At 46.7% G+C, this 57,671-nt stretch carries 43 protein-coding genes, 1 tRNA gene, 5 pseudogenes and 1 riboswitch (1 of these 50 running past the window's edge); of the genes and pseudogenes, 32 read left to right on the top strand and 17 right to left on the bottom strand.

Features of this window, described 5'->3' with window-relative positions:
• The 3 genes from carA to greA all read left to right on the top strand — a co-directional run.
• Positions 1 to 77: the 3' portion of a glutamine-hydrolyzing carbamoyl-phosphate synthase small subunit gene (gene carA, locus ACRJJO_RS11320; protein WP_431065849.1), read on the top strand. Its footprint begins 1,057 nt before the window's first position; 77 of the gene's 1,134 nt are visible here — the last part of the coding sequence; its start codon lies off the left edge, out of view; its stop codon occupies positions 75 to 77.
• 276 nt (positions 78 to 353) lie between these two features.
• On the top strand, positions 354 to 3,581 hold the full coding sequence (gene carB, locus ACRJJO_RS11315) for a carbamoyl-phosphate synthase large subunit (protein WP_431065848.1): 3,228 nt from the start codon (positions 354 to 356) through the stop codon (positions 3,579 to 3,581).
• Between the two features lie 178 nt (positions 3,582 to 3,759).
• A complete protein-coding gene (gene greA, locus ACRJJO_RS11310) occupies positions 3,760 to 4,236 on the top strand; it encodes a transcription elongation factor GreA (protein WP_017839725.1) in 477 nt (158 codons plus the stop codon).
• Between the two features lie 47 nt (positions 4,237 to 4,283).
• On the opposite strand, the gene ACRJJO_RS11305 is transcribed toward greA, so the two are convergent.
• Entirely contained in the window at positions 4,284 to 4,550 is a 267-nt protein-coding gene (locus tag ACRJJO_RS11305) for a YhbY family RNA-binding protein (RefSeq protein WP_017839724.1), read from the bottom strand.
• Between the two features lie 51 nt (positions 4,551 to 4,601).
• On the opposite strand from ACRJJO_RS11305, the gene rlmE reads away from it, so the two are divergent.
• From rlmE to ACRJJO_RS11275, 6 genes are all read left to right on the top strand, one after another.
• Positions 4,602 to 5,219 carry a 23S rRNA (uridine(2552)-2'-O)-methyltransferase RlmE gene (rlmE, locus tag ACRJJO_RS11300; RefSeq protein WP_431065847.1) on the top strand — a complete coding sequence of 206 codons (618 nt, stop codon included), beginning with the start codon at positions 4,602 to 4,604 and terminating at the stop codon, positions 5,217 to 5,219.
• 136 nt (positions 5,220 to 5,355) lie between these two features.
• Positions 5,356 to 7,275: an ATP-dependent zinc metalloprotease FtsH gene (gene ftsH / locus ACRJJO_RS11295; RefSeq protein WP_404361432.1), complete on the top strand. Its 1,920-nt coding sequence runs from the start codon at positions 5,356 to 5,358 to the stop codon at positions 7,273 to 7,275.
• A 104-nt stretch (positions 7,276 to 7,379) separates the two neighbouring features.
• Positions 7,380 to 8,723 carry a phosphoglucosamine mutase gene (gene glmM, locus ACRJJO_RS11290; RefSeq protein WP_431065846.1) on the top strand — a complete coding sequence of 448 codons (1,344 nt, stop codon included), beginning with the start codon at positions 7,380 to 7,382 and terminating at the stop codon, positions 8,721 to 8,723.
• A gap of 59 nt (positions 8,724 to 8,782) precedes the next feature.
• On the top strand, positions 8,783 to 9,532 hold the full coding sequence (gene tpiA / locus ACRJJO_RS11285; RefSeq protein ID WP_431065845.1) for a triose-phosphate isomerase: 750 nt from the start codon (positions 8,783 to 8,785) through the stop codon (positions 9,530 to 9,532).
• A 24-nt stretch (positions 9,533 to 9,556) separates the two neighbouring features.
• Positions 9,557 to 9,967 carry a preprotein translocase subunit SecG gene (gene secG / locus ACRJJO_RS11280; protein WP_431065844.1) on the top strand — a complete coding sequence of 137 codons (411 nt, stop codon included), beginning with the start codon at positions 9,557 to 9,559 and terminating at the stop codon, positions 9,965 to 9,967.
• 10 nt (positions 9,968 to 9,977) lie between these two features.
• Positions 9,978 to 10,062: transfer RNA gene (locus ACRJJO_RS11275), tRNA-Leu, on the top strand.
• Between the two features lie 308 nt (positions 10,063 to 10,370).
• Here ACRJJO_RS11275 and ACRJJO_RS11270 read toward each other — a convergent pair.
• The 3 pseudogenes from ACRJJO_RS11270 to tnpB form a co-directional block, all read right to left on the bottom strand.
• Positions 10,371 to 10,803: pseudogene (locus tag ACRJJO_RS11270) on the bottom strand (IS66 family transposase); the annotation flags it as partial.
• Positions 10,804 to 10,955: 152 nt separating this feature from the next.
• Positions 10,956 to 11,395: pseudogene (locus ACRJJO_RS11265) on the bottom strand (IS66 family transposase zinc-finger binding domain-containing protein); the annotation flags it as partial.
• A gap of 24 nt (positions 11,396 to 11,419) precedes the next feature.
• Positions 11,420 to 11,557, bottom strand: a pseudogene (gene tnpB, locus ACRJJO_RS11260) (IS66 family insertion sequence element accessory protein TnpB); the annotation flags it as partial.
• Positions 11,558 to 12,275: 718 nt separating this feature from the next.
• Positions 12,276 to 12,357: riboswitch (cyclic di-GMP riboswitch) on the top strand.
• Between the two features lie 94 nt (positions 12,358 to 12,451).
• On the opposite strand from tnpB, the gene ACRJJO_RS11255 reads away from it, so the two are divergent.
• Both ACRJJO_RS11255 and ACRJJO_RS11250 read left to right on the top strand, forming a co-directional pair.
• Positions 12,452 to 13,216 (top strand): hypothetical protein, encoded by a 765-nt coding sequence (locus ACRJJO_RS11255; protein ID WP_431065843.1) that lies wholly within the window; start codon positions 12,452 to 12,454, stop codon positions 13,214 to 13,216.
• Between the two features lie 161 nt (positions 13,217 to 13,377).
• Positions 13,378 to 14,097 carry a hypothetical protein gene (locus ACRJJO_RS11250; protein ID WP_431065842.1) on the top strand — a complete coding sequence of 240 codons (720 nt, stop codon included), beginning with the start codon at positions 13,378 to 13,380 and terminating at the stop codon, positions 14,095 to 14,097.
• A 202-nt stretch (positions 14,098 to 14,299) separates the two neighbouring features.
• Here the strand turns inward: ACRJJO_RS11250 and ACRJJO_RS11245 are convergent, their stop codons facing one another.
• Complete coding sequence (locus ACRJJO_RS11245; RefSeq protein ID WP_431065841.1) at positions 14,300 to 14,578, bottom strand: hypothetical protein; 279 nt, start codon at positions 14,576 to 14,578, stop codon at positions 14,300 to 14,302.
• Between the two features lie 70 nt (positions 14,579 to 14,648).
• On the opposite strand from ACRJJO_RS11245, the gene ACRJJO_RS11240 reads away from it, so the two are divergent.
• The 18 genes from ACRJJO_RS11240 (at position 14,649) to ACRJJO_RS11155 (ending at position 40,283) form a co-directional block, all read left to right on the top strand.
• The gene (locus ACRJJO_RS11240; protein WP_431065840.1) at positions 14,649 to 16,106 is read left to right on the top strand and encodes an undecaprenyl-phosphate glucose phosphotransferase; all 1,458 of its coding nucleotides are present in this window, start codon (positions 14,649 to 14,651) and stop codon (positions 16,104 to 16,106) included.
• Between the two features lie 778 nt (positions 16,107 to 16,884).
• Positions 16,885 to 17,469, top strand: coding sequence for a polysaccharide biosynthesis/export family protein (locus ACRJJO_RS11235; protein ID WP_431065839.1), 585 nt, complete (start codon positions 16,885 to 16,887; stop codon positions 17,467 to 17,469).
• A 72-nt stretch (positions 17,470 to 17,541) separates the two neighbouring features.
• Complete coding sequence (locus ACRJJO_RS11230; RefSeq protein ID WP_431065838.1) at positions 17,542 to 18,723, top strand: hypothetical protein; 1,182 nt, start codon at positions 17,542 to 17,544, stop codon at positions 18,721 to 18,723.
• Positions 18,724 to 18,743: 20 nt separating this feature from the next.
• Positions 18,744 to 20,486, top strand: a complete 1,743-nt coding sequence (locus ACRJJO_RS11225) for a GumC family protein (RefSeq protein ID WP_431065837.1) — start codon at positions 18,744 to 18,746, stop codon at positions 20,484 to 20,486.
• A 226-nt stretch (positions 20,487 to 20,712) separates the two neighbouring features.
• Positions 20,713 to 21,468 (top strand): CpsD/CapB family tyrosine-protein kinase, encoded by a 756-nt coding sequence (locus ACRJJO_RS11220; protein ID WP_431065836.1) that lies wholly within the window; start codon positions 20,713 to 20,715, stop codon positions 21,466 to 21,468.
• Entirely contained in the window at positions 21,461 to 22,228 is a 768-nt protein-coding gene (locus ACRJJO_RS11215; protein ID WP_431065835.1) for a WecB/TagA/CpsF family glycosyltransferase, read from the top strand. The genes ACRJJO_RS11220 and ACRJJO_RS11215 overlap by 8 nt, the downstream gene beginning before the upstream one ends.
• A gap of 306 nt (positions 22,229 to 22,534) precedes the next feature.
• On the top strand, positions 22,535 to 23,146 hold the full coding sequence (locus ACRJJO_RS11210; protein WP_431065834.1) for a class I SAM-dependent methyltransferase: 612 nt from the start codon (positions 22,535 to 22,537) through the stop codon (positions 23,144 to 23,146).
• Positions 23,147 to 23,156: 10 nt separating this feature from the next.
• Positions 23,157 to 25,748 (top strand): PA14 domain-containing protein, encoded by a 2,592-nt coding sequence (locus ACRJJO_RS11205; protein WP_431065833.1) that lies wholly within the window; start codon positions 23,157 to 23,159, stop codon positions 25,746 to 25,748.
• Between the two features lie 129 nt (positions 25,749 to 25,877).
• On the top strand, positions 25,878 to 27,221 hold the full coding sequence (locus ACRJJO_RS11200; RefSeq protein ID WP_431065832.1) for a hypothetical protein: 1,344 nt from the start codon (positions 25,878 to 25,880) through the stop codon (positions 27,219 to 27,221).
• Positions 27,222 to 27,256: 35 nt separating this feature from the next.
• Positions 27,257 to 28,729, top strand: coding sequence for a lipopolysaccharide biosynthesis protein (locus tag ACRJJO_RS11195; RefSeq protein WP_431065831.1), 1,473 nt, complete (start codon positions 27,257 to 27,259; stop codon positions 28,727 to 28,729).
• 40 nt (positions 28,730 to 28,769) lie between these two features.
• Positions 28,770 to 29,582: a 2OG-Fe(II) oxygenase gene (locus tag ACRJJO_RS11190; protein WP_431065830.1), complete on the top strand. Its 813-nt coding sequence runs from the start codon at positions 28,770 to 28,772 to the stop codon at positions 29,580 to 29,582.
• A 249-nt stretch (positions 29,583 to 29,831) separates the two neighbouring features.
• Positions 29,832 to 32,060, top strand: a complete 2,229-nt coding sequence (locus tag ACRJJO_RS11185; RefSeq protein ID WP_431065829.1) for a glycosyltransferase — start codon at positions 29,832 to 29,834, stop codon at positions 32,058 to 32,060.
• A gap of 18 nt (positions 32,061 to 32,078) precedes the next feature.
• Entirely contained in the window at positions 32,079 to 33,080 is a 1,002-nt protein-coding gene (locus ACRJJO_RS11180) for a glycosyltransferase (RefSeq protein WP_431065828.1), read from the top strand.
• Positions 33,081 to 33,092: 12 nt separating this feature from the next.
• A complete protein-coding gene (locus ACRJJO_RS11175; RefSeq protein WP_431065827.1) occupies positions 33,093 to 34,229 on the top strand; it encodes an acyltransferase family protein in 1,137 nt (378 codons plus the stop codon).
• A 3-nt stretch (positions 34,230 to 34,232) separates the two neighbouring features.
• Entirely contained in the window at positions 34,233 to 35,222 is a 990-nt protein-coding gene (locus tag ACRJJO_RS11170) for a glycosyltransferase (protein WP_431065826.1), read from the top strand.
• A 125-nt stretch (positions 35,223 to 35,347) separates the two neighbouring features.
• On the top strand, positions 35,348 to 37,471 hold the full coding sequence (locus ACRJJO_RS11165) for an NAD-dependent epimerase/dehydratase family protein (protein ID WP_431065825.1): 2,124 nt from the start codon (positions 35,348 to 35,350) through the stop codon (positions 37,469 to 37,471).
• 33 nt (positions 37,472 to 37,504) lie between these two features.
• Entirely contained in the window at positions 37,505 to 38,719 is a 1,215-nt protein-coding gene (locus ACRJJO_RS11160) for a glycosyltransferase family 4 protein (protein ID WP_431065824.1), read from the top strand.
• A gap of 382 nt (positions 38,720 to 39,101) precedes the next feature.
• Positions 39,102 to 40,283 (top strand): glycosyltransferase family 2 protein, encoded by a 1,182-nt coding sequence (locus ACRJJO_RS11155; RefSeq protein WP_431065823.1) that lies wholly within the window; start codon positions 39,102 to 39,104, stop codon positions 40,281 to 40,283.
• Between the two features lie 1,121 nt (positions 40,284 to 41,404).
• On the opposite strand, the gene ACRJJO_RS11150 is transcribed toward ACRJJO_RS11155, so the two are convergent.
• From ACRJJO_RS11150 to xrtD, 3 genes are all read right to left on the bottom strand, one after another.
• Positions 41,405 to 42,454, bottom strand: coding sequence for a hypothetical protein (locus ACRJJO_RS11150; protein ID WP_431065822.1), 1,050 nt, complete (start codon positions 42,452 to 42,454; stop codon positions 41,405 to 41,407).
• A gap of 898 nt (positions 42,455 to 43,352) precedes the next feature.
• On the bottom strand, positions 43,353 to 46,787 hold the full coding sequence (locus ACRJJO_RS11145) for a tetratricopeptide repeat protein (RefSeq protein ID WP_431065821.1): 3,435 nt from the start codon (positions 46,785 to 46,787) through the stop codon (positions 43,353 to 43,355).
• Between the two features lie 832 nt (positions 46,788 to 47,619).
• Positions 47,620 to 49,251, bottom strand: coding sequence for a VPLPA-CTERM-specific exosortase XrtD (xrtD, locus tag ACRJJO_RS11140; protein WP_431065820.1), 1,632 nt, complete (start codon positions 49,249 to 49,251; stop codon positions 47,620 to 47,622).
• A gap of 1,021 nt (positions 49,252 to 50,272) precedes the next feature.
• On the opposite strand from xrtD, the gene ACRJJO_RS11135 reads away from it, so the two are divergent.
• Both ACRJJO_RS11135 and ACRJJO_RS11130 read left to right on the top strand, forming a co-directional pair.
• A complete protein-coding gene (locus ACRJJO_RS11135) occupies positions 50,273 to 51,154 on the top strand; it encodes a hypothetical protein (protein ID WP_431065819.1) in 882 nt (293 codons plus the stop codon).
• On the top strand, positions 51,151 to 51,879 hold the full coding sequence (locus tag ACRJJO_RS11130) for a hypothetical protein (RefSeq protein ID WP_431065818.1): 729 nt from the start codon (positions 51,151 to 51,153) through the stop codon (positions 51,877 to 51,879). Before ACRJJO_RS11135 ends, ACRJJO_RS11130 begins: the two co-directional genes overlap by 4 nt.
• Positions 51,880 to 52,124: 245 nt before the next feature.
• Here the strand turns inward: ACRJJO_RS11130 and ACRJJO_RS11125 are convergent, their stop codons facing one another.
• The 5 genes and pseudogenes from ACRJJO_RS11125 to ACRJJO_RS11105 all read right to left on the bottom strand — a co-directional run bounded on the left by ACRJJO_RS11125 (position 52,125) and on the right by ACRJJO_RS11105 (position 54,477).
• Positions 52,125 to 52,379, bottom strand: coding sequence for a Druantia anti-phage system protein DruA (locus tag ACRJJO_RS11125; RefSeq protein ID WP_431065817.1), 255 nt, complete (start codon positions 52,377 to 52,379; stop codon positions 52,125 to 52,127).
• A 58-nt stretch (positions 52,380 to 52,437) separates the two neighbouring features.
• Positions 52,438 to 52,803 (bottom strand): hypothetical protein, encoded by a 366-nt coding sequence (locus ACRJJO_RS11120; RefSeq protein ID WP_431065816.1) that lies wholly within the window; start codon positions 52,801 to 52,803, stop codon positions 52,438 to 52,440.
• 27 nt (positions 52,804 to 52,830) lie between these two features.
• A pseudogene (locus ACRJJO_RS11115) lies at positions 52,831 to 53,091 on the bottom strand (transposase); the annotation flags it as partial.
• A 537-nt stretch (positions 53,092 to 53,628) separates the two neighbouring features.
• A complete protein-coding gene (locus ACRJJO_RS11110; protein ID WP_431065815.1) occupies positions 53,629 to 53,850 on the bottom strand; it encodes a hypothetical protein in 222 nt (73 codons plus the stop codon).
• A gap of 300 nt (positions 53,851 to 54,150) precedes the next feature.
• On the bottom strand, positions 54,151 to 54,477 hold the full coding sequence (locus ACRJJO_RS11105; protein WP_431065814.1) for a DUF1840 domain-containing protein: 327 nt from the start codon (positions 54,475 to 54,477) through the stop codon (positions 54,151 to 54,153).
• A gap of 27 nt (positions 54,478 to 54,504) precedes the next feature.
• Between ACRJJO_RS11105 and ACRJJO_RS11100 the strand changes: the two genes are divergently transcribed.
• Entirely contained in the window at positions 54,505 to 55,401 is an 897-nt protein-coding gene (locus tag ACRJJO_RS11100) for a dihydrodipicolinate synthase family protein (protein ID WP_431065813.1), read from the top strand.
• 553 nt (positions 55,402 to 55,954) lie between these two features.
• Here the strand turns inward: ACRJJO_RS11100 and ACRJJO_RS11095 are convergent.
• The 4 genes and pseudogenes from ACRJJO_RS11095 to ACRJJO_RS11080 all read right to left on the bottom strand — a co-directional run.
• Positions 55,955 to 56,347, bottom strand: coding sequence for an efflux RND transporter permease subunit (locus ACRJJO_RS11095; RefSeq protein WP_431065812.1), 393 nt, complete (start codon positions 56,345 to 56,347; stop codon positions 55,955 to 55,957).
• Between the two features lie 64 nt (positions 56,348 to 56,411).
• Complete coding sequence (locus ACRJJO_RS11090; RefSeq protein WP_431065811.1) at positions 56,412 to 57,020, bottom strand: cation transporter; 609 nt, start codon at positions 57,018 to 57,020, stop codon at positions 56,412 to 56,414.
• Between the two features lie 105 nt (positions 57,021 to 57,125).
• A pseudogene (locus ACRJJO_RS11085) lies at positions 57,126 to 57,305 on the bottom strand (mercuric transporter MerT family protein); the annotation flags it as partial.
• Positions 57,306 to 57,450: 145 nt separating this feature from the next.
• Positions 57,451 to 57,671 (bottom strand): efflux RND transporter permease subunit (locus ACRJJO_RS11080; protein WP_431065810.1); only part of this gene is annotated, 221 nt, incomplete at its 5' end.

Genomic DNA, 57,671 nt, shown 5'->3' with positions numbered 1-57,671 from the left:
CGAGTCCCGGTCCACAGGATGTCGAAAGTCTATTCGACCGTTTCGTCGAGATGATGGAACGCCCCCAAACGCACTAAGGATTTCGTGATCAATAACGTCCTGGATTTATGAGCTTTGTTGAGGGTTCGGTCACTCGCTTGACGGGACGCTGTGAACTCAGCACCTAAATGATCCAAGATGGTTGACCATAGCCATTGGGCTATGGAATTTAGGTGCTGGGTGAATGCAGATTTTGCAGGAGCAAAAATCTGCCCTGCCGCCGACACCTGCCAATCGAGCAACCAGACCCTCCAAAATAGGGAAGTTATTTTCGACCAAATCCTAAACCGCCACCGAGAAAGAACAGTATAAAAATGCCAAAAAGAAGCGACATAAAATCGATTTTATTATTGGGCGCAGGCCCTATTGTTATTGGACAAGCTTGCGAATTCGATTATTCCGGCACGCAAGCATGCAAGGCATTGCGCGAGGAAGGTTACCGAGTCATTCTGGTCAATTCCAATCCGGCGACGATCATGACCGACCCGGATATGGCCGATACAGTCTATATCGAACCGATCGACTGGCAAACCGTCGAAAAAATTATAGAAAAAGAACGCCCCGACGCGATTTTGCCGACGATGGGCGGGCAGACCGCGCTGAATTGCGCGTTAGCGCTCGACAAGCATGGCGTGTTGGAAAAATACGGCGTGGAAATGATCGGTGCGACTAAAGAAGCGATCAATAAAGCCGAAGATCGGGAGCTGTTCAATCGGGCAATGCGAAAAATCGGCCTGGAAGTCGCGAAATCCAAAACGGCGCATAGTATGGAAGAAGCGCTGGCTGCACAAGAAGAAGTCGGTTACCCAACCATTATTCGTCCCTCGTTTACGATGGGCGGCAGCGGCGGCGGTATTGCCTATAACAAGGAAGAATTTATTGAAATTTGCGAGCGCGGATTGTATTTGTCGCCGACCAATGAATTGCTGATTGAAGAGTCGGTGTTGGGCTGGAAAGAATTCGAAATGGAAGTCGTGCGCGATTCGAAAGACAATTGCATCATCGTTTGTTCGATCGAAAATTTCGATCCTATGGGTGTGCATACCGGTGACTCTATCACTGTCGCCCCAGCGCAAACCTTGACCGACAAGGAATACCAAATATTACGTAACGTTTCGTTGGCCGTCTTGCGCGAAATCGGCGTCGATACCGGCGGGTCGAACGTGCAGGTCGCGATTAATCCGGAAAACGGACGGATGGTCATTATCGAGATGAATCCGCGTGTTTCGCGATCGTCCGCTTTAGCCTCGAAAGCGACCGGTTTTCCGATTGCAAAGGTCGCGGCTAAACTCGCGGTCGGCTATACCTTGGATGAGCTGCAAAACGAGATCACCGGCGGCGCTACACCGGCCTCGTTTGAGCCAACGATCGATTATGTCGTGACCAAGGTGCCGCGCTTTACCTTCGAAAAATTCCCGCAAGCCGACGATCGATTGACGACACAAATGAAATCGGTCGGCGAAGTCATGGCGATCGGACGCTCGTTTCAAGAGTCTTTGCAAAAAGCCTTGCGTGGGCTTGAAGTCGACAAGACCGGCCTCGATGAGATTGTCGATTTAAATGCCGAGGATGCCAAGGAAATTTTACTCAAAGAAATGCGTCATCCGGGCGCCGAACGCTTATGGTATGTTGCCGATGCGTTTCGTAGCGGTATGTCGCTTGAAGAGATACATGATATTTGCAAAATCGACCCTTGGTTTTTAGCGCAAATCGAAGATTTGCTGATTGCCGAAAAATCGCTGTCAACCAAAACTTTGGCGACTTTGGAAGAGGGGGAGCTCTATCGTTTGAAGCGTAAAGGGTTTTCCGATGCTCGGCTGGCAAAATTACTGGATACCAGCGAGTCTGAAATTAGAAACGCTCGACATAAAAACAATATTCGTCCGGTTTATAAGCGTATAGACTCGTGCGCGGCTGAATTTTCATCCGATACCGCTTATTTATATTCCAGTTACGATGAAGAGTGCGAGGCACGGGTCAGCGATAAAGATAAAATCGTGATTTTAGGCGGAGGTCCGAACCGAATCGGGCAGGGCATTGAGTTCGATTATTGCTGCGTACATGCCGCATTGGCTTTGCGTGAAGACGGTTACGAAACGATCATGATCAATTGTAATCCGGAAACCGTTTCGACCGATTTCGATACCTCCGATCGCTTGTATTTCGAGTCGTTGACATTGGAAGATGTCTTGGAGATTATTCACCTCGAACAACCGAAAGGCGTGATCGTTCAGTACGGCGGGCAAACTCCGCTGAAACTGGCGCGCGCACTCGAGGCCGCTGGAGCGCCGATTATCGGTACGTCTCCCGATTCGATAGATTTGGCTGAGGATAGAGAACGCTTTCAAAAACTATTGGAAAGATTGGGCTTGAAACAACCGCCCAATGCAACGGCGCGTTCGGTCGAGCAGGCAATACTTTCGGCGCGGGAACTGGGTTATCCGTTGGTGGTTAGGCCTTCTTATGTGTTGGGTGGTCGGGCAATGGAAATCGTTGTCAATGAAGAAGGCCTGCAGCGCTACATGAAAGAGGCTGTCAGTGTTTCGAACGATTCGCCGGTCTTATTGGATCGGTTTCTCGATGATGCGGTTGAAATGGATGTCGATGCGATTTACGATGGTGAACGGGTGTTGATCGGCGGATTAATGGAGCATATCGAACAGGCGGGTGTTCATTCCGGCGATTCGGCTTGTTCGATACCTCCGTACGATTTACCTGCGGCTATTCAGAATCAGTTGCGCGAACAAGTCGCTAAAATGGCGGAAGCGCTTGGTGTGAGGGGGTTGATGAATACCCAGTTTGCAATTCAAGGCAATGATATATACGTGCTTGAAGTAAATCCCCGGGCATCGAGAACGGCGCCGTTCGTTTCCAAAGCGACCGGTTATCCGTTGGCCAAAATCGCTGCGCGCTGTATGGTTGGTAAAACTTTAGTTGAGCAAGGTATTACAGAAGAGCGTATACCTTCGTATTATTCGGTCAAGGAAGCGGTGTTTCCTTTCGTTAAATTCCCTGGTGTCGACTCCTTATTAGGGCCTGAAATGAAGTCGACCGGTGAAGTGATGGGTGTTGGAAAGACTTTTGGCGAAGCATTCGCCAAATCGCAACGTGCCGCCGGTATTGATTTAAGCCAAAGCGGGAAAGTATTGATCAGCATTCGTGATGCGGATAAGGCTAAGTTGCCAGAATTGGCTAAAATGCTGGTTGCAAAAGACTATCAAATCGTCGCGACTCGAGGGACGGCTAGGGTATTGAAAGAAGCAGGTATTCCTTGCGACGAAGTATTCAAGGTCAACGAAGGTAGACCGAATACCGTGGATATGATCAAAAACGACCAAATTCAATTAGTCGTCAACACCACTGATGGCAAGAAAGCTATTCACGACTCATTCACGATGCGAAGAGAAGCATTGCAGCATCGTGTAACATATTACACTACTATGGCTGGTGCGCGTGCCGCGTGTTATGCATTGGGAGAATTGGCGGCGGGAACCGTGACTAGCTTGCAAGAACTTCACAAAAGCTTAATCGATGCCGATTAATCGCTCGCGTCTCTCAACAAGCTGAAAGACTATGTCAGTTTTCATTGTGAGTTGACAGTTGTTCTAAAGCGCTACATTGGCTTATTGCAACAAGTCATATGCCGACTCAATCCGACTTTTTTACCGGGCAAATTATTTTTTTGTTCGGTAACTACAATAAATTAAAGGAGTTGTATCCATGAATAAAGTACCTCTAACAGTCACTGGAGCCAAGAAATTACGAGAGGAGTTAGACGAGTTGAAATCCGTGGTGCGCCCCAGAATCATCAAGGCCATTGCTGAAGCCAGGGAGCACGGAGATCTGAAGGAAAATGCCGAATATCATGCTGCGCGCGAACAGCAAAGTTTTGCTGAGGGGCGCATCGCCGAGATTGAAGGCAAGTTGTCCAATGCTCAAATTATCGATGTCACTAAATTGGATGCCAACGGTAAAGTCGTATTCGGTGCAACCGTTGAAATAGAAGAGCTTGAAAGTGGTGATACCGTCACTTATCAAATCGTCGGCGAAGACGAAGCCGATATCAAAGCCGGTCGTATCTCCGTTGGCTCTCCGATAGCACGGGCCTTAATAGGTAAAGAAGCAGAGGATGTGGTCATCGTCAAAGCGCCAGGCGGCGATATAGAATACGAAATCCTTTCGATTCAGTATATTTAACGATCGTGTGAAACGGCGGGCGGTTTGTGCGTTGCCCGCTCATACGCTTATTTCTCAGGATTTAGTCGATGAATTACTAGAATCTGGCCTATGCTTTGAACGAAGTCGGCTCCGGTTTGTGTACAAATTTCCTGTTGTAGCTTTTTTCGATCGTCGCGTTCGGCGCGTATTTTTACTTTAATGAGTTCATGACTATTGAGCGCAATATCCATTTCAGCCAAAACGCCTTGCGTTAGGCCCGAATGGCCTATTATGACAACCGGTTTCAGGCTGTGGGCTTGGGCTTTGAGTTGTTTTCTTTCGGCAGGGGTCACTCTGTGTTTCCTTAGCTATAAATAAAACGCGAATTTTACACGATTTCCGATATGGCACGAAGTAAAAGCAGTAGTCGCTGGTTACAGGAACATTTTCACGATGAATACGTCAAAATGGCTCAAGCGCAAGGATGGCGATCTCGCGCAGTATTCAAGTTAATTGAAATACAAGACAAGGACAGCATCATAAAACCGGGAATGAATGTCGTCGATTTAGGCGCGGCACCGGGCGGCTGGTCTCAATATGCCAGGCGCATTATAGGGAAAAAAAATAAAATTATAGCCCTGGATATATTGCCGATGGATCCATTGGAAAATGTCGATTTTATTCAAGGCGACTTTCGCGAACTTGCGGTGTTGGAACAGTTGCAAAACTTGTTGGCCGGGGCGACTGTCGACTTGGTCATGTCGGATATGGCGCCGAATATAACTGGCAATAAAGGCGTTGATCAGCCTAATTCCATGTATTTATGCGAACTTGCGCTTGATACCGCGCGCTTGATTTTAAATCGCGGCGGTTCATTTTTAGTCAAGGTTTTTCAGGGCGAAGGATATGAAAGTTTTCTTAAAGATGTCCGACAAAGTTTTTCATCGGTTGCGATCAGAAAGCCGAAAGCCTCTAGACCAAGAAGCAATGAAGTATATATTTTAGGGAAAGGGTTTAAATAAGCTGATTGAGTCACCATCTTAATGAATGAGAATGGCGAAAATCAATAACAACGATCAGGAGCGCAGATTCCTGATACAATTGCAATGTTTTTAAACCGAGGGCCTGATAAGGTCAGAGGCTAGTAACTTGAACGATATGTTAAAAAATGTAATTTTATGGGTTGTCATCGCTGTCGTATTGATGTCGGTATTCAACAATTTCGCTCCGCGCGGAGACCGCGGCGAACTTTCGCTGACTTATACGCAGTTCATACAAGCGGTTAAAATGGGGCAGGTTCAACAGGTTTCAATCGATGACAATGTCGTCAAGGGAAAAATGCAAACCGGCGAGACATTTCGCACTTATGCGCCGAATGATCCGCATTTAGTCGATGACTTGCTCGAAGGCGGTGTCGACATCAAAGCATTGCCACCCGAACAACCTTCCTTCTTGATGCAGCTTCTGGTCTCATTCGGCCCTATATTGTTATTGATTGCGGTCTGGGTCTTTTTCATGCGTCAAATGCAAGGCGGAGGCGCCGGCGGCAGAGGAGCGATGTCTTTTGGTAAAAGCAAGGCGCGTATGCTTGAGGAAGACCAGATCAAAGTCACATTCTCCGATGTTGCAGGATGTGACGAAGCTAAGGAAGAAGTTGCCGAAATGGTCGATTTTCTAAAGGATCCCGCTAAATATCAAAAACTTGGCGGAAAAATTCCGCGCGGCGCATTAATGGTCGGGCCGCCCGGAACTGGTAAAACGTTATTGGCTAGGGCCATTGCCGGGGAAGCAAAAGTGCCGTTCTTCACTATCTCCGGTTCCGATTTTGTCGAAATGTTCGTAGGTGTCGGTGCGTCTCGAGTGCGTGATATGTTCGAGCAGGCAAAAAAACATGCGCCTTGCATTATCTTTATCGACGAGATCGATGCTGTTGGCCGCCAACGCGGAGCTGGATTAGGCGGCGGACATGACGAACGCGAACAAACCTTAAATCAGTTGTTGGTTGAGATGGACGGTTTTGAAGGTAACGAAGGGGTTATTGTGATCGCCGCGACTAATCGTCCTGATGTATTGGATAAAGCCTTGTTACGTCCCGGAAGATTCGATCGCCAAGTCACGGTCGGTTTACCCGATGTGAAAGGCAGGGAGCAAATTCTGAATGTTCACATGAAGAAAGTTCCTGCTGCCGATGATGTTGTGATCAAATATATAGCGCAAGGCACGCCCGGTTTTTCCGGTGCGGATTTGGCTAATTTGGTTAACGAAGCCGCCTTGTGTGCCGCCCGAGCCAACAAACGATTGATCAGTATGGTCGACTTGGAAAAAGCGAAAGACAAGATCATCATGGGCGCGGAACGTCGCTCTATGGTAATGAGCGACAAAGAGAAAAAAATGACGGCTTATCATGAAGCCGGGCATGCCATTGTCGGACGTCTGGTGCCTGACCACGATCCGGTCTACAAGGTCAGTATCATGCCGCGTGGGCGAGCCTTGGGTGTAACGATGTTTCTTCCCGAAGCAGATCAATACAGTATTAGTAAGCGTAAGCTCGACAGCATGATTTCGAGTTTGTATGGCGGACGTATTGCCGAGGAAATGATTTTTGGCTGGGAAGAGGTCAGTACCGGCGCATCCAATGATATCGAGCGTGCGACAGAATTAGCTAGAAATATGGTCACGAAATGGGGCTTGTCGCAACGTCTCGGTCCTTTGGCTTATAGCGAAGAAGAAGGTGAGGTGTTTCTAGGTCGATCCGTTACGCAGCATAAGTCGGTTGCCGAAGAAACCTCGCACACGATCGACGAAGAAATTCGCTCGATCATCGATAGGAACTACGAGCGCGCAGAAAAAATTCTAAAAGAAAACGAAGATATCTTGCACGCGATGGCTGACGCTTTGGTGAAGTATGAAACGATCGATAAAGCACAGCTCGATGATTTGTTGTCAAGAAAACCGGTTAGGCCTCCCCAAGGCTGGGAAGATCCATCGCCACCGCAAGGCGGTGCTAAAGTAGATAGTCGAGCCAATGCTAAAGATTCCGAGCCGCCTTTAAGCGATGCCGCCGAACAAAGCCAATAATCATTTCGGAAACAAGTGAAAAGGAGAGTCAGTGGCGGCTCTCCTTTTTTATTAGTTTGAAACAAGCATGCTTTTTAACCCATAAGTAATAAACGGGCTTGAAGATGAAGGAAAAAAAATATTTTGGAACCGATGGTATCAGAGGAAAAGTAGGCGAGTATCCGATAACGGCTGATTTTTTACTCAAATTAGGTTGGGCAACCGGGCGAGTCTTCGCGAATGAAGGGCACGGTTTCGTATTGGTCGGAAAAGATACCCGAATTTCAGGTTATATGTTCGAATCGGCGCTCGAAGCGGGATTGACTGCTGCCGGTGTTGATACGCATTTATTGGGGCCGATGCCGACGCCGGGCGTAGCTTACCTGACGCGAACCTTGCGCGCCCAGGCAGGTATCGTTATTAGCGCTTCACATAATCCTTACTACGATAACGGCATTAAGTTTTTTTCGGTTGAGGGAACGAAATTGCCGGATTCGATGGAGAAAAAAATAGAGTATTACCTTGATTCTCCGATGACAACGGTCGACTCTTCGAAGCTGGGTAAAGCCAATCGTGTTGGCGATGCGGCAGGCCGATATATAGAATTTTGCAAAAGTACGATTCCGACTTGGATGGATTTTAACGGTCTCAGGATCGTGGTCGACTGTGCCAATGGCGCGACTTATCATATAGCGCCGCACGTTTTTAGCGAAGTAGGGGCTGAAGTCGTTACGATCGGTGCCGAACCGGATGGATTGAATATCAACGAAGAGTGCGGAGCTACTAAGACCGAAAAATTGGTTTCGACGGTTCTTGCTTATCGGGCCGACTTCGGTATCGCTTTGGACGGCGACGGAGATCGTCTGATTATGGTGGATCATAAAGGCGAAATTGTTGATGGCGATGAGCTGATTTATATTATCGCTAAATCGAGATTGAGCTCAGGTGCCCTAAAAGGTCCGGTAGTCGGTACTTTAATGACAAATCTCGGTATGGAGCATGCGCTAAAAAGTTTAGGCATCGAATTGTTTCGAGCAAAGGTCGGAGATCGTTATGTCATGGAAATGCTCGAAGAAAAAAAAGGCATACTAGGCGGCGAAAATTCGGGACATATTATTTGTCTAGACAGAACAACTACCGGCGATGGTATTGTGGCAGCTTTACAAGTCATGGCTGAAATGAAAACCAGCGGTAAGACGCTGCATGAACTTAGGTCTGGTGTATGCATGTATCCTCAAGTTCTGATTAACCTGAGGACCGATATTAAAATCAACCCCGATAATCACGATAAAATACAAAAAGCGGTTAAAGATGTCGAAAAAATATTGGGTGCTAACGGTCGAGTCTTGCTAAGAGCGTCAGGAACCGAGCCTTTGATTCGTGTAATGGTCGAAGGAGTCGACGAAGCATTGGTGAATAAATGCGCCAACCAATTAGCGGATGAGGTCAAGAAAGCAATCGATGCTTGAACAAGTTTCGATAAGCATATATCATACGCAGCTTAATTTTGGATGGAGAGGGAGAAATTATGCGTCAAACACTCGTGGCTGGTAACTGGAAAATGAATGGTTCTAAAGCGACCACAGAATCGTTATGCAAAGCCATCATTGCCGGACTTAACTCATCCGACACCGGGATCGTAGTTTGTGTTCCTTATGTCTACTTAGCCGATGCTGCCAAATTAACGGAAGGCACTCCTCTTGATCTTGGCGCACAAAATGTTGCTGATCAAAGCTCAGGCGCATATACCGGAGAAATCTCGGCATCCATGCTGAACGAATTTAATTGTAAATATGCGATCGTCGGTCACTCCGAGCGTAGGACTTATTACGGCGACACCAACGAATCGGTCGCTTCACGATATTCTCAAGCGCAACAAGAAGGGATCATCCCTATATTGTGTGTTGGCGAAACATTAGAACAGCGTGAAAACGATCAAACATTTAGCGTCATCGATGAACAGCTCGATGCGGTTTTAAATGCGGCAGGCATTGAGTCTTTTGCTAAAGCAGTCATAGCTTATGAGCCAGTATGGGCCATCGGTACAGGAAGAACCGCCTCTGACGAGCAAGCGCAAGAAGTACATCAATATATTCGTCAAAAGTTCGCAGCTAAAAATCAAGCCATTGCCGATCAACTGCAAATTTTGTATGGCGGCAGTGTTAAGCCGGACAACGCTAAGGGCTTATTTGCAATGCCTGATATCGATGGCGGATTAATCGGCGGCGCATCATTGGATGCCGAAGGCTTTTTGAAAATATATCGCGCATCTAAATAATCAAAGCAAAATAACCATAATAAAATGTATCAAGTTATCATAGTCATTCATGTATTATTCGGACTGGGTATAATCGGTTTGGTCTTAATGCAGCAAGGTAAAGGTGCCGATGCCGGTGCCGCGTTCGGAAGCGGTGCATCGGGAACTTTATTCGGCGCACAAGGCTCAGCATCGTTTTTATCGAGAGCCACTGCAATTTTAGCGACTTTATTCTTTGTGACAAGTCTTTCTCTTGCAATGTTGAGCGGTGGTAGTAAAGCCGCGAAAGACTTTTTTGATGACACAGAAACCGAAGAGGCTTTCGATATACCGTTAATGAGTAAAGAAGCGGCACCGGTTGCTGTACCTTCAATATCGGCCGAGACACCTGCTATCGAGGAAGAATCAAAAACGGTTGAAGCAAAAGAACAGCCGGAAGCCGAAATAAACGAGTAAAAAACTATCAGCCGATGTGGTGAAATTGGTAGACACGCCATCTTGAGGGGGTGGTGACGCAAGTCGTGCCGGTTCAAGTCCGGCCATCGGCACCAAATTCAAGTTCGGGATAGTCCGGACAACTCCAAAAACCCGCAAGTTACAAGGCTTAGCGGGTTTTTTATTGTCCGAAGAAATCCCGCTAATACTTTTTGCGCAGGTTCTGGAAGAGTCACGGCGTTACGAATGGATCACTATGCGGTAGTAGTTGAAAACACCCATCACTACCGGAAACACTTATTAATCTAAAATGAATTGTTGTCTATGGGTAAATCGCCGGTTTCGGCATATCCGTGTCAGGGTTGGTCAGAGTTTTAAGGCGTGATCGATGACTTTGACGGTCTCGGGATGTCAGTTCCCGTGCGTCGGCCTGATATCGATCGAAGAATTTTCGGCGCACATGCGCCCAGTAAGCCAGTTCGACACAGGCAAGACGATTCGGGATGCGCACGCGCCGTCGCAAGCAGGGCTTTGTAGCCACTGTTGTCATCGACCAGCAGGTGAACGTTCCAGTCTTGCAGAAGCTGCCCGGCATGCCGGCCACTTCGGCCGGCTTGGTAGTTGAAGACGAGGATCTTGGGGTCGGGTTGCAGGTCGTTGCTGCGATAAGCCCATAGATAGGCTTTCTTGGTTTTGCCGTTGCCGGGATCCAGTTGCGAAACGGGGGTTTCGTCGGCATGCAAGCTATCGCGTTGCAATAAGTGCCAGGTTAAACGATCGGCCAAGGGCTCCAGGGCGACGCCGAGGCGTCCGACCCAATCGGCCAGTGTCGAGCGGGACAAGATCACACCGCTGCGGGCGGCGATCTGTTCCAGTCGGTACAACCTAAAAAGAGCAGTTTGAGGCTTTACCAAGCCGGTGAAAGTGTTGTAGACCTTTCATGCTTCGACTACTTGGCTCAGCACAAACGGTCTTCACACATGTCGACTGCTCTTTTTTGGTACAAGGGCAAATGATCGAGGAATTTGCCGATCAGCACCCAGGTCAGTAAACCCAATGCCGCCATACCCCATTGATCACTGCCGGGGAAATCGGCGCCGCAGTGATGGTTTCGCAAGTCCGGCAGGCATATTGTGGGCGGATATGACGATGGACAAAGAGTTTGGTCGGCTCGACGTCCAGTTGTTCGGTGACGTCTTCGTCGATCTTGACCAAGTCCTTGCCGCATTGATCTCAAGTACAGGATTCGGGTTCGTGGCGGTGCTCGATGCGGGGGTAAATGATCCGGTAAGGGCTGGCGTCCGGCGCACGGACGTTTAGGGCGAACCGCGCCGTATCATGCGCCGGGACGTCTTGAAACTGCTCGACCTCAGCTTAGATAGCGGCAATGTCGGTATCGAGAGTTTCCTCGAACACGTCGCGTTGCAGTGGTGTCAGTCCTTCGCTCTTGATGAAGACGCCTTGACACAGCCAGACCCCATTGCTGTCCCACGGCAACAATTTCAAACGATTGCCGGCGCGATTGCGGAAAATAAACGCTGCCCCGGCGCATAGCGCATGGCCTAAGCGCTGTTGCAAAATCACCGACAAACCATCGATGCCCCACCTCATATCGAACGCTAGTCAGATTTGCGCCGGACTCTCAATCCAGCCAGATATTGCAACAACTCCCCGAGCCAATCCGGCGATACACTGCCTGATATTCCCAAAACGTGGCCTTGCGGCCAACGCAATGATAATAACGCCGAGGCCGTCGACTCCGATTGCAACCGTACCGGTATCAATGCAGGCGCATCGGAGTCCGCTGGCTTGCCAGGCTTCGATGTGATGTTTCTGTCTCTCCGATAAATACCATGTGCTCTCCCTGTGGAAAAATTCTGAGGATAACCGTGGCTGCGAGGGATTTTAGATGGTGACGTTGGAAGCTTACGCGATTAATTAACGTTTTTCTAAAGTGATCTTTCTTGTCAAAAGAGACGAGACGTTAGTCGATTCGCATAAGGATGAGCTGATTTAAAGCGGATTAAGTCAAATCGCGCATTGATATTAGGGAGGTGTGTTAAATCCCTTAATTTTAGATGGGTGACTTAACTGGAGACTATTTGTTTACGCTTTAAGTTATTGAGCCTAAATCAAAAGAATATTATTGGCATAATGTATGCTTTATTAAAAAAGAATGCGAAAGCATTTTTTGAACAGCCCTGGGTGAGGTCTTGAAGGTGCTGTTTACTGAACCAGAGTCTGATTAGAGCGAAATGGTATTTGCGTTAGATAAAAGGAAATAAGAGTCAGGCATTAAGGATGTATTGCTGGTAGGGCAGGATGTCCTAATTCCAATTGCCACAGCCGCCGTGAGGCGGGGTCGGAAAGCCTAGGGGTCTGGCGTGAAGCCAGATAGCCGGGCCGCCTCTGTGGGCGATGGAGAGCTAGTGCACCGGGTGCAATACCGGGTGGCTTGGTTGTATCGTCCGAACATTAATTTATTTATTTTGAAGGAGTTGATTTATGAATCTAAAAACCAAAATGGCTGCATCCCTGATATTGGCAGCAAGCGCTTCTATGGCACAGGCCGCCACTTACAATGTGTCTGCAGTATTTACTGACGGTGGGGTTCAGGAAGTAACCGTATTCGATGGTAACTTCGACTGGGACGGCTCTACTGTTAGCAATTTCTCGGGTTTTCTGTCTGAATCCATGTTTGCTTGGAATGGAACCGAGTTCGATTCGAACGGGACCGCCGCTGGTGGTATGAATGCAGCCGGTTACACGGGTGAAGTATGGGCCAAGCCCGGTGGATATGCCGATAACGAAGCGCCGTTGCTGCATTTGACCAATCAACTGGCTAGCAGTACTTCCGGCAACTTAGTGACAGTAAGTACATTTTTGCAAAATAGTACTGATGTTGTGAATGGGGGCGGTTATAACGTGATTGGTAATCCTATGGCCTATGGCACCTTTGATGGTAACCAGCGAAATGACAACGCTTTTTTTACCTTGGTGTTTGATTCCACAAACATAACTGATACTTCGGCAACTGTAGGCCAAATGGTCTACGGTGACATGACTGCTTTGGGCATGATGGGGCCTATGCTGACCGGTCCAATGGGTATGACTGCATTCCTCGGTGGAGGCTCTATGGGCGGTGCGCCATTATCCTTGGAGATCTCGGAGGTTGCAGCCGTTCCCGTTCCCGCTGCTGCCTGGTTGTTCGGTGGCGCTTTGGTTAGCTTGTTCGGTGCAAATCGTCGTAAGTCTGTATTGCCTGCATAATCTTTATGGCAAGCTTGTTCTAGCCGGATTTAGGTAATCAGTTTTATGAGGAAAATGTGTTGGTTACTTGGTAAAGGTTAGCAAGGAAGAATTTGAACAAGGATGTTTGTATCGATTTTGGAAGCTTATTGAATAGAAGTTTGCATTGGTAAGAGAAAAACATGAATAAAAACAATGTTTTATTAAATTTTGTCAAGGTGCTATTGTTGATGGTCGCTATTATGGGGTCTTCATCTTTTGCTTCTGTTGTAACCTATAAGGTAACAGGGGTGTTATACGAGCCCGCGACCCAGCCTAATAATACAAATTTTGTTGGCAGCTTTGACTGGGATGGATCGGTTGTGTCCAATCTGCAAGGGGCAATGAACTCATCCATGTATGAGGTGGATGATGTTAATCCGGATTTTAAAAAGAGTTTTCCACTGTTGCATCTTAATTACCAATTAGCGCAAAGCACTGAAGGGGATATTGTAACTGCTAGTGTTTTTTTAAAAAATAGCACGGATGTTTTTTATGGTGGAGGCTATCAGAGCGGAGATGTTTTTCGATATGGCACACCTTTTTTTGAATCTAATACCGAGGTTATCAATAGCAATGCCTATTTCACATTTTCGTTTGATAAAACGACAATGGCAGGCATAGTTCAAAGTATGGTTTATGGTGACTGTACTGCGGGGGGGATGATGGGTGAGTTCTGTATGACCGGGCATAGTCCGGCAACGAATAGTTTGGGTCAAAATATTCCATTCGGGTCTATGGGGGCATATCCTTTGTCGCTGGAGATCGCAGCTGTACCACTTCCGTCCGCAGTTTGGCTGTTTGGTAGCGCTGTGATGGGGCTGATGAGGTTTAACCGTAAACGCGAGTTGTTTGCGGCATAATCGTTAAATATATTGTGTATTGGAATGCGATTTATTAAGAAAAATGGGAGGGGTTTGGGAGTTGATTTATTTGACCAACTTAGTAAAGGCGTTATTGAAGCCAGTGTTTCTGGATCGAATAGCCGTTTATGGTTTATTAAAGATTAGAGGAAAGTATTCAGATCCCCTCCGCTATTTCCCAAATTCCGGTTTAAGAAGTCCTTCACATCTGCTGTTGCTTACCGGTTGCCAAAAGCTGGAGTATTTCATACCGCATTCCCAAGCAAGGTGCTTGGGAGCGAGCGAAACGCATGGTGTCGGATATACGTAGTTTTACCGGGAAGATGTTTTCTTGAAGCATGATTTTTGGCGCGATTTTAATGACATATATATTGCTGTAATTTACTAATGCCGCGGTGTCCGTGGCGTTTTGGCTTAACTTGGCTTTATTTGAGCAATCTTTGCCAGCCCTGATCAAGCTTTGCAATGCTTGTCCCTTCATTCCTAGTGCATTGAGTTTTAGAGAGAAACACCCTTACATGTCGAGTCCACTGTCATCAGAGAAAATCGAATTGGCTCGTATAGCTGCCGTCAAGTCAAGCTATACATCGGCTTTTGTGCGTCCGCATTTGACTAAGCAACAAGCGCTTGTTCGTGTCATTGATAGCTGCATAGTTTTGACCTCTTTATGGCTGGCGATGCTGTCACTTAACTTAATTTGGCCGGGTGAATACGATTGGAACGATATATATCTCACCTACGGCTTTAGCGGTTTATTGCTTTATCAATTTTTCGCGGAATATAACGAGGTTTACTACAACTGGCGCGGAGCTGGGTTCGCTCATCAGCTATTTCGTATTGCCGGCTCCTGGTTGTTAACTTTGGTAGCCGTGGCCACTTTGCTGTTTTTTTCCAAAACCGCAAGCGATGCATCCCGGTTGGCGATCGGTATTTGGTCGACTATCTCGCTGTTGTTGCTAGCGGTTTTTCACGCAGCCTATCATTATTTGACCCGCGTTGCCTCGCCAGCCGAATGTCATTCCTTGTCGGTGGGCGTTGTGGGTGCTAATGCGCTCGGGCAGCGTTTGGAGGGTACTTTTTCCAATATGCCGGGTTTGGGCTACCGATTTTCCGGTTACTATGACGATCGGAAATTGGAAAGTAATAGACGGTTGTCCTGCGATCCGGAAAAATGGCGAGGAGATCTAGATTGTTTATACGAGGATGCCCGGTCGGGAAAACTTGAAGCCATATTCGTTACCTTGCCGATGGCGGCTGAAAACCGCGTACGCGACATATTGGAGAAATTGGGCGATACCACGGCTACAGTATTTTTTGTGCCCGATCTATTTGCGTTTAATTTGGTTAGTTCGCGTTGCGTGATGTTGCAAGGCATTCCTTGCTTCAGCGTATACGGCTCGCCTTTCGATCAGGAGCCAATGGATGGCATGTTGAAGCGGGCAGAGGATATTGTATTATCCACGCTGATTTTGTTCCTGATTGCGCTGCCGATGGTTCTTATTGCGATCGGGGTGAAACTTAGCTCGCCGGGGCCTGTTATTTTTCGGCAAAGACGTTATGGAGTGGACGGGTCACCTATCGATGTCTGGAAGTTTCGTACTATGACGGTGTGCGAGAATGGTCCGACGGTTACGCAGGCAACACGCAACGATCCGAGAATCAAGCCCTACGGCGCTTTCTTACGCCGCTATTCCTTGGATGAATTACCTCAGTTTGTTAACGTGTTGCAAGGCCGTATGTCCATTGTAGGTCCCAGGCCGCATGCGGTCGCGCACAACGAGTTCTATCGCAAGGAAATATCGCAATATATGTTACGACATAAAGTTAAGCCCGGTATCACCGGCTTGGCTCAAGTCAGCGGTTGTCGAGGCGAAACCGATACGATTGGGAAAATGGAGAGTCGCGTGGCTTATGATTTGCGCTATATCCAAAGCTGGAGTTTGCTATTAGATCTAAAGGTGATTTTGTTAACAATTGTTCAGGTGTTTAGAGATCCTGATGCATACTGAGCGTTGATAGCGATCGATTTGAGTTAAATTCAGCACCTGTCTTGTCTGGGAGTAGGTGGCGAGGTTACATGCAAGACTTTTCGGTGGCTCGCGGTTTACCGATAAAAATGCACGACTAAAGCTTACATCGCGCCTTTGTTGAGGTGCGCGAACCTAACGCGATTATGAAGAAGCTTTTTCACTCCGTAATATGAAAGTGCCTTCGGGTTAGATAAGGGGCGATTACTCGCCGGTCAGGACGCTGTGAACCCAATACCTAAATTATCCAAGATAGTAAAACATAGTCAATCTGCTATGGAATCTAGGTGCTGTACCTTTGACGGGACCCGGGTGCCGAATTTAGATTTGCGATGGTATGTCCAGAAATTGTGCCAACAAAGTTTCAAATTGCAAGATTTGCTAAAAGAGTGTGGCATATCACGCAATGCGCGGCATATCCCATATTTAAAGCGGTTTTGAATTTAGCTTAGAGTTCTAAAAAACGTTGAAGAAACAAAAGTAAATATATATGGCCTCAATTTTGCTTAACTCTTAGGATAAAAAAGAAAGTGTGTCGCTGGTTATTTGTTGTTGGAGTTCGTTTTAGGTAATCCCGGCTCTTTAAAACAGAAATGGCATGATGTTTGAGTAAAACAACATCAACGACATATCCGTTTGGTATGAATGGATTGAAAGTCATGGTGAAAGAGCGCTGTTCACGCTACCTAAAACGGTCGCGAAATCTAGCCGTTTGGCGGCTTATTAAAAAATTAATTGTTTGAAAGTATTTAGGTCAATAGTGAATCGTTTATTTGTTTTACCGGGTTCAATTCGAAACTGGTCGGCTACGTTTTTGTGTCTGTTTAGCGTATTCGTCGGGTCAGTTGCGGTTGCGGATAGTAGTTATCTAATCAATGCGGGGGATAATCTCAGAATCGATGTCTGGCAGGAAGAAAACTTGCGCGCTGAAGTGATGGTGTCACCGGACGGTACATTTTCTTTTCCCATAGTCGGTACCATACCCGCCGCGGGCAAAACCATAGATCAACTGCAGACGCTTCTGCGTGAACGGCTTGAAGTGTATATACCCGGGCCGGAAGTTACGGTTTCTTTGATGACCGTAGAAGGCAATACCATATTCGTTATCGGAGAGGTTGCTCGCCCCGGTCCATACATGATGATCAAAGACTTGGATGTGATGCAGGCGCTTAGCATGGCTGGCGGGTTAACCCCTTATGCCGCAAAAAACGATGTGCATATACTGCGCAAAGATTCGAGCGGGCAACCTTTATCTATTAAGTTTCGCTATGGCGACGTAGAGGACGGTGACAATTTGGAGGCCAATATTCGGCTTCAAAGCGGCGACACCATCATTGTCCCTTAATACTGCAAATTACAGATGCTCAGTGATGGGAGAGTGTGGCTTGTCGTTTTGTTTGGGCTTGGTCTAATGCGCATGGCTACCGCAGATCAGTGGAAAATTACGGGGGCTTTGGATCAAGGGTTCGAGTACAACGATAACATCGGTCTGCGCGTCGACAAAACGCCTGCTTTCGGTTATTTATTGCGGCCCAGCGTTAAAGCAGAGTGGAACACTGCCTTGATGAAAGTGGTTATCAGCGGTAGCGGCGATATTCGCCGTTACGATGACACACAATGGAATTGCGACAACTTTACCTTAGGTGCGGATCAAAGTTATACGCAACGGCGACACGTTTTCTCGCTAAACGCCGGTTATTCCCAAATCTGTAGTTATGCACAACAAGCTAGCGACACCGGCATATTAGTGCCGAATAACCAGTCCGAAAGTTTAAATCTGTCGCCGAACTGGAGTTGGCAAGTAACGCAGCTAGACCGCTTGAGTCTGAGTCCAAGCTACTCGCAAACCAGCTTCAACGATTTTGGTACCGGCAACAACAATGAGATCAGCAACAATTTTCGCGATAACACAAGTTACAGCGTCAACTTGTCGGAGTTACACGAATGGACCCGGCGCTTTTCTTCCAACGCCAGCATATTTTTCTCGCATTCGGAATTCAGCAGTTCCGGCAATGCATTTAATCAAGGCACATCCAGTCAGATTGTTTTCGGCGGTCAACTAGGCGGTCAATATGCCATAACACGTAAGTGGAGCATTAATGCAGGCGCTGGCGGGCGTTGGGTGCAATCGCCCGGCGCATCCGCTTCGGGCGGTAGCGGCGATCTCCTATTCGGGGAAACCTTTAACGTCGCCATCAATTACAAAGGTAAGTTCGATACTTTCGCGGTCAATTTTTCCCGTTCTGTAAGCCCCAGTGCTTTCGGACAAATTCAGGATGTCAGTTCATTCGGAATGCAATACGGCTACGAAATCAGCCGCGAATTATCATTCAAAGCCAGTGGAAATTATTCCGAAAACCAAGCGGTCGGACAAAGCCAAACGCAGCTAGAGCAAAAACTAAGTTTCTACAATGCCTCGGCAGAACTGGCCTGGAAATTCGCGCGAGAATGGCGTCTTACTGCTAGTTATCGCTACCAAATGCAAGACTTAGCCGCCGACGGCGCGCAGATTAGCTCGTTTCTTTCCGGAGTGCGCGACTCCAACGCCGTCATGATTCATCTTAACTATAACTGGGACGGCTTGCGCGACTCGCGCTAGGTCAACTTGAATAAATACCTATGGAAGAAGAAAACGTCAAGAGCATTGCCGAATACCTTGAGGCGCTTAATCGACGCAAGGGGCTGATTTTAATATCATTTTTACTAGTCGGATTTCTTGGCTTTGTATTAGCGATGAAGTTGCCCCCGGTGTATCGTTCGGCCGCTACTATCTTGATCGAGGATCAACAAATTCCTCGCAGCATGATCGAGTCCACCATTACCGATTTTGCCGACAAGCGTATTCAGTTAATCAAACAACGGGTAATGACGCGGGATCGCATATTGTCCGTCATCGAGAAGCATAAAGTATATCTGGATGATCGCGACAAACTGGTATCCAGCGAACTGGTCAAGCGCTTTATGGAAGACGCCGAAATCGAAACCATTTCCGCTAATGTGCTCGACCCGCAACGTGGCGGCGGCAAGGCGACAATTGCCTTTACCATAGCCTTTAGCGATAGGAGTCCGTTATTGGCTCAGGCAGTCGCCAACGAACTGGTCAGCCTGTTTTTGGACGAAAATACCCGGGCAAGAGCGCAGCGTGCGGCCAAGACTACTGAGTTTCTAGGCGCCGAGGCCGATAAGCTGAAAGCCGAGATTGGCCTGTTTGAAACGAAAATCATGGACTATAAGGAAAAGTACGCGAAAAGTCTGCCTGAAATGCTGCAAACTAACCTAGCTGCTTTAGATAGAGCAAAAGAATCGCAAAGGCAAACCGAAGGCGACATTCGTATTGCTAAGGACAGAATCGTGTATTTGACCGATTCCTTGCGCCAAGCCAAAGACGAGGTGCCCGCGGCACAAGCCGGCAAACCGATGAGTAAAGACGAGCAGATCAGACTGTTGAAATCGAAGTACATTCATATTAGCTCGCTCTATACAGATAAGCACCCGGATGCCGTGCGGGTAAAGCGACAAATTCTAAATCTCGAACCTAGCTTTACCGGCGAATCCAGCGACCTGGATGTGTCGGAAGAATTGAAGCGAGCGGAACGGGAGTTGATTTTGCTGCAAGACAAGTATGCAGACGGCCATCCCGATGTTGTCAAACAGCAAAAGCGGGTTGAAAAACTTAAGCAAAATGAAAAAGAAGCCGCCAGTCAGACGATTATTTCAGAACTAGATACACAGCAAGGCAATTCGCTGTACATCAATTTAAACAATCAACTGCGTGCGACGCAAAACGAACTGGAGTATTTGCTGAGCAGAAGAGTCGAGCTAGAACAAAACATAAAAGAACTGCAAGAAAACATCGATAGAACGCCGATAGTAGAGAAGGACTATCTGGAAATGCTTAGGCAGCGACAGATTAGTTTGGAAAAATACGCCGAAATAGAAGCCAAACACAGAGAGGCTAGGTTGGCGCAAACCCTGGAAGAAGAGCAAAAAGGCGAAGCCTTTACTCTAATCGAACCGCCGATTGCGCCCGATAAACCCGATAAGCCTAACCGCAAAAAAATTATCGCCCTGGGGCTGGGAGCAGGGTTGGCTGTTGGTTTTGGCCTGACTATTTTGCTGGAAATGTTATACGAAGTCATCCGCGGCGCTAAAGGCCTAGAGCGCGTGACGGGCATGCCGCCTATCGTGGTCATACCCTATATAGACACGCCGCAGGATATCGCGCGCCGACAAAAACAAAAAAAACTGATCTGGTTGCTTGTTTTGCTTGTGGCGGTGCTGATGGTCTTGGCTACCCATTTTTTTGTCATGCCCTTGGAGATGATTTGGACGATAGGACTAGCGAAATTAGGGCGGCTATGAGAATGAGTTGGCGGTTAAGGATGTATTTTTAAATTGGCTTCAGACTGATGTCTGTCGGTTCATTAATTGATAAGCCAGTATTTAAACAGGTTAATTATTCAGGTCCCTGCATTTAAAACAAGCTGGAACTTTGCCTCCCCCTTTGAAAAGGGGGTATTTAAATAATCTCCCCTAACCCCTTTTTTTCAAATAGGGAGATTGAATATTTACTAAACAGGAACTCGTTTTGACTAAAACCCAACAACACGCATTTTCTTCCATTAAATACACCCGTACCCGCAGTGTTGCGGTAAGCCCGGATGTGATGCGGGAACGGCGCTTGGTTATGGGCTTACGAAACGACCCGCATGCCGACGTGTTTCGCTTGCTGCGCACGCAAGTATTAAAACAATTGCGAGAGAACAATTGGACCAGTCTAGCTGTGGTAGCACCGACCGCCGAATGCGGCAAAACCTTTGTTACCGCGAATCTCGCTATCGCATTGGCGATGGAAGTCAATCAAACCGTATTGGTGGTCGATGCCGATCTGCGTAATCCGCAAGTCGCTTGGTATTACGGTTTGGATATAGAAAAAGGCCTGCTGGATTATCTGCAGACCGATGTTCCGGTCGAAGATTTGCTAGTAAACCCGGGTTTCGAACGTTTAGTTGTACTGCCCGGTAAGCATACCACCTCCGTGTCTTCGGAGTTGTTGTCCTTGCCTAAAATGACAGCCTTGGTCGAAGAACTCAAAAATCGCTACCAGTCGCGCATCGTTTTGTTCGACCTGCCACCACTATTGAGTTCCGACGACGCCCTGTTATTCATGCCGCATTTCGATGCTGCATTATTGGTAGTGGAAAACGGCAAGTCCAGTCCGGAAGAAGTGCAGCGATCGCTGGCGATTTTAGGCGAAACCAATCTGGCCGGTACGGTATTGAACAAGGTGAACGGGGCGGTGTTCCCCAGATATCGATATGGCTTGGGGGTCAAGAATGCATAAGCGTCTGAAAATGTTCGGTATCGATTTCGATGCCTTGACCATGCCGGAAGCGGTTGCCAAGGTGTTGCTATGGAGTGAGGAGCCCGATTATCGTTGCCGCTATTTGGTAACACCTAATGTCGATCATGTGGTCAAATTTCAGACGGATCAGGCCTTACGCGCAGCCTACCGAGATGCCGCCATGGTTACCGTAGACGGGAAACCGGTATTGTGGGCCTCGCGGTTACTTGGCAAGTCGCTACCGGGCCTGGTAGCCGGCAGCGACTTTTGTCCGGCATTGTTCGATGCAGCCAAAACTAAACCTGGGTTGCGCGTGTTTTTATTGGGTGCGGCAGAAGGGGTCGCGGTTAGAGCTGCAGAGACTATATCAAGGCGCTGGCCGTGGGTAACCGTTGTTGGTTGTTACAGCCCTCCGATGGGTTTCAATGCGCAATCTGCGGAAAACCGGCAAGTGCTCGACATGATCAATCAAGCCAAGCCGGATGTTTTGCTTATCGGCCTTGGCGCGCCGAAGCAAGAAATTTGGGTGCATGCCATGCAAGACCAATTACAGGTAAAGGCGGCGTTATGTATAGGTGCGACAATCGATTTTCTTGCAGGCGAGAAGATGCGTGCGCCAAAATTTTTACGCACGTTGGGTTTGGAATGGCTGCACAGAATGTTAAGCGAACCAAAGCGCTTGGCCGGTCGCTATTGGCATGATGCCAAAGTTTTTCCAAGGTTGGTATTACGCGAATTCATAAACAAAACCCCAACTTGAGTAGATTTTAAAAATAGAAATGCAAATTGAAAGTAATTATTCAGTCCCTCGGCAATTATCGTTCCCACGCTCTGCGTGGGAATGCCTGAGTAATTACCGCTCCAGCGGTACGAGACGCTAGAGGTTCTTGGTCTTCATTTCCATGCTAGAGCCTGGGAACGATAGGGGGAACGTGAATAATTTCATCCCAAGCATTGGAACGATAGGCTGGTAATTACTTTGTGAGGATACATGCTTAAATATTTAAGATTTCGAATATTTACAGTGTTATTAGGCCCGTTCTCTAATCTATTGAGAAGAAGGCGAATGGCGGAATTTGAAAAGATTTTTAAACCAACTGAGGGTATGAAAATACTGGACCTTGGCGGTCAACCGGCTATTTGGGATTCGGTAACAGCAGCTCTTTCGATAACGTGTGTCAATCTACCAGGCGTCGCCAAAACAGACTATCCTACGCATCACAGTATTACCTATCGAGATGGCGATGCATGCAGCTTGCCTTATTTTAAAAAAGGAGATTTCGATCTGGTTTTTTCCAATAGCGTGATTGAGCACATTGGAAATCATGAAAAGCAACGGCAATTTGCTGCCGAAGTGCAGCGTTTATCGGATAACTATTGGATACAAACGCCAAGTATTTATTTTCCAATTGAAGCGCACTGCGGCATGCCTTTTTGGTGGATATATCCGAAAAAACTGCAACAGTTCTTCTTGGCGAGATGGTCTAAAAAGTTACCGGCATGGACTGAGATGGTAGCGAATACTACTGTATTAAAAAGCCGGCAATTAAGGCAGCTTTTTCCGGGCTGTAGCCTAAAAACCGAGTGGATGCTTTTTCCAAAATCCACCATTGCATATGTAAAAAAATCAAAACTGCCGACCTGTACTTATGCAGTATTAAATCCGGAAGCAAAATGAGATTACGAGTATGAATAAAGTCTTTAGCATCAGCGACTCTGAAATAGATTTTGTAAAGTCATTCGCTTCAAAACTATGGATGCTTGCCATTCTCATTCTTTTTATGATGCCATTATCTTCAGCATCTGCCTGCGATGCCCCGGTAGGGCGTTTCTGTGTCGATTTTTACAATGGCAAGAATTTTAATACCAAGCCATTGGTTACGCGAAAAGCCCCTTTTATTAAATATAACTGGAAGAATCGGAGCCCAGCGCGTCGCGTGCCGCATGATAATTTTTCTGCTCGTTGGCGAGGCCAATTCGACTTTAAGGAAGGTCCATACGAATTTCGTGCCATTGCCGATGATGGTGTTCGAATTTTTATTGACGGTAAGCTGATTCTTGATCATTGGCAAGACGCAGCAGGAACAGAATATCGTGCCGTGGTTAATCAAATTGCCGGTAGGCATCTAATTGAAGTTGAATATTTTGAAGCGACTGGCAGCGCTCGCCTTGAGGTAGCCTGGAAAAAGGTGGAGGCAGTATCGACAAAATCTCCCCTTGTAGTTGCGCCTAAAGAAACAGCCTTAGCTGAAGCTGACAACGTTGCCCCAACAATTCCAATAGCAATATCTTCGGCAGGCAATACCTCATCGCCGGATATTGCAACAGCACAAATAATTACAACGCAGCCAGCCAGTACGATAGAGCCAACCTCAAATGAAACTTCATCGTCAAACACAACAGCGGAAACTATTTCTGTAAAGACTGCGTTGGCGAAAGGTAAGACCCATAAGAATCTTGAAAACAACCCGCTGTCAAAGCGTATTGGCAACAAAGCGCCAATCGGTGTAAACCTTTCAAACTTTAGTTACTACAGTTCGACCGTTCCGTTTAAAGACTTGATGATGCAAAACGGGGGGCTCAACGTGCTAAAACAAGGAACTAACGACCCTTGCCCGGAACAACCTACATTAAGTCAAGACGGTTATCCGAGTTCATTGCCAAATGGATGCGTCATTAGGATATGGAGTGTTTTTCATATTCCTAAAGATGATTTCTGGCCAACCGGTACCCCACCTTATCAGCCAGGACGCTATATACTGCTTTATCAAGGTCATGGAAAAATAAAGCTTGGCTGGGATGCTAAAAATGTCGTTTATAAAAACGGTGGGCGCATCGAATTTGATGTACTAAAGCCTAAAGACGGTATTCAAATCCTAATAACAGCGATGGAATGGAATGATCCCATCAGGGATATGCATATCGTACATAGTAATGATGAAGCAACATTTAGAGAACAGCCCTTTAATGAAAAATGGTTGGCGTTACTAGAGCCCTTTCAAGTGCTTCGCTTTATGGATTGGGGTGCGGTCAGTCTAAATAGATCAGTTTATTATGCACCTGCCACCGCTCATACAACGCAGAGTATTACTTTGCCGGAATCGGCGCCCGCTCAGGATAATGTGTACGCCAATATGGTGGCTTTGCTTAATATCAATGGCAAATGGCCGCGTGTTCTGATCGATAGATACGATGGTGCAACCCGTACTTTATTTCTGAAATCACCGATAGAAACGTCAATCAGCGGAAAACAGCCAACGGTCAATATTTATGATTTTCTAAATAGGACTTGGGCGGATCGCGCTCCACCGACTACGTTAGGACAAGGTTCAGCTAAGGGCGTGGCCTTCGAATACATGATCAAGTTGGCAAACACCCTGGATGTCGATCCCTGGCTTACTATTCCCACTGCTGCTGACGATAAGTTTGTTGAAGAATTGGCTCTGTTGTTAAAAAAATTCCTCAAGCCAACATTGAAGTGCTACATCGAATATTCCAATGAAACCTGGAACTTTGGCTTCCCTGGTTATAACTATTCCGAAGCCAAAGCACGTGAACTCAATTTAAGTGGTGCGGCTGTATTTGCAGATGCCTGGCACGCTTATCGTGCTGTAGAGATATTCAAAATATTTAATCGTGTATTCGGCGATGCCGATCTTCACGAAGCGCGGCAGCAAAGTCGACTCGTGCGAGTACTAACTTCACAAACGGCATGGTTAGATCGCGCTAAAAGTGTCATGGATTGGGAAATGCCGAACAATGGCATGCCTACCCAAGGTAACCCTGCTTACAAGTTTGCCGATGCCTGGGCGGTAACGACCTATTTTTACCTGGACAAAGACAAATCATTGGAAACCACCCTAAGCCGAGAAGAATTGTTAGCAGCACAGATCGACAACATCAATAGCTTATTTGGCGATAAGAAAAACCCTGGCCTAATCAGAAACATACTCGCGGAATCCAAAGCCAGGGGATTACAACTGGTGGCTTACGAAGGTGGAACACACTTATTGGCGCCGCAGAATAATGGTGAATTGATCGCAAAAGTGGCTCAAATAAATAAAGACCCTCGGATGAAAGATGTATATAGCGTGATGCTGAATCATTGGAACAAGCTCTATCAAGAGTTCGGTGCCGATTCAGTAGGTGTGTTAAATCATTACTCAGATATCAGCCGATATGGCAAATATGGTTATTGGGGCTTGTTGCAATCTACTTATCAGGATCCTGCGACTGCCCCAAGATATCAAGCGATTAAAGGCTATGTTTCAGCACCTTAATAGATTATTAACAATGGCTAGTTGTTTACTTCACTTTCAGAATTTGGAGTAGTTCTTATTAATCCGAATTGGTTTGCATATCTGGCTCTTTTCAGCTGGCCGCTGGTAACGATCGCCATTTATCAACGTTTGCCCATAGGTAAGGCAACGCTGTGGTCTATTTTGGCTGCTTATTTTCTGTTGCCCGCAGGCACAACAGTAGACTTACCGTTGTTGCCGCCGCTGGATAAGTCGACTATCCCCAATATGGCAGCTTATCTGGTTTGTCTATTTATCAAAGGCAAGAGAGTCCCCTTGTTGCCAAAGGATCGCATCGCACGCTGGTTGTTAGTAATTTATGTGGTTAGTACTTTTATCACAGCGTCGATCAACCCTGAGCCCATTATTGCCGGGCCTACATATATTAAAGGTATGGAGCTTTACGACGCTTTATCCGCCGTGATTAGGCAAGGTTTGTTTATTCTGCCTTTCCTGCTTGGTCTTGCCTTTTTGCGAACGGCGAAGGATCACGAGGATATGCTAAAAACCCTCGCCGTTGCAGGATTGTTGTATTCCTTGCCTATGTTGCTCGAAGTACGGCTTAGTCCGCAGCTACATGTGTGGATATACGGTTATTTTCCACATAGTTTTTTGCAACAAATGCGCGGCGACGGTTTTCGACCGGTCGTATTCATGGGGCATGGCTTGCTGGTGGCTTTTTCTACCATGACCAGCGTGATTGCGGCAACGGCACTTTGGCGAATTGGGCGCCGGGTAAAATGGCTTTCCGGCGGACAAGCCACCGCTTATCTCATGGCGGTGTTGCTGTTATGCAAAAGCATGGCAGCGTTTTTGTATGCTGTTACTTTAGCCCCTCTGGTACGTTATGGAAAACCTAAGCAACAAATTCGGGTAGCTAGCATTCTGGTATTGATTGCCATTTTTTATCCCGTACTTAGAGGTCTGGATTGGTTTCCAAGCCAAATTATTTATGATGCTGCTTCTTCATTTAGTCCCGATCGGGCTCAGTCTTTTGATTTTCGCATTCGAAATGAGGATATGCTTTTAAACAAAGCCAATCAGAGGCCCTTGTTTGGCTGGGGAACTTGGGGGCGTAACCGTGTTTTCCATCCCGAATCTGGCAAAGACTTAAGCGTTACGGATGGTCGCTGGGTAATCACTATTGGCCAGTTTGGCTGGATAGGCTTATTCGCCGAATTCGGTTTATTGGCGCTACCGGTATTGCTGAGTGCTAGAACATTGCGTTATCTAAAAGACCCGCAAGAGGCTGTTGTACTCGGTGCCGTTGCGCTTATCCTTGGTATTAACGTGCTGGACCTAGTGCCCAATAATCCGATGAGCCCTTGGACGTGGTTAGTCGCGGGAGCGCTAATGGGGCGTTACGAACAACTCTTATATAGCAAACGTACTCAATCCGCTGCAAAGCACCATGTTAAATATACTCGTCCGATTCAAGATGAACCGGCGGTTTAGTCCGACAAAAACGATAAATTAAGCAAAGACAACTAGTGACAGAAGAAACCAAGCAAAATTCACTGAAAAATAAATCTATTAAGGCCGTTATGTGGAGCGGTGGCGAGGTTATTGCGCGCCAAGGCATTCGGTTGATTGTGTCAGTATTTCTTGCGCGTCTGTTAACTCCGGAAGAATTTGGTACCGTGGCGCTAATATATATATTTAGCGACATCGCTCATGCCTTTGTCGACAGCGGTTTTTCCGCTGCACTAGGTCAGAGGCAAGATATCACGCATACCGACGAATCAACGGTGTACTGGTTCAGCATTGGGATGGCCGTTATCTGTGCAAGTCTGTTATGGGCTGCATCACCCTATATTGCTGATTTCTATAGGCTGGAGGTATTGGCGCCTCTAATTACAGTTTTGGGGCTTAATATCGTGGTGATGTCACTAGGTAGTGTACATCACCCCTTGTTAACCAAGCGGCTTGAATTAAAGAAAATCACAATTATTACAGCGTGCGCATTATTCATATCCGGTTGTACAGCTGTTTGGCTTGCCATTGAAGGCTTTGGCGTATGGGCTTTAGCGCTGCAACAAGTTACAGAAAGTGTCGTCTCGAGCGTTTTACTATGGGTGCTAAGTGGTTGGCGGCCAGGCTTCGTTTTTAGTCTGGCGTCATTAAAGCGGTTGTTTGGGTTCGGTGGTTTTCTAATGTTGACCAGCTTTCTGGATATTGCCTATAACCGTGCCTATGCGCTAATCGTCGGGAAGGTTTACGGTGTGGGTGATTTGGGATTTTATAATCGAGCCGACAATGCCAGACAAATCCCCATGCAGGCACTTTGGATTTTTTTGTCCAGGGTGGCTTTCCCCATTTTTTCAGCAGCTGCGGGCGATATTGAAAGGATTCGTCGGGGCATGCAATATTCCATTCGTGGGGTGATGTTCATCAATATACCCATCATGCTAGGGCTCATGGTCACTAGCGAATCCGTCATAGTATTAATCTACGGTGACCAATGGATAAGCGCTACGCCTCTATTACAAATTTTATGTTTGGGCGGCATACTGATGCCGTTACATCTTATTAACCTAAACGCCATTAAGGCGATAGGGCATTCCAAAGTATTTTTCAAGGCCGAACTGATCAAGAAGCTAATTGGTACCGGCATGCTGGTTTTTGGGCTGATGTTTGGCATTTTAGGGCTTGCCTGGAGTCAGGTGGCCTATAGCATCATGGGTTTTTTAGTAAATGCTTACTTTAGCGGGCGTTATTTTAATTATGGCCCCTTGCAGCAAGTTTTGGATTTTCTCCCCGCACTCCTGCTGTCCGCAATTATGGCCTGCACAGTATTTGCCATGGGTGAATATTGGCATAACGAATTTATACCTTTGTTGAGCCTGCAGGTTGTTGTGGGAGGCGTCTTTTTTATCATGCTATGCCAAGTATTTAGGCTAAAGGCATACACCGAAGTTCGCACCATGCTTACGCAAGGTTTTGCCAAAAATAAGTCAATCTAATTAAGCATTGTCCATCAACCCATACTATAAGGAAATTTACATGAGTCTACTGAATCTCATCAATCCCGCTAGTTTCAACGACCTAAAGTCTGATACTCAAGGCGTTAAGCCATTTCCGCATTTTTGTATCGATAATTTTTTGGATGAAGCTTTTGCCAATGAAGTGCACGATTCGTTTCCGTCTTATGAAGAATCAAAGACGATGGGCAAGGAGTTCTCGGCCGTTAATGAGAAATACAAGATTCAGATTTGCGATACGACCCGATTTTCACCAGCAATTCTTAAGTTACACCAACTACTAGCATCACCTGAGTTTATAGATATGGTTAGCCGGATGATGGGCATTCCCAATCTGTTGCCGGACCCGGAACTGATGGGCGGCGGCATACACGAAACCAATGCAGGCGGTCGGCTGGATGTACATGTGGATTTTAACTTTATTGAAAAGACGCAATGGCATCGACGCGTCAATATTTTGATTTATTTTAATAAGGATTGGAAAGAAGAATATGGAGGTTATCTGGATTTATGGGATAAGGATGTCAAACATTGTGTGGGTGCGTTTGCTCCCATATTCAACCGGGCCTGCGGATTTGCCACCAGCGAAATCAGTTATCACGGCGTAACGCCTGTGCGTTGTCCTCCCGGTAGAGCGCGGAAATCGTTTGCAGTTTATTACTACACCAAAGAAGCGCCGGCTGGTTGGGACGGTGTCAAGCATTCAACCGTTTTCAAAGCCAGGCCGGATGAATGGCTAAAAGGTCATTTGCTTATGCCAGCAGAAGACACTTTGAACAGTTCCAAGCAGGCTTTTCGCAACCTGAAAAAAACCGTAAAAACAATGATAGGTTAGTAATCTGTTGTTACGTTTGGTCGCATTGCTCAGAGATAAGGAAAATCCAATTAAATTCTGACACATCAGATTAGCGCTTTACCTGAGGAAAGTAGCACATGGAAATGCAAACGAAATAACTTGAGTATTTAACTTCCCTACACTGAGGGGGCTTTTACGACAACCTCCTTTGTACAGGGCTTGATATGTGAACTTCTTTATTTACGAAATAAGCCAGTTATTAGTCCAGCGAGCATAGTGTAATAATTCATGGAATCCCAATTACTTATCGTCATCCTTAACTATCTTGCCACTGAAGTTACCGTGGACTGTCTCAATTCGTTGTCTGTTTGTCCCATGGTTCTAGATGGCAGGGCCAAAGTGGTGGTATGGGAGAATGGCACTGGCTCTGATGCCGTCGATACCTTGCGAGAGGCGATAGACAGTAATCAATGGCAAGACTGGGCCGAATTGCTGGTTTCGTCGAAAAATCTCGGCTTTACTGGCGGAAACAACCGGGTGATCGAGCGTGCTCAGCAAGCAGGCGAATTGCCCGAGTATGTGCTGCTATTGAACTCGGATACGCTGGTGACTGATGATGCTTTGACCAGCTTAATCGATTTCATGAATTGCCATCCGCAGGCGGGGATTGCCGGTAGCAAGCTCTTAACCGAAACCGGGGAACATCAATGCTCGCCGTTTCGTTTTCCCGGCATCGCTTCCGAATTTGATCAGGGCTTAAAGCTGGGTGTGGTTTCGCGTCTACTGTCTCATTGGTGCGTAGCTATGCCACCTCCAGAAGATGAAACCCTGGTGGATTGGGTATCAGGCGCTAGTATGATATTGCGTTCGAAAATGCTGGCTCAGATCGGCTTACTGGATGAAGGCTTTTTTACTTATTTTGAAGACATGGATCTTTGCCAGCGTGCGCATCAAGGCGGCTGGCAAGTATGGTATGTGCCGCAAAGCCGGGTTGTCCATCTGGAAGGCGCGTCCAGCGGCATCGTCAAACGTATTGTCAAACGCCGACCCAAATTCTGGTTTCAGGCAAGGCGGCGATATTTTCTGAAAAACGAAGGTGCTCTGAAAACGTTAGCGATTGATGCCGCATTCATTGTCGGTTTTGCCTTGTGGCGCGTACGTCGCTTTCTACAAAAAAAACCGGATTTTGATCCGCCCGGCATGCTGTTCGACTTTATAAAACAGAGTTCCATCATCCAGGGTACTGAGATCAGGCCTGTGACAAATCCATCAACAATGAATCAGAAAAAGCCTATGCATCAGTTTGCTATCGAACACTTGCTGGTACTGCCGGTGCCATTCCGGCGACAGGGTGATGAACTATTAATTGAAGTCCAAGCTCACCATGGTTTGCATCGCTGGCTTGATGATTTTGAAACGATGGCGCTTGCCGCCGCTGTAATACCAGAAGGTTTGGCTCTCGAAAGGCGAGAGGTGCAATGGATACGCCCCGATCCCGTTATTCTTGAGCGCGTGAAATTGGTGCCTTTGCCTTGGGCCTATCGGCCCGATCAGTTTTTGAGGTTTTTGCCAGATACTATCCGCGTGTTAGATTCGCTTATCCGAGAATCACGTTACTTGCAATTTGCAATTTCGGGTTTATGGGGCGATTGGGCATCAATGGCGGCAGAAATTGCCATTCAGCAAAAACGTGCCTATGCAGTGCATACGGACAATGTCTGTCATGAATATATATTGCGAGCGACTAGCAATCTTGGGCCTATGCAGCGCTGGCGCGCTCGTGTCGATAGTCCATTGATGAAAATCTGGCACAAGCGGCTCATTAGTCAATGTAGTCTAGGTTTGTTTCACGGCATGGATACTTATGAAACTTATAAGATTTGGATGCCCACGGATAAATGCGCGGCTTCGGTACACAATATTCACGACATCCCCGATCAGGATGCCGATACGTCTGCCAACATTTCTGCGTCGGATCAGATTCACATAGTTTATGCAGGGCGCGTTGCGTCTGAAAAAGCGCCCTTGGAGTGGTTGAATGCTATGCAAGCCGTTCAATCGCAAGGCGTAAAATTTAGAGCAACTTGGGCGGGCGATGGTCCGTTATTTAACGAATTACAGCAAGCAATTCAGCTCAATCAATTAGCCGAGATCATATCCCTGCCTGGCTTTATTGCCAGTCGATCCGAGATTGCCAAGTTACTCAAGTTTTCAGACTTGTTTGTGTTTACCCATATCACGCCGGAGTCGCCGCGTTGTCTAATCGAGGCGCTTAGATTTGGTGTGCCCATCATTGGCTATGACAGTGCTTACGCCCGTGATCTTATTGAAAAAAATTCGGGTGGCATATTAGTGCCTCGCCATAATTGGCAATTGTTAGCCGCAGAAATCAATAAATTGGTCAGCAACCCGGAGTTTATTGCTCAATTAAAAATACGAGCTCAGAAAGATGGAGAACGCTTTACAAGTCGGGCTGTTTTTCTAGAACGCTCAGAGTTAATCAAGAGTAATCTTTAAGGTCTATAAGGAATATTTATGCGGTTCTCATATCCTATTTATTTTGTTTATAAAAACAAAACCCATGGTATTACCGATGGTTTAACTGAAATAGATCCCAATGCGAATCCAGAGCGATTTAAAACAGGCGAGGACTGCTGGATACTTCAAACATTTCTTTATCTGAAACAAAAAGGCTATTCCAATATTTATTTAGTGTCTGATATTGTCCCAGGCCAGATATGCGTTATTCACTATTGGGAGTTGGCAACCAAGGATAGGTCATATCGTAGTTTTATTATTGCAATTCAAGCGGATACGCCCTTGGCCCCGCTGGCTAATATTCGAGTTGTGCAAAACAAGCTGCGTTTAGCCTCTAATTTTGATTGTTATATCACTCATTGGCCGCAGCCTGGGTTGATTCCGCGTAACTCCGCGCGCAGCAGCACAATCAAAAATATAGCCTATATAGGGCACCCTGATTATCTAGCCGCAGAGTTTAAGAGCGAATTTTTTAAAGACCAGCTTGCAAAAATAGGCGTCTCACTTTTAATCAAAGAATCGGATTGGAACGATTATTCAAATGTCGATCTTGTTTTGGCAGTGCGAGATATTAGCGCCTTTGATATATCCGGCAAACCACCTAGCAAACTGATTAATGCCTGGAAAGCAGGATGTCCGGCACTAATGGGGCCAGATCCAGCCTATCAACAGCTGCGCAAAGATGACTTGGATTATATCGAAGTTTACTCTGCTGAAAATGCCTATGACGCCGTTCATAGACTGATAGAGAAGCCTAAACTCTATAAAGCCATGCTGAACAGATGCCTGGCTCGATCAGATGAATTTACAATTAAGACTATTTCTAGACAATGGGAGGAATTGTTTTTTGGAATGGTTTCTCTTGAATATGAAAGGTATTTGGACAAACAAAGGGGATTCAAAAAAATAATGCCATTTATGAAGTTTATTGTTCTTGCGATTAAACATAAGGCCGAACGAAAAGCCTTTTTTAGATTGATACATAAACCAGTTGTATAAGAAAGTTATTAAATGAGTGTCCAATTGATTGAGTCTAAGTCCATTTCATCATTTAAAACGGCTAATCGACTAGCTTTCGCTGACGGTTTACGCGGGTTTGCTGCTTTTTGGGTGGTGCTTTACCACATGTCGGAAGGTAAGCATTTGGAACACATCAAATCCTTGATTCCACATTCTATTTATGCGGCTGTTTTCGATGCCGGTCATTTAGGAGTAGGGGTATTTTTTGTGCTGAGTGGTTTTGTCATGGCTTATACCGTGCGGCAAGCAACGGTTAATCGCAGCTACGCGGTTAATTTTTTGTTGCGACGTATGATTCGCCTGACGCCGCCTTATTATTTTGCAATTATCGTTACCCTGGTATTGGCGTTCGTAAAAGGAAAAGCAATGGGGTTACCCTATGAATTCCCAGATATAACACAGTTTTTGGCACACGCATTCTATATGCAGGGCCTGCTATCGATTCCACATTTCAATATTGTTTATTGGACGCTTTGTGTTGAAGTTCAGTTTTATATCGTCTTCGCATTGCTGTTTTTTATCGCCGATAGTGCATGCAGAAGTTTTGACGGCCATAAGGCACGTTCTATCGTGGTGGGCTTGATGGCTGTTATTGCGCTATGTTGGCCGCTAGGTTTGATTTCAAAGCCCCTGTGGCCAGGAGCTTTTTTTGAGTTTTGGTTCAGTTTATTAGCTGGAGTGCTGGTTTGCTGGAGTTTGTTGATGGGCGGTTATTTCAGGTTGTATGCAGTATTGTTTTGTCTAGTTCTGCTTTTTGCCGGCTTAATAAACGCATCTCAACTAACCTTAACCGTCGCTGCGACTGGGTTAGTGATGTCATGTGCCAGCGCCTTCGACCTTATGAATACTTGGTTAAATTGGCGTTGGATACAGTGGTTGGCCTTGATTTCTTACAGTCTTTATCTTTTACATAACCCGATCACAGGCTTGAGCTTTCGCGTCGTTCACTTGCTGATGCCCTCCGGAATAACCGCTGATATCATCGGTATTGCCATCACCTTGGCCTTTTGTCTGATTGGGAGCTATCTGGCGTATTGTCTGATTGAAAAGCCTTGCATTCGCTGGAGTCATGCAATCTCTCTAGGACCTAAATCGGCGCAAGAATATTTGAAAAATGACAAGGATTAATTAATGAATATTGGTGTCGTGGTAATCGGTCGTAATGAAGGCGAGCGTTTGCGCCGTTGTCTGGAATCGATAAATACTTTAAACGAAGTCGCCATAGTGTATGTCGATTCCGGTTCATCGGACGGTTCGGTCGAATTGGCTAACAGTAAACAAGTTACGGTTGTCGAATTAGACTTGTCCACGCCTTTTTCGGCTGCCCGCGCACGCAATGAAGGTTTCACATATCTGCTGAAAAACCATCCAGAAATCCAATATGTTCAATTTATCGATGGCGATTGTACGTTGGCGCCCGGCTGGCTGGACGCAGCGGCCGATACTTTGAAGGTGCAAACGCATTGCGCGGCGGTGGTCGGGCATTTGCAGGAATCCAATCCCGCCGCCTCTGTTTATAACCGTTTGTGCGCGTTGGAATGGAAGTCGCCTGCCGGTGAAATGACGAATTACGGCGCTTTGGGGGGTATCTCGATGATGCGTTCTGAAGTATTTAAAAAGCTGGGTGGCTTCGATCCTAACGTGATTGCCGGAGAGGATTCGGAATTAGGTGTGCGCATGGCGTTGGCCGGTTTTAAGGTAATTAAGATCGATCACCCGATGGGGATGCACGACGCCAACATGCTGCATTTTTCCCAATGGTGGAAACGCGCAGTCAGAGGAGGGCATGCCATAGGTCAAAGGGCTTTTCTCAATGGGCAGTCGTCGGTTATGGATTGTGTGCGGGAACGAAGGAGCGCCTGGTTTTGGGGTATAGGGGTACCCGCATTGATTCTGCTTGCTTTAGTACCGACAAGCGGATGGAGTTTGCTGCTTCTCGCAGGTTATCCTGTTCTTGGTGCGCGGGTTTATCGTTATCGGATGGGGCGCGATGATAGTCGGCAGGATGCTTTGCTGTATGCGTTTTTTATTATCTTGGGGAAGTTTGCTGAAGGCATTGGTTTGCTAAAGTTTTATATCAATAGAATGCGGGCTCGTTATGAAATTATTGAATATAAATAAATCAGGGGGGTAGATGCTAACAAGCATTTGTTTTACATGCCCCTCGTAACCTTCTCCAGATGGGAGAATGAACTGCGTTTGTTCGACTGACACATAAATTTATTTTGATTGACTTACATTGCACAATGATTAATAAAAAATGGAAAGTAGGCCTGCTGGGTGCGGGTTATATCTCAGAGGCACATGCGAAGGCTTTAAAAGCTAATGACAACGTGGAATTGTGTGCCATTTGCGATTTGTCTATCGCCAGGGCGGAAAAAGCCGCTAAAACTTTTGCCATACCTCAAGTATTTTCTTCGTTACAAGCCTTACTGGAGTCTGATGTAGAAGTTGTGCATGTGTTACTGCCGCCGGATGCGCACTTTGCAACGGCCCGGCAGATTCTGGAATCCGGACGTCATGTCTTCCTGGAAAAACCGATGGGTATCAACGCCGATGAATGTCAGCAGTTGGTAGAGCAGGCCGATCTCAAGCAAGTCAAATTGGGAGTGAATCATAATTTTTTGTTTTTACCTTCCTATGAAAAAATGCGACTGCAGGCCAGAGACGGCACGCTGGGGAAGCTCGATCAAGTCACCATAAACTGGTTATACGCTTTTGGCCTGATCAAATTTGGACCTTTCGACAACTGGATATTACGCGAACCACAAAATTTGTTTCTGGAATTGGGACCTCATCTGGTGGCATTTTTGTTGGATCTGGTGGGCCCGTTGGATTATGTGGCTACCGATATTTTTAAGCCCATCGACTTGCCGGGAGGCGCCAGAACTTATCGCCGTTGGCATGTGCATGGCCGCTGCATCGATACCGGGATAGATTTGAATCTGTCAGTGTTACCCGGCTTTACCGACCGTTCCATTACTGTACGGGGGCACGCAGCCACCGCAAAATGTGATTTCGATCGTGATATTTATTGTCGGGACGAACCCAGTGGCGCAGGCGTACATTTTGACAACTTGTTGACGACGGAAAGTCTTGCTTTTCAATACGCCAAAACCGGTGTTATCAATTTCGTGCGCGCCATAAGCGGTAAGTTAAAAAAAAAGCCCTCGGCCGATCCTTATTTCGAGACTATCCATCGTAGCGTGACAACCTTTTATAGCGGGCTGGCCGGAGAAGTTGATTCCAGGCTGGATGGCCGGTTTGGTTTACAAGTTATTCAAGCCTGTGAGCGGATTATCCATCAAGCAAATTTCGAAGCACCCATAGCGAGCGATCAGCCTTGGACCTTGTTACCACCTTTACAAAAGCCGACTGTGTTGGTTATTGGCGGTACCGGATTTATCGGTAAATATCTGGTTCAGGCTCTGGTTAAGAAAGGTCTGGGTGTCAGAGTAGTCACCCGCAGTAAGAACGCAGCTCAAATTGCTCTGGCGGGTTTACCAGTGGAGCTGGCGCAAGGTAACCCGGCTGATGCCTCATTTCTGGATAGCGCCTTGGAAGGGATTGATGTGGTCTATCACTTGGCAAAGACTGATGGCAAAAATTGGCAGGACTATTACACCCAGGATGTATTGGTTACTAAAAATATTGCGGAAAGAGCGTTGGCGTACGGCGTAAAACGCTTCATTTATACCGGTACCATTGATTCCTATTATTCCGCCGATGCGAACGAAGTCATCACTGGCGATACGCCGCTCGATCCAAACATCGAACGGCGTAACCTATATGCGCGTTCAAAGGCAGCCTGCGAAGCCCTTTTGACGGATTTACATAAAAGCCAGAAATTGCCTTTAGTCATTTTTCGCCCCGGCATCGTCATCGGTAAGGGTTGCCCACCTGCCCACTGGGGTGTGGGCATGTTTGAATCTGAAACCCGTGTACAGTTGTGGGGCGACGGCAAAAACAAATTACCCTTGGTACTGGTAGAAGACGTAGCCGAAGCCTTGGCTATTGCATTAGACGCACCCGCTATCGAAGGGCAGATCTTTTTGCTAACAGACCAGCCCATTCTGAGCGCACAGGATTATGTGGATATTGTCTCCAAAGAACTAGGTACAAAATTACGCGCGGAACCTACCCCAATCTGGAAGCTTTATCTAAGCGATGCAATCAAGGAGTTTGCCAAACAACTGATCAAGCATCCGAATGCCCGAAATTCGAGTTATCGGGATTGGGATTCGCGTAGTCACCGTGCGTGTTACGACAGTAGTAAAACTATGACAGTGTTAGGCTGGAAACCGGTGGGTGATCGGGAACTCATGGTTCAGCGCGGCATTGTCGACGCCGTGCAAGCGTTTATGCAGTAGAAATATTCGAAAATTAATAAGCAAACTGTATTCATGACTACTTCCCAACATATCGGCTATTTCATCAACCAATATCCGGCTGTCAGCCATTCCTTTATTCGTCGCGAAATTTTGGCACTTGAAAGCCTCGGTTGGCAGGTGAACCGTTTTGCCATTCGTCCCTCAAAAGGTGGCGTTGTCGATGCGGCGGATCATGCAGAAGCTGAGATAACAAAATTTATCGTCAATACTTCAGCGCTTGAGTTCAGCTCTATCATTATTCGGCAGTTGTCAGGCAATGCCGTAAGCTTCTTTAGGACTTTGATTTTTGCGTTTCGTTTTAACGCGCACCATCAGAAAAATTTGCTAAAAACCCTGATTTGTTTTTTTGAGGCTTGTGTATTGAGCGATTGGGCAAGCAAACAGGGTATCGGGCATATCCATGCACATTTTGGTACCAATTCCACGACCATTGCGATGTTTGCCAAGCGTTTGGGCGGGCCTGGTTATAGTTTTACGGTACATGGGCCGGAGGAATTCGATAAGCCGGAATCATTAGGTTTGCACGAAAAAATCAAGCAGTCCTGTTTTGTGGTGGCGATTTCCTCTTATGGTCGCTCACAATTGAGTCGCTGGGCAGATTTTTCCGACTGGCAAAAGATAAAAATTGTGCATTGCGGTTTGGATGATGGTTTTTTGCGACACCAGTTCAGTCCTGTTCCGGTGGAACCCAGGCTAGTTTGTGTAGGACGACTAAGCGAACAAAAGGGTCAGTTATTATTGTTGCAAGCAACTGCACGATTGATTACTGAAGGTGTTTCCTTGAAGCTGGTGCTAGTTGGTGATGGGCCTATGCGCGAAGAGATTGAACAGTTTATTGCCAAGCATGATTTGGCCGCTTATGTTGAATTGACCGGCTCCTTGAGCGGCGAGCAAGTGCGGCAACAAATAGTCAATTCGAGAGCCTTTGTGCTGCCGAGCTTTGCAGAAGGTTTGCCGGTGGTGATTATGGAAGCGTTCGCTTTGGGGCGTCCGGTCATTAGTACTTATGTTGCCGGTATTCCGGAGTTAATTATAAACGGTGAAAACGGCTGGCTTGTTCCTGCAGGTTCCGTCGAAGATTTGGTTGCCGCCATGCGTGAGGCTTTGCAGGCTTCACCCGAAACCTTGGCTGAAATGGGAAAACAAGGCCGTCAAAGAGTGTTGGAACGGCATGCCATTGTCACGGAAGCCGGGAAGTTGAGTGAGTTGTTTGCTGATTTAATTTAAACGACAGCTTTTTCGAAAGCTTATGGAGTCTATTGCCATTTCGGCCTAAAAGAAGACTTCAAGGTCTTTGGGATATAATTGCGCCAGCAACAGCAATGAGTAAATTTTACAGCGCTGAGTTTCAATATGCCTGGTCGCACTCGGAGTGATAAAGTTCTTCAATAAGGTACGACACATGATAAACCTAAAAAGAGCAGTTGAGAGCCTCAAAATACCCTTCACCCTTCACCCTTCAACAGGCTCAGGGCGAACGGTAGTTTGAGGCTTAACCAGGCCGGTGAAAGTGTTGTAGACCCTTCATGATTCGACTTGGCTCAGCACGAACGGTCTACAACACATTCAAATTGCTATTTTTTGATCATTTTTGCTTCGATAAATTAATATGGACATTCCTGAAATATTATTGATTACCTTTGCCGGCCTGGCAGCGATTCCGACGCTGGTATTTACTATGCAAATTTTGCTGGCAGCTGGCGTCGGCGATACCGAGATAGGCCGTTACGGCCGCAGGCCGAGCATTGCTGTGCTGATGCCGGCACATAATGAAGCTGCGATCATTGGCGAAACCTTGGGCTCGATTCTGCCTCAGCTTGTTGCAAACGACAGGCTCTTGGTTGTTGCGGATAATTGCACGGATGAGACTTCAGCAATAGCTAAAGAGTGCGGAGCCTATGTTATTGAACGTCGGAATGAAAACCTAAGAGGCAAAGGCTATGCGCTGGATTTTGGTTTGCAATGTCTGGCTAAGCAAAATCCACCGGAGGTGGTTATTATTATCGATGCCGATTGCCAAGTGTCTTCCGATTGTATCGATACCTTGGCACGAAGAGCTTCTTCGGAAAACAGACCCATCCAAGCGCTCTACCTGATGCAAGCGCCTGCAATTAAATCCGTCACCCAGGCAATTGCCGAGTTTGCTTGGGTGGTTAAAAATCAGGTCAGGCCTTTGGGCTTTAAGCGTTTGGGTTTGTCTTGCCAGTTGATGGGTACCGGTATGGCTTTTCCATTGAATGTGTTGAGTGATGTTAATCTTGCCCACGGTAACATGGTCGAGGATATGAAATTAGGCATTGATCTAGCCCTAAAGGGATTTGCGCCGATTTTTTGCCCGGATGCCTTGGTGACGAGCGAGTTTCCTACATCTGCGCAAGTAACTGCCACGCAACGCACGCGCTGGGAACACGGGCATCTGGCAACGATTTTTGCAGAAACCCCGAGGTTATTAAAAGCAGCTATACAACGACGAGACGCAAGCTTGCTGGCCATGGCTCTGGATTTGTCGGTACCGCCATTGAGTGTGTTGGGTTTGATGTTGTTGATTTTGTTTGGTTTTGCAGGCGTGTTGACTCTTGTGTACGGCACAACGCTGACGCTTTCCATTGTTGGGGTTATAACTGCTATTTTTGCAGTGGCAGCGTTATTGGCTTGGTATCGGTTTGGGCGTAAGATTTTGGCATTTAAAACCTTGTGCGCAGCACCTTTTTACATGCTGCGCAAAATTCCGCTTTATTTGGCATTCATAGTTAAAAGGCAGCAGGATTGGGTAAAAACAGAAAGACGATAACGTTATATGCTGACGTTGCCGCTTTTCGTTTTCGTGATAATGGTGTTTTTTTGATAAGCGCTGATCGAAGCGGTTTGTCAAAATTAGCATGCTTTGAATAGGAGCGAGAGGGCAATATAACGCTCATCGTCGAGATGTTTTCGCAATGAATTGTTAAGTTGCTATATTGAGCGTGTGTTTGACTTTGACGGTTTTTTCAACAATCGTTATGTAGTCTACATGGCCCATAAAAATTACTTTTCTGGGAGATAGTATGTACATCTGTATTTTTATTTTTTAGTCTGTTTACTAGTGCTTTATGTATGCCTGTATATGGGGTCCATTATAGTTAGTCTAGAGGCGTTCGTTGCGACGTTTTTCACCGGCAGAAAAATTCGTGACTGTGAGCATTAGACGGAATTACCGTTAAAAACAAATCCAGCTTTTTCAACAACACCAAACTTGCACTGATATCAACTAATGAAAATAGATTATTGAAGGGAATTTATTAGGACAAGATCAACACACCCTCCATAAACGGTAAACGGCAGCGAAGTCACTGTGGGAGCGATCCCCAGATCCCCTCACCTAACAATAGGAGAAGGGAGGACGAAAAGGCCGAATACCACCCAAAAAAGCCATCGAATGATTATGGCTAAGCACAACAGCAGAGTCGCGTACCTTTTCAAAGGCATTGCAACCAATCAACCGCGTCTCAAGCCCGGTGTGAGATGCTCACCCTACAAAATTTATCTTTAACGCCGAAATACGCAACTTGAACGCATTGATGGCCAGTACGATACGGTCGGCCTTATGGTAAGCAAATTTTTCGCCGATAATATTCTTATTCTTGATTGTACCAACGGCAAGAATCGACTCCGGCTATAAATTTCGAACTTCCAGCACCCAAGGTCAACGCTTTAATCGTGAAACCGCATACCATGCCAAACGGTTAAAAACTGCGCGATGTGCGACATCGGCCTTGCGCCGGACGGCGCCAAGACAATCGTCAGGACTCTATAAAACACATAATTGAATGTATGCTTCGCACCTGAATAAGAGGCAGGGATAATTTTTATGGTTAATGTTAGATGACAAGAAAAATAACCTGACCCCTTTTAGACCGGCCGGAGAAAATACCTCTATCGCATACCGATTTGCTCAATCTCGACCATAACTATCCCGTCGTCAATGGTTTCGATGTTATAGACGCCGAATGGAGAAAAAACATTTCCCACAACTTCGCCGGTTTGCGTTTTTGTCAAATACAGCCGGCAGAAGCCTTCTTGATCGTCCATCGTGCCCACCCAACTCTGTGTGCCGTCTTCTAATGTTATCTGGCTTTCCTGTTTGACAATATATCCTCCGACCGGTAAATCAATCAATATCTCGCCTCCTTCCGGAAGGTCGGTCAGAAGATCGGTGGGTATATCGATATCGATGGTCACGCGATCCATGAAAACACTGCCGGGATAATCATTATAGGAATCGATAGGAAATACTTGGTCGTTTCCGGAACCGAAATCGGTATCCGATGCCGGTTTAAAAGAGCCTTTATAGCCGGTAATGAAGACCGTTTTGATGATGCCGTTTTCCTGAATAGTGGCGTAGTTGTAGTCCTGTAAAAATTGGCTAAGCGCTCTATTCCAATCAGATGCAAACAGTTTCGTGTCGATCATATCCTTTTCGACCGCAGCATTGAATTTAAAAGACATGCCGGTTCGAAGAGCTATGCTGCGGGCGGCTTCTTGCAGCGTTTGATTTTTTATCACTAATGAAACGGCTTGTTTTTGGGTTTCGAACCTCGAAGCGGTCGATAAACCAGGGGCTTCGGAACGGTTTGCCGCTTCTACACTAAAAACCATGTTCAAGCAGAACGTCAATACCACGGCCGCGTTTCGGCGGCTTTGTAAAAAATCCTGAGATGCTGTTTGTGAGCGAGCATCTTCTTTAAGGAAAATACCGTACTTATCGCAAATGGCTTTTAAGGTTCGGTAGGCAAGGGGAGCTACGATACTTAATCGCTTTTGACAAACGAGTGTAGCATTGCCTTCGATGACACAAGGCTGCAAATAATGATTGGCGGGGTAGGCTTGATACCAGTGTTGTAAGTCAGTACACAAATGGCCCAATCGTAGGACTGGATGAGCGGCGGCGCGATAAACTCCATCAATGGTTTCAATTGGATTCATATCTTTGGTCCTGGCCGGTGTCATTTTGGTTTCAAACTCGGGGCGATTGGCGATTAAAGTTCCGCCAATATAAATTTCCCACTTTATCAAAGTGGGATCGCGGGGGATTTATTTGAAAAATCCTGATCTGGACGGGGATTGCAACCCATAGGAGCAATATGGAATTAAGCCTTTCATTTGACAACCACGGTTCCTTTTGCTATCAGATCCATTGTGCCATTCGCTAGAGATTAGCTCACACTAAATTATTTGCCAAAACAATAAAGAGCATTACAGCGACTTGACATTGTTAACCAAACTTAAACAAATTGTATCTATACGCATGTCTGACCCCGATCTTTTGCAAATTATCTTTAACACCCATAGTTCGGCATAATTTTTTATGGCCAAAGTTGGACGACCAGAAGCGTAACCCCTTTTTAGACCCCATTTACCTCTGCGGTGCCGACGCTAGCTGATGGAATCAAAACTACTCATTGGCAATTGAAACTGCACCAGTGCTCGTCCCGGCGGCTGCTTGGTTGTTCGCTGGTGCGTTAATGAGCTAGTTCCGCGCAAATCGTCGTAAAAAAGTTCTACCTGCGTAATTGAAGTAAACAAAGTGCCTGTCAGCTGAGTAACCGCACTCTCTTCGGTTCACGGTTCAGGCACTTTAACCGTAAAAAAGTCTGTCATGCTCGCAGGGATGCTGGCATTCAGCGTCACTGATGGAAAGCTTCTAGCTATCCATGCAGTCTGGATTTCGGCAATTCCAGCTGAAATGACGACTTACGGGACGCATCTCTGAATTAGCTGAAACAGCTTACTAATCAGGATTTCTTTTGTGCATATTCTTGAGGAATCCGAAATGATCGCGCTGGCAACCTCGGATTCCGTAAACTTTATCCTGACTACTGGTTTAGCCACCCAATTGTTTCAAAAGCTTCCTGGCTTGTTCAATACCTCTAAATTCCCTTTGCTGCTCCGCCAACTCGATAGCCCTTTTCAGCTCGGGCAATGCGGACTGTGTGTCGTTATACTTAAGGTAGGCTTCGGCCAAGTGGTAGCGTATCGGGGCAAGATTGGGCGCATTTTCGGCGGCTTTCTTTAATGCCTTTAGTGCGGGTTCGACTTGTCCGGATTTAAACATGACCCAGCCGTAGGTATCCAGAAAATACGGGTTGGAAACGTCCTTAAAGCGCTCAACCAAAGCGACGGCTTGGTTAATTCCGGCCGGATCGTCACTGGAACTGACGAGCAAATCGGCCAAATTATTTACGACTTCGTCATTACCGGGATATTTCAGAATCAACTCCTGGTATATCGCAATGGCTTCCGGGTTTTTTTGGTTTTGCTCGTAATGTTTGGCTAATTCCATCTGCAGCTCCGGCACATCCGGCATTTCTTTTAATGCTTTAAGATACAGCGCTTCGACTTCGGCTGATTTTCCCTGAGAATTTAGTGTACCGGCTAGTATTCTGTAGGTCGATATGGATTTTGGCATACGCTTTAATGCTTCATGTAATATTTTGTCGGCCTCACCCCATTTCTTTTCTACTGTGTAGAGTAAACCCAGAGCATTATATGCAGTGATGCTCGCGGGTTTTTTTTGGATAAAAGCCTTCAAATAAGCGATCGCTTCATCACGCTTTTCAGTGGCTTGATATGCGTTCACTAAGCCGGAAATAGCTTGGTCGACATTCGGCTGCTTGACCAAAACCTCTTTATACGCATTAATCGCATCAGCATGGCGCCCTTGTGCGGCGGCCAGCATGCCGCTTAACATATCACCGCTGACACCGGCTTGCGGTTGTTTTTTGAGCTCTTCCACTACAATCTGAGCGCCGACCCAATCTTTTTTCGCCACCTTAAGTTGCACCAGCAACTCGGCGATTTGCGGGTTGGCGGGATTGGCTTTGAAGGCTTTTTCGACTAGCGTTTGCGCAAGCCCTTCTTCGCCGCGTTGTCGCATTTGCCCGACTAGTGGCGCCAAAGCCTGAAAATTACCTGGAGACATTTTCAGCATTTTTTTCCACTGCGATTCGGCGGACGCCGAATCGCCTTTTTGCAGATAAGCCTGTGCCAACATAAGCATGGCGGAGTCGGCATCGGGACGCAGTTTCAAGATATGTTGCAGATCGGCTATCGCACCATCGACATCTTTTTCATCCATGCGCATGCCGGCCCGTAATAATAAGGCTTCAGCATTGTCTGCATTGACCTTCAATACCTCTTCAATGAATACGGCAGTCGTTGCGATATCTCCGCGACGCAAAGCGCTTTGGGCCAATTGAAGCCGCGCCGTTTGTCCGACTGTTCCGCTTGTATCCGTAGTTACGATTTCTTTCAGCACATCCTCTGCATCTTCAGCTTTTTGGTGCGCGGTAAGATAAGCCGCCAGCCGTAATTTCAGTTGTAAATCTTGCGGTCTTTCTTGGACGTATTGTTTCAGCATGGCTTCCGCCTCGGCCTGATTACGACGCTCTACCAAATTGACTAAACGCAACTTGAAATCGAGTTCTTCCGGAGCTTTCTGTACCGCCAGTCGCAAGATTTTTTCCGCATCGTCGTATTGCTTCTGTTCGGCATACACCGACGCCAATAGTGAATAGGCCTGCATGCTATTCGGATTGTTTTCTATAAAACCTTTTAAAAATCCCGCTAATTCCTTTGTTTTGCCGTTAGCTTGATAGGCATTGGCTAAAGCGCTCCATGCTCTGGCGAAATTGGGTTGTTTAGCCAACACGGCTTTATAATGACCGATAGCCGTATCGTATTCTCCACGCTGTGCTGACAGCAGGCCACTCCACAATTCGGCGGCAAACTGGCCTTGAGGCAGTTTCTTCAAGTCCGCTAACGCGGCATTGGCGCCTGACCAATCTTTTTGGCCGGCTTTTACTTGTGTTACAAGTTCGAGAACTGCAGGATCGGCCGGCGCAGCCTTCATGGCTTTGTCAAGCAGCTCCTGGGCACGCTGTACATCGCCACGCTTTAACAGTTGATTGGTCAACGACATCAGTGCAGCTGTATTGGCCGGACTGACTTCGAGCGCTTTACGCCAGTGACTTTCCGCAACTTCCGGCTCGCCTTTCAAAACATACGCCTGGGCCATCATAGTCATGGCTCGGTCGGAGTTGGGTTGATCGCGTAAAACAATACGCAGGTCCGAAATTGCGCCGTCCGCATCGTTATTATCAAGACGCAAGCTGGAACGCATCAACAAAGCTTTGGTATTACCTGCATCAGCCGTCAGCACCTCTGCAACTAATTTATCTGCAGTCGCTTTGTCATTTTTACCCCATGCAAGCTCGGCCAACCGAATTTTTGCCGCCAGACCGTCTTTTCCGACAGCATCCGCCGCCACAATTTGGTTCAACACCGCTAATTCGTCTTCGGCTCGTCCACGATCGGCATAAAAGCGCACAAAACGGATTTTTAATTGCAAGTCCTGCGGCCGTTCAGCCACAAAGGTCTTTAGTTTTGCTTCCGCCTCTTCCGGGTCTCGGCGCTCGAGCAAGCTCACCAGTTTCAATTTAAAATCTGCATCATCCGGATGCTTGGCGATAGCGTCTTTCAGCGCCTTTTCCGCTTGCTCGGTATTGCCGATGGCTGCCAACATATCGATTTGCGAATTGCGCAGTCCCTTATCATTCGGATTTTGCGCTATCAGCTTGTCAAACTCTCCAATCACCCGATCGAATTGTTTAAGTTCGGTTAGCAACCGGATTTTTTGTAAACGCAAGCCGATATTATCCGGAATTGCATCAATGCCCTGTTGTAAGGCCGACAAAGCCTCTTCACCGCGTTGCTCGGTGAATAGAATAGTGCTCTTGGAGATAATTGCATCTGCATTATTGCCGTCCTTGGCTAATACCCTATTGACCTGTTCCAACGCATCGGCATTTTTACCGTCTCGAAACATTAATGCTGCTTCAAAAATCAACGCGCCGACATTTTCCTGGTCGAGCTTAAGTGCTGCGGCGGCCTGTTCTCTGGCTTTATCCACCTTGCCTTGCAACAAATGCAATTGCCCCAACTTTACCCTCGCATCCGCATGTTTAGGGTCTATAGAAACGGTTTCCTGTAATGCGCCATACATCGCTTTCCAGTCTTGATTTTTTTCCTCCAACAAAGCAAGGCCGTAATAGGCTTCCGCTAATTTTGGATTGATCTGCAATGCATTCTTAAATTGTACCCGCGCACTTTCTATGTCTCCTTTATCGAACAGGGATTTTCCGTCCCGGATAAATTGTTGCGGGTCTTCTTTCGCACAGGCCGTTATCACCAGGACCAGGAAAACGGCCATCATTTTGGATAAACGGGCGTATGGAAGTACTTTAAAGCTGTCAGTCACAATAGGATTCCTTCTTAGTTAAAGCGATTAAAAATTGTTATGAGTTCTACTGTAAATACTTACTCCCCCGGCAATTCCCGTTCCCAAGCAGGGCCTAGGAATGCCTGATAACGCTCTAGGGATACGAGACGCTAGAGCATCTTAGTCTTCGTTTCCACACTAGAGAGACTGTGAAAGTATTCAATATTGCGAAATAACCATGAAGAGCATGAAGCAATATGAAGATTAAATTTTTGATTTTATAGTCTTTTTATTTATTACCTTTATATTATTTATGGCGAATATTTTTTTATATGATGTATTCAACAATACTTTCAAAGTCTCTGGAGCGAGGGAACGACAGGGGATGCGAATAATTACGTTCTACTTTATCAAGTTAGCTTCTTAGTTACATTATTCCGAAATAGCTTGCGGGCGCTGGCTAATACGCATCAGGCTAAGGATTTGGTCGTAAATAACTTCCCCTTTTTATGGAGGACTCGGTTGCTCGATTGGCAGGTGTTGGCGGCAGGGAAAGCCGCCGTCAAGCCTATATGGACGTATTCACCCAGCACCTAAATTTCATAGCCTATTGGCTATGGTTAACTACCTTGGATAATTTAGGTGCTGGGTTTACGACGTCCTGCCGGGCGGGTGAACGCACCCTTTGTCACTCCTCGCATTTTCATTTGCCCGAGCGATTGCCAGACCATCATGATCGTTAGGATTTGGTCAAAAATAAACTCCCTGTGCATACCCCTCTCCCAGCGGGAGATAGGGCAAATTGCGGAAGTTATTTTTAATGGAACCCTTGGCCAAGGCAGAACATAGCTTGTCGGGGAGGCATAGCTCTCTAATTCGGGACATACTCGGACAACAAAGGCAATGCGCCTGTTAAAAACGCATGAATACGCTGATCGGCCGCATCTTTTGGTTCGCCATCGACAATAGGTGTAATCACTCGCACCAAGGCACCGTCTGTTCGGTTTTCCAGCAGTGCGTCGCGGAATAAATGCCATTTGACTCGATATTCATCCGCCATCACTTTGCCCCGTTCTTCAAACCAGTAATACACTAATTGACTGTTTTTACCCTTTCTGATCACCACACGATTGAATTCAAACGGCGCTTTTTTATCAACGCCTGGAAACGCGCGCCGGGTCATGTCAACGATCTGCCAGCCGCCGCCTGGCAAACAAACTGTTGGAGAATGCGGCGACGACCCCTTGCGTTGAGATTCGTAATAAGCCACATAAAAATTAACCGGCATGCCTGAAGGTTGGCTGAAATCGGCCAGAAGGTAGTCTGTAAGGTCGAGCGTCTGCAACACTTCTGCACCCAAAGTATCAGGCTTGCCTTGCCATTCGCCGATCGACCTTGGAAATTCCGAGAAAAAAGCCCGCTCAGGCTTAATTTCCGACCGGTTCGCTACAGACACCATCAGGATGGCTGTTACCGCAATGAGACCCGTGCAGGCGATTAACGGCTTGGACAGCGGACGAATTCTAATTTGCTCCTGCGTAATAGACTTCTGAGCCTCAAACGTCAGACCGAAAACTTCGCCAAACCGCCTCCGATCGTTACCCACAAAAGTCAGTGCCCACATTTCCAAAAACAAGATGGCTACACACACCATAAACACAGCGAAGCCTTCGAAATCATGTAAAAAGCCTTCCGCCTGTTCGCTGCCGAAGTACTTCACAAGAAAGCCGATCATGCCAATGCGAAAACTATTCAACAATATGGCGATAGGAATGGTGGAAAGTATGATAACCACGCGTTTCCAGGTCTCTACGTGATAAAGATACGCACAAATTGCCCCGAAGCCGAGTAAAGGATATAAATAAGTTAGGCCGCTGCAAGCTTCGATAACTTCCAACTTAAAAACCCCAAGATCGATCAAATTACCTTCTCGAAATACTGGAATCTTGCAGAAACGAATTAACTCAACCCCAAGCTTTGAAGACAAAAGCTGCAACTTCCCTGTAATTGCAGCTTCAAGAAAATAGGGTATCGGAATGGCAAACACTAAAATGGCAATTGGTGCGAACGTCAGGCGGCTACCGGTCCAACCCACCATTGCCAACGATAAGGCAAATAACACCAAGATGAAGGAGTAATGAATCAACAGGTAGATTGCACTGAGCTCACCCACCACCAGCATGACTAACGCTAGTCCGGCAACTACCAAAGCAAACCAGGTCGGTTGATATGGTTGCCTGGAGAGTTTCGGCGCCAATTGCCAAAGAAAGGTCAACGTGACCAAAGGCAAAAAATACCCGTGGTTGTACTCCTCTTCGATTTCCCAGCGGTGGAATAGATTCTCCAATCCGCCGAAATAAGCCCAAATCGTCAATAGTAATGACGTAACCAATAGCAACCATGCATTTGTTTCAAAGCGCCAAAAAATCACTTGGCCGTTACGCACAGAAGTCGGGTTAATAGGAAACGAGGAAAAATCAGTGCTATCCGGGGTCCGGCTCATTTCATTATTTATTGGAATGGACATCGTAATATCAATTGATTAAATTAAACACCGGTTTCGGCGAATCCGCAGGGTTCGCTGCTCAAGCGAGTCCCGCATCAAATCAATTAAGCAAAACAGATGCCATATAAGCAATTAATAATTCAGTTAGCCAGTTATTAGCGTGTCTGCGCCCAAATTTAAGCCCGCTCCGGCGTATCGATCCGCGGAGTGGTTTAGGCTCTATTCCCGCGCGGCGCTCGGGAACGATGAGCTACAAAATATCGTCATTCCAGCATGGCATGTCGGAATCCCTGCTCTAAGGGTGGAGTAAAACCGGCCATCCATAGCACTAGCACTGGATGCCCAGTTCCCTGCGGGCATAATGGCCTGGGGCTAAAATTAAAGAGGCAGAAAATTACCAACAGCCATGCAGCCCAAAAGCACAACATCTTAAAAAAATACGGCAAATGCCACGCTATGAGTGATATGACACACCCCAAAACACACAGCTCAGATGAAATAGCCGATGTTTAAGGTAATCGCTGAAACCATGACGTTGCTGCTGGCGAGACAAACTCCTCGCAAATGCCAAAACCCGGCTTGGGGTTGACATCAGCAACCCAATAGAATCAGCATGCCGACTTTTGTGTCTTTTTGACCCTATTTTGTCAGCTTGCATCAAATGCCCGTCGTTCCGCGGATTGCCGCAATCCGGATGCAGAAAAATGATAAGGCTTACCGTCTATCGCAGTGGATATTCCTTTTCTCGAGCGCATGAAAGTAGTATTTAAATCTGACAAGGTAGCGCTCAGCAATAAAGCTATTTCGACAATCTTTTGATTGGTTGCATATTAATTCTTAGCGCAAATAATTTGGTTTTCGGCAATTTGGTTTACTATTTTTGCCGATGCTGTCTTTTGGCATTACTCTTGCTGTCATTATAATGATAATCAAAGACATTAAGCGCATTCGTTAGATAGCCGCCATAATCAGGCTAGAAAATTCGTTACTTTTCCGCATTATTTGAGGGGCGGCATTTATGACAGGAAAGAAACCTCTACTCACTTTAACTTTAGCACTAGCCATTTCCGGTAATGCTAATGCCACTATGTTGGGTGTAGTACAAACATACCCCGACATCACTCTGAACCAGAACTATCTGATTTACGACAATAACGCCATCGACAACACAACCGGCTTGTTGAAACTGATTTCTTTCGGTTCCACCCTAAACGAGGGGCCGGATAGCGGTAATTCGACACTGACTCAATCCTATAGCGGTCCCGGCGACAGCGCCCCTAATCTAATGTTCACAATCGCCATCGATCGAACTAATGGCAACTGGGTCAGCAGTGAAAACCCGGTTGCAAACAAGGTGAGCATTGGTTTCGGTAACTCGGTTATTCTTAACGACCCAAGTAACACTCCTGGCTTCAGCTGGCAAGGCGATATTAACGCCTTCGGTTGGAATACTAACGGCACTTTCTTCGACGCCACATGGACCATGAGCAGCGACAATTATGTAGACATGCCAGCCAGCTTGGCGCAGTTTACCGATGGTGTTTTGACCGATGCCATGGCTGCCTACATGGGCGGCATAAAGATCTCCAACAGCGCAGGATTCGGCGCTAGCGACGTCCCTGCCGCTTATCAGACAGACTGGGTGTTTGGCGCTAATGCAAATAGCCTTGGTATTCAAGCTTTATTAGCCCCCTTCTTGACGGAGCTATCGGCAAGCACTTGCAACCCCAGTACCCAAACAGGGTGCACAAACTATATCCATTCCACAGTTACCAGTGACTTGTTCGTCCCTGTCCCCGTTCCAGCTGCCCTATGGTTATGGGCCGGCGCGCTGGCATTAGTTGCGCCCTTTGTTAAGCAAATAAAAGGCAGTACTCTTGCTAGGGAGAATATGACATGACATTACAACGTCTTATAGCACTTTTAACTATAACAGCCGGCATCGGTCTAGCGCCAAATTCGGCAAGCGCAACGTTAATAGGCCTTTCGCCCTTCCTGCCCACTATCGATTTCAGCGGCTCCGGAAATATCAACTATGAGGCTAGCAGAGGTATCGTCAGCGTCACTGCCGTGCCGAGCATATTATTTTCCGTTGATCCATTTATCTCCATCGAAATTCAAAATGCTGTCGATAACGCACCTAAGTCACTCTTAATTCAGTTTCAGGTTGATAACAGCGGCAACTTAATATCAAGTAGCTCCAGCGTGCCTGACTTGATTTTAATCGGCTCAGTGGATACAGATGGCGATAATCTTGTCGACCATAGCGGCACCTTGTTGTCTGCCAAAGTAACTCAATTTGGTTTTCTCGATAGCGCTAACGGCGACGATCGATTCGATTTGCGCCTGGATTCGATCGGCGGCTCGTTAGCATATTTATATAGCGATCATAACCTGGCATCGTTAGTGATTAGCGAGATTAGCAGCTCATACCCTAATACTTTCAATGGCAGCTTTGATGTGGACTGGCAAGGCCAAGCCAAAGGTGTTATCGGACTCATTCCAATCGAATCAGTCTCGCCGGTACCTGTTACACCTTCGTTCTGGCTATGGGCTGGAGCGTTAGCCTCTTTTTTCCCTGGCGTAAAATTCGTAAAACATAGAAGCAATAACTTTCCTGATTAAAGGTGAAAAAATGTTATTTCGGCAGGGATTGTAAGAAATCCAGGCTGTATGGATAGTTTGAAGCTTACCTTCCATGGGTACTGGAGCCTATCATGCTTCAAGTTTTTTAGCGTTTTTGCTTTACGCAGCTAGATTTTGCATTAGAAATGTTAATCCATGTTTGACGTCTGAGCTAAAAAAATTCATAAATCATTGCTTTATTTATTCATAAATGTAAATATTCGGCCAACCCCTAAGCAAGTCAATCAATCGGTTAGCCGATCCCGGAAGCACCTGTCCAAGGGGAAAACCCATAACTCCTTGATAGGAACATTTTGTTTGCCGGCGGGTCCGAGTTTACCACGGCCTTGCGTCTGTCCTAAATAATGCCAATTAGCGGCGCGGTAACAGGTGCCTTGAAAGCGGTCATTTTCGACAAGGGTTTCCAAGAGGACCGGTCGATAGCCATACACGGACTGCCAGTGGTCGGGCATTATCCGGACGGTTTGCCACAGGATCATGGACGCGAGATTGCGCGATTGAACCCAAGGCAAGATCAAAAGCGGGCATTGTTGAGAATCAAGTGCAGCCGACGCTAGCGCTGAGCGTGATCCCAGCCGATGAAGCGGTCGCGCTGAAGCCGAGCGCGTCAATCGGCTGCTGCGCCGAGTAGATCAGGTAGCGCAATTGTGCGCCGGGTAGCGGTTTGTGACTGAGGTAATGATAGCAATCGATGAATTCATTCCACAGTCGGGAGCCGGCTTTCTGTTCGTCCCGAACCCAGTGCAAAGGCGCTAATGCTCTGGCAGGCGCCAGGATCGGGTTGCTCGGCGCACTCCGCTCTCTAGCTATAGAGCCTGTAATTAAGTTACATTCGAAGCGTACTTCCAGTCTGAAAAAAGAGCAAATACGTTCTGTATAGTGCTTCAGAGGTTCCAATGCCATAGTAATCCGTTCTTTTAAATCAGATTTATTTTTATCGGTCGCTTCCCCCGAACGGTTATTTTTAATTTCATTCCAAACTTGTTCATCCGGATTGAATTCAGGTGAGCGTTTGGGTAGGAAATAAATCCTTAATTGGGTCCTATGTTCATTGACATATTGGTGAATCGGTTTCGGTTTGGCGTGGTGTAATGTGGCGTGATCCAAAAAAAGGATTAAAGGGCGTCCACGGTTTATAACCAGTTCCTCGAGAAACTCAATATAGTGTTCCCTGTTAAAGGCTGAGAATATATATTATAGCCGCACCGTTGCACGCAGACTTTTAACACCGGTTTTGTTCCACGCATGCTCCAGGCGCGACCATGCCGGGTTGTCACAGTACGCATCAAGCTATAAAAATTGCCCATGCAATTTGGTGGGCGAGAACGTATGTTTGTTGCGACATGATCGGTTTTTGAAAGCCTTTGTCGCGCGGCAGTTCGACACGCTGATGCGTAAGCTGTTAGATGATCTACGTCGGATGTTTAAAGCCAAGCGAAAGTGGCGCACGACTCGGCAATTGATTGCTCACAAGTGTGTATGGTACTTGGACAGCTTCTCAGTCTCGTCGGAGGAGCTCGATAGCGATTTTGCAGCGGGGAGCTGCGCTTAGCTTGATGCGTATGGGTTGTCACCCCACGCCAGATTCATCTTCAAAGACAATGTCCGCCCCAATTTTTTGGCAAGCCGCTATATCTTTAGGAATTTCTCATTCAGAAATACGCGATTTCCTGTTCATTTCGTTTCTCATCCTGATATTCAGGCCGCTGGAAAGTCAGCCACAATGCCTTAAAATGTTTCACTGAAAGTCATCCCGTGTTCTTGCTCTATTAATTCGACTAATATCGGGTATTTCCAAAGGTCGGTGCCATAGCCAAATATGGTCGGCATTGCTTCCAAAGTGACCTTTTTCAGACAGTCATCAATTGCTTGAATGATGATGGGTTCCGAGCCAAGATGTATTTTGCTTTCTAATGCCAAAAAGCCGCCTTGATCATATTGTATAACCAACGATAAATACAGGTGTGATGGACGTTATAAGTCTTCGCTATCTGTTCTGGACTTTGGCCTTTTGTATACGGAGATGGCATTGACCGCCATTACCTGTATAAAATATATGACTTCATCGGGTATTTTTCTGCCATCTGACAACCAATTTAAGTTCATAATGCCCGCTATTAATGTTGTAGTTGCTAGCACTTATTCACTATGATAAGGCATTTAAAACTTAGCTCAGTATGGAGTTTTATTAGCTACTAATTCTATACCGCCAGGCGGAATGACGCGGTATGTCTTTAAGTTGGCTTGGCACTAATCCCGGTCCCACATGACATTGCAATTGCCTTTTGCGGCGGCTGTAAGTAGTTCGATCAGCGGCAATGCCCGGTGAGCCAAAGGAACAGGTTTTTCTTTCCAGTTCTTTTGCCCGGGGTCTGTTTCATCGTCTGACTTTACCGACGATTCCGCCTTCAGCTTTTCAAGGGAGCTTTGCAATCGCTCCAGTGCTATTGGAACATCTTCCGCCAAAATGGCGCCCGGCACGTTGCCGCGTTTTCCCATCATTTTCAGCAATGTTTGTGCGATATCGCCGAAATAGGTGGTGTTGGGGTATACATCACAACTGAATGTTACTAACATTTGATTTACTGAAACTCATTGGATTTTATGATTCAACTTCATGGCCCTATTGTAGCGTTATTGACACCGTTTGATGCAAGCGGAAAAATCGAATGGCAAGCCTTCAAGGCTTATTTATCGTCCTTGTATTCCTGGGGGGTACGGACGGTTATTGCCAATGGCACGACCGGAGAATTCCCGTCGATGACGATAAGTGAACGCCGACAGGTTGTCGAATTCGTTAGAGAAAATTTCGCAGGGACTATCATCAACAACGTCAGTGCAACCTGTGTCGGCGATGTTCGCAAGCTGATCGCCGGAACGAAAGACTACGCGGACTGCATACTGTTATTGCCGCCTTATTATTATTCCGCCTGCCGGGACGAAGGGCTCTCGCGTTTTTTTATCGACGCGCTGTCCGGTGCCCCTTTGTCGGCGATGCTATACCATTTTCCCCAACATACCGGTAATCATCTCGGAATCGAACTGGTGTCTATACTGCTTGAGCAGGGTCTTTCGATATTCGGCATCAAGGATTCGAGCGGCGATATAGACAATGCCCGGCTATACCAGTCGAATTTTCCCGAATTGGCTGTATTTTTGGGCAATGACGCAAAAGTTTTCGAGGTCTTGCAAAAAGGTTTGTCAGGTTCTGTCACGGGGGCGGCGAATCCGATGCCAGAATTGTTGATCGCGATGCAAACGGAATACCGATTATCAGTCAGTAAGACGGAATCGATGCAGCGTTGTCTCGATGTTTGGAATCGGTTTCGGAACGACAGCGGTTATTTTGAAATTCCTTTGGTCAAGGCGGCCATGAGTGTTCGAATCGAGCGCTTTCCGTTACACGTACGCCCACCGTTGACTCCAGTTCCAATTGAAGAAACAGATCGAATTCGAGGGGTCGTTTGCAATTGTTTAAGTGATTTTGGACTATTAGATTAAAGCGTTAAGCTGAGCATCGTTCGATGATACGGCCCGATAAACCTGCTTTATTGGGTACCGAATCTCCTGACAGTATGCAAAATCAATAATCGTGTCAGCAATTGCTCTTTAAAAAAATGAGCGTCGCAAATCGTTCGCTATCGATTTTCGGGTAGATTTTAAAAAGCTATGTTCGCGTTAGCAGTTGAAGCGGTTCTCTTACCCCCTCTAAACAAGGCATTTAGGAAATAGTCAATAATGACTTTCTCATACACTGTGCATGATAAAGGGTACGGTTACTCGCTTAAAAGGACGCCGTAAACCCTGCACCTAAATTCCATAGATTATTGGCCATGATTGATTACATAGATAATTTAGGTGCTGGGTAAATACGTCTATGAAGGCTTGGCGGCGGCTTTCCCTGCCGCCGACACCTGTTAATCGAGCAGCCGAACCCTCCTTCAATCATCGGCGCGATATTGACAAAGGAAAGCTATTCAGTGGCATATTTCACGCTGGCTTTGAATTTTTAAGCGATTTATAGGGTATCAACTATTAACGCATACATAGCCTTTTAAAAGGGGGTATTAAGTTTTTTCCTTTCACGCCATTCCAAGAATTGTAATACCAAGCTGTATAGCACCGGAAACACCAGCAGCGTCAATACCAAAACCGTCAACATGCCGCCTAGCGTGGGTACGACGATGCGCTGGGTCACATCGGCGCCGGTCGCCACCATGAACGGAATCAGGCTCAACATCGTCGTGAAGGCGGTGATCTCGACCGGGCGCACGCGTAGCGCCGTGGCCGTTTCTACGGCTTCTTTGATTTCCAGCGATGTCAATGGCGCCTGTTTTTGCTCGCGCAGTTTGGCGCTCTCGATATCGATGAAATTCAATACCATCACCCCGGTTTCGGCTGCGGTGCCGGCCGCGATAAAACCGACATAGACTGCAACAAAGTACATATTTAACAATACTACTAATATAGTAAAGATGTCTTGAAACAGCTTCATAGTCGTGAATTGCCGTCTATTGACGGAGTTCTTTGCGAGCCGTAGAAATGACGCGGACGGCGGAACGCATCAGCAGCAACACCAAACCGATCGCCACCACGATATCGGGCCAGCCGGTGTCAGTTAGCCAAACGGCGCCGGCCGCTATAAAAACGGACAGGTTGGAGGCGATGTCGTTGCGCGAACATTCCCAGACCGAACTCATATTCACATCTTCATGTCGATGTCGCCAAAGCAGGAAAAGACACAGGCCGTTGGCAAACAGACCGAGTAGGCTGAAGATCCCCATCACTTCAAAGATAGGCAGAGCGGGAACGAATAACTTGTAAACAATCTGAGCAATGACCGTGACGGAAGCAAGTCCGATCAGCACCCCTTTGAACAAGGCAACCTTGGCTTTGACGTTTGTATCCTTCGTTACCGCATAAAGGCTCAGCCCATAGGTCAACGCATCGCCCAGATTGTCGAGGCTGTCCGCCAACAGGGATGTCGACTTGCCGTACACCGCGGCGCCGGCGATGACGAAGAACATCGCCGCATTGATGGCAAGGACGATTTGCAAGGTGCCGCGCTGACGTTCGCGCATGCGGTCTAAAGAACAATGATTATCGCAACAACCGGCCATGGATTTCTCGCTAATAATTTAACAGATAGGTTTGAACTCTCGGTAAAACGACCTTTATTACTTACGGGGGCATTATATAATTTTACGTATTTTCCAAACGTTGCTCTCATTACAGAGATAAGGGATCAGATAGAGTCGATGAAAACCTAGGATGATAAAAGCCAATGTCAGGGTGACAAAGAAAGGGCGAATCGATTCCAATGACATCAGCGTGCTCATCCAGGCACCGCCAATACCCAAAGAGACCAGCAAAAGCGGACCTATACAGCATGCCGAATCGCCTATTAGTCGAAATCACTGCCAAATCCATCGCCTCCTCCTTTTGTCAACGACTGAATTTCTTTTCGAGGTCTATCAAAAACTCAAAATAAAAGGTTCGATTGAGGTCTTTGAATAAAATCGGCGATGGACGATTGATAATCACTTCATCTTATCTTAATTCCCACCCCTTCCAATAGGAATAAATCGCCGGAAAAACGATCAATGCGACGATCAATGTTGAAACAATCCCGCCCACCATCGGTGCAGCGATGCGTTTCATCACGTCGGCTCCTGTTCCAGTCTGCCATAAGATGGGCGTCAGGCCGATCAGAGTCGTGATACCCGTCATCAGTTTCGGGCGAATGCGGCGGGCAGCGCCTTCAACGATCG

The sequence above is a fragment of the Methylotuvimicrobium sp. genome (genome assembly GCF_050611805.1).
Taxonomy (GTDB): Bacteria; Pseudomonadota; Gammaproteobacteria; order Methylococcales; family Methylomonadaceae; genus Methylotuvimicrobium.
This window is presented reverse-complemented; position numbering and strand designations above follow the sequence as displayed.

Coding starts and splice junctions, on each gene's coding strand:
- ACRJJO_RS11205 (WP_431065833.1), top strand. CDS start 23,157: ATGAATAAAGTCTTTAGCATCAGCGACTCTGAAATAGATTTTGTAAAG.
- ACRJJO_RS11170 (WP_431065826.1), top strand. CDS start 34,233: ATGAATATTGGTGTCGTGGTAATCGGTCGTAATGAAGGCGAGCGTTTG.
- ACRJJO_RS11130 (WP_431065818.1), top strand. CDS start 51,151: ATGACATTACAACGTCTTATAGCACTTTTAACTATAACAGCCGGCATC.
- ACRJJO_RS11105 (WP_431065814.1), bottom strand. CDS start 54,477: ATGTTAGTAACATTCAGTTGTGATGTATACCCCAACACCACCTATTTC.
- ACRJJO_RS11095 (WP_431065812.1), bottom strand. CDS start 56,347: ATGTACTTTGTTGCAGTCTATGTCGGTTTTATCGCGGCCGGCACCGCA.
- xrtD (WP_431065820.1), bottom strand. CDS start 49,251: ATGAGCCGGACCCCGGATAGCACTGATTTTTCCTCGTTTCCTATTAAC.
- ACRJJO_RS11150 (WP_431065822.1), bottom strand. CDS start 42,454: ATGAATCCAATTGAAACCATTGATGGAGTTTATCGCGCCGCCGCTCAT.
- ACRJJO_RS11175 (WP_431065827.1), top strand. CDS start 33,093: ATGAGTGTCCAATTGATTGAGTCTAAGTCCATTTCATCATTTAAAACG.
- ACRJJO_RS11165 (WP_431065825.1), top strand. CDS start 35,348: ATGATTAATAAAAAATGGAAAGTAGGCCTGCTGGGTGCGGGTTATATC.
- ACRJJO_RS11180 (WP_431065828.1), top strand. CDS start 32,079: ATGCGGTTCTCATATCCTATTTATTTTGTTTATAAAAACAAAACCCAT.
- carB (WP_431065848.1), top strand. CDS start 354: ATGCCAAAAAGAAGCGACATAAAATCGATTTTATTATTGGGCGCAGGC.
- ACRJJO_RS11100 (WP_431065813.1), top strand. CDS start 54,505: ATGATTCAACTTCATGGCCCTATTGTAGCGTTATTGACACCGTTTGAT.
- ACRJJO_RS11185 (WP_431065829.1), top strand. CDS start 29,832: ATGGAATCCCAATTACTTATCGTCATCCTTAACTATCTTGCCACTGAA.
- ACRJJO_RS11190 (WP_431065830.1), top strand. CDS start 28,770: ATGAGTCTACTGAATCTCATCAATCCCGCTAGTTTCAACGACCTAAAG.
- ACRJJO_RS11225 (WP_431065837.1), top strand. CDS start 18,744: ATGGAAGAAGAAAACGTCAAGAGCATTGCCGAATACCTTGAGGCGCTT.
- ACRJJO_RS11135 (WP_431065819.1), top strand. CDS start 50,273: ATGACAGGAAAGAAACCTCTACTCACTTTAACTTTAGCACTAGCCATT.
- ACRJJO_RS11090 (WP_431065811.1), bottom strand. CDS start 57,020: ATGGCCGGTTGTTGCGATAATCATTGTTCTTTAGACCGCATGCGCGAA.
- ACRJJO_RS11255 (WP_431065843.1), top strand. CDS start 12,452: ATGAATCTAAAAACCAAAATGGCTGCATCCCTGATATTGGCAGCAAGC.
- ftsH (WP_404361432.1), top strand. CDS start 5,356: ATGTTAAAAAATGTAATTTTATGGGTTGTCATCGCTGTCGTATTGATG.
- glmM (WP_431065846.1), top strand. CDS start 7,380: ATGAAGGAAAAAAAATATTTTGGAACCGATGGTATCAGAGGAAAAGTA.
- rlmE (WP_431065847.1), top strand. CDS start 4,602: ATGGCACGAAGTAAAAGCAGTAGTCGCTGGTTACAGGAACATTTTCAC.
- greA (WP_017839725.1), top strand. CDS start 3,760: ATGAATAAAGTACCTCTAACAGTCACTGGAGCCAAGAAATTACGAGAG.
- ACRJJO_RS11250 (WP_431065842.1), top strand. CDS start 13,378: ATGAATAAAAACAATGTTTTATTAAATTTTGTCAAGGTGCTATTGTTG.
- tpiA (WP_431065845.1), top strand. CDS start 8,783: ATGCGTCAAACACTCGTGGCTGGTAACTGGAAAATGAATGGTTCTAAA.
- ACRJJO_RS11120 (WP_431065816.1), bottom strand. CDS start 52,803: ATGGCATTGGAACCTCTGAAGCACTATACAGAACGTATTTGCTCTTTT.
- ACRJJO_RS11125 (WP_431065817.1), bottom strand. CDS start 52,379: ATGATCCTGTGGCAAACCGTCCGGATAATGCCCGACCACTGGCAGTCC.
- ACRJJO_RS11155 (WP_431065823.1), top strand. CDS start 39,102: ATGGACATTCCTGAAATATTATTGATTACCTTTGCCGGCCTGGCAGCG.
- ACRJJO_RS11230 (WP_431065838.1), top strand. CDS start 17,542: ATGGCTACCGCAGATCAGTGGAAAATTACGGGGGCTTTGGATCAAGGG.
- ACRJJO_RS11160 (WP_431065824.1), top strand. CDS start 37,505: ATGACTACTTCCCAACATATCGGCTATTTCATCAACCAATATCCGGCT.
- secG (WP_431065844.1), top strand. CDS start 9,557: ATGTATCAAGTTATCATAGTCATTCATGTATTATTCGGACTGGGTATA.
- ACRJJO_RS11245 (WP_431065841.1), bottom strand. CDS start 14,578: ATGAAGGGACAAGCATTGCAAAGCTTGATCAGGGCTGGCAAAGATTGC.
- ACRJJO_RS11210 (WP_431065834.1), top strand. CDS start 22,535: ATGGCGGAATTTGAAAAGATTTTTAAACCAACTGAGGGTATGAAAATA.
- ACRJJO_RS11215 (WP_431065835.1), top strand. CDS start 21,461: ATGCATAAGCGTCTGAAAATGTTCGGTATCGATTTCGATGCCTTGACC.